The sequence below is a fragment of the Algibacter luteus genome (assembly GCF_030344935.1).
Classification (GTDB): domain Bacteria; phylum Bacteroidota; class Bacteroidia; order Flavobacteriales; family Flavobacteriaceae; genus Arenitalea; species Arenitalea lutea.
Genome location: NZ_CP128313.1, coordinates 2,109,043 through 2,166,713, shown reverse-complemented (window position 1 = coordinate 2,166,713; position 57,671 = coordinate 2,109,043). Strand labels below are relative to the sequence as shown.

The following is a 57,671-nucleotide window of genomic DNA, read 5'->3' as shown; positions in this document are numbered from 1 at the left end:
CACTAACTATTGCAGAAAGAGCCAAAAGTTTAGAAACTATGGCAAACACCATGTCTTCTTATGGCTTTAATCGCGATAAAGAATACATTGAAATGGTTCTTGATAAAGAAGATGAAACTTGGGTGTACTATTGGGCATTACACAAGGGTACTTTAGCTGCCAATAATAAAGAATTATCAATTCCTGTCCATTTAGCTGTACAGTTTGTAGATGGTAAAATTGTTGAAGAACACGTTTACTATGATGGAACTGCTATGAATGCAGAATTTGCTAAACTCACAGCAGTAGATGATGTCGTAGAAGAAGAGTAATCCAAAAATAAAAAATCAATTAACTAAATTATTTAATATGAAAACATTTAAAACCTCAATTTTAATAGCATTATTATTGTGCTTTTCTTTTAATCTGTCGCATGCACAAAAAAGATTTATGGTGCATCAAGATAACGTAAAACCGTCTATGTTAATGCAATATGAAGCTATTGCTAAAAAGTTTAATGATGCTTGTATAAAACATAACCCACAAACCTCATGGGCAACAGGAACAAGAAGCGATTTTAAATATTTTTACATTACACCTATTGAAAATTTTGCAGATATGGATAAAAATCCATTTGCAGATATGGCTAAAACTATGGGCGACGAATTTGGAAAAATGTTCGAAGAATTCGATAAATGTTATGATTCGCATACCAATTACACGATTACCATGGTTGAAGATTTAACCTATATGCCAGAAGGCATATCCATGACTCAAGAAGGTCAAAACTATCGTAAATGGTACTATATCTATTTTACACCAAGTAATGCTAAAAAAGTTCGTGAAGGCATGAAAGCTGTAAAAGCATTGTACGAATCAAAAAACTCAAAAGAATATTATAGAGTATATCGCAGTGGTTTTGGTACACCCGAAGAGTTTTATTTAGTTGCAATTTCCGCTAAAGATGCTATCGATTTCGAAACTAAATCTAAAACTAACGAAGCTACATTAGGCACAAAAGAAGAAGTTTGGGAAGTGTTTAGTAAGGTCATGGAACACGCCACCAGAATGGAAGAGTTTTCAGGAGAAATGCGTCCAGATTTGGCCTACGCACCAAAATAAAATAAATCTGCCGTTTCAACCAACCAAATTACTTTTATAAGGGAATAAGCCCTTCTTTAATTACTAAAGAGGGGCTTATTTATGTTCAAGTAAATCTATAAGCCGAATTCTGTTCATCCCGTACGCGTTTCAAGTTTACCTAAAACAAGCACAAAAATACCTTATCATTTATCTTAGTGCATTGTTACCAATACACTTTAGCTGCCTACCCTCCAACAATCGGGCGTGCAGCCCTCAAACGTTGGTATACATGACATTGCACCACATAGAGTTTACCTGATTTCACTACAGCATAACCTGTACATTCTTTCTGTTGCACTTTTCCTAACCTCACGGTTGGTGGCCATTAACCACTATGTTGCACTACGGTGTTCGGACTTTCCTTCCCGAATTAACTTCGGAACGATAAGGCGATTTACTTAAACGCAAAATTACAATTCCTATATTTTAAAATCTAATTAAAAATCATTATTTGGGCGCCTGCCTGCTGGCAGGCAGGTTACCCACAAGGGGTCTGGCTTTCCACTAAAAGTTTTGGCTCGATGCACGCCTCTCCAAAAGCTACCACTGCAATCCTTTACGCAGGGACTGTTTGCTAGCTTTGATTTTAAGAAATGAAGATTATTTTACTTTTTATTCGGTTTGCCTTTTTATCCATTCAAACATAATATCTAATGCCATCGGTGAAAAAGTCTGTTCAATAATGGCGTATTCATTCGGTAAACCGGTTTTGCTTTCTTGAAATAAGTGATTTAAATCATCCAACGTCATTGTTTCAGTATTAGTGTTCCCATTGGCTAATAAAATAGCTTCAATAGCCTCAAGATTCTCTTTTGGAGGTACTTGTAAGTCATTTGCACCATTCAATGCAAGAACTGGGCATTTTGTTTTACTTAGAGATTCCTTCGGATCAAATTTTATAAAGTCTGTTAACCAATGCATAGACATTTGTTCTGATAATGATTTAATTTGGCTATCAGTTAACATAGCTCCAAAAATTTCATTGAAGTAATCCTTTAAATCAGATTGTAATTGATTATCATCATTATTCGAGTTTAAAATAATATTGTAGGCTCCTTTCATATAATTTTGTCCTTGTGTAATTCCAGCCTCAGGAACCCCCATTTTTCGCTCAATTATTTCTTTTTGTAAAAGCATAAGTTTATCTCCTCTTATGCCAGAACCAGCCAGAAGTACAATAAAAGAAATATCTTGATTTTTACTTGCTATAATTGGTGCAATAACACCACCTAAACTATGACCGATAAGGCCAATTTTAGCAGGGTTTATGGCACTGTGCGTTTTAATAAATTCAAAAGCACTATTTGTATCATTAACAAAACCATCAAGCCCAGTGGCATTATAATTCCCTTCAGATGCTCCTGTGCCTCTATCATCAACTCGTAATACAGCTATGCCTTTATTTGTTAGAAAATCTGCAATAACCATAAATGGTTTATGGTTCATCATATCAGAATTTCTGTCCTGCGGACCACTGCCACTTATTAAAATTACAGCTGGAAAATTTGACCCCTCTTTTGGGTAAGTTAGTGTACCTGCGAGTGAAATACTATCCATGTTGTTTTTAAACTCAACATCTTCAATTATATAATTAAAAGGTTCTTTTGGTTCTTGAGGTCTATTGATTTGAGCAGATAAAGTGAATGAAAAAATAGCGGAAATTAAAAAGTATAGAAAATGTATTTTCATTTAGTTAGTTTTTATGTTTTGAAATTTCAAATAAGAAAAGACTACAGGTACAATGGTTATAACTGCAGTAATAATTATGAATATTGTAAAATTAGTTTGCTTTTCTAACACTAAACTAGAAAGGACAATTAGTAAACCACCAATAAACCACATTTTCCCTCCTAATTTGTGCGTTTCCTTCCAAACCGTCTCATTCTCGAGTGTCCAGGGTGTTCTAATTCCTATAAAATAATTAGCTTTTAATGTTTTAAAATAATTTCCTAGAATTAAAAAAAGCAATCCTATTAACAGTATAATATAGTTTGGGTTAGTAAGCGACTCATTTTTTGCAGTATAGATTATGAATAATGCTAAGATTGACATAAAAGTTGTCAACAAGAATTTAAGTGTTTGTAACTTATTACCCATTTTTTGCAGTTTGTTTTTAGGGTCAATTTTAGGAACAACCAAAAAGATAATATATATAAGTAGTGGTAATAAAATTGGAATAAAAATAAGTTCTATCTTATCTCCATAGCGGTTTACCTCTCCCTTTATATTCCAATGTAACGGTACTTTTTCAGGTAAATCATTCCATAGATAAGCCAAATAAATAAATGGCAAAAGTACGATTGCAATTAGTGGTAATTCCTTTTTTAAGCTCATGATTATTTTTTTAAAGTTAATATCCAGTTAAGTAAATCCTCTAAAATGCTCGTATTTAGAGAATACTCTACAAATTGTCCTTTTTTCTCACTTGTAATTAAATCGGCTCTTTTTAAAATATCTAAATGATGTGATATACTTGGTTTTGATATATTAAACCGTTCAGCTATTTCCCCAGCATTCATGTCTTTTTCCTTAAGTAATTCGACTATCTGTCTTCTAGTTTCATCATTAAGGGCCTTAAATAAAGAATTCATTTCTTATTTAGTTATTTAGACAAATATCTAAATATTAATTTACAAATCCAAATAGAGCTTTAATTTAATGGTCTATTATTGTTAATAACTCCTATTAAATTATAGCTTCAAAATTCCTAATTCAAAACTGAATTTTTAACTTTGTTACTTTACCAAAAACAATGGAGCACTTTGTAGTATCGGCTAGAAAATATCGTCCGCAAACGTTTAAAGACGTTGTGGGACAGCAAGCTATTACAAACACTTTGCTTAATGCCATTGAAAGCAATCATTTAGCACAAGCCTTATTGTTTACTGGTCCGCGTGGTGTTGGTAAAACAACCTGTGCACGTATATTAGCTAAAATGATTAATAGTGATGGTACGGAGGCTACCGATGAAGATTTTGCGTTTAATATTTTTGAACTTGATGCCGCTTCTAACAATTCAGTTGATGATATTCGAAATTTAACAGACCAGGTTCGTATCCCTCCACAAATAGGCAAATACAAGGTTTATATTATTGACGAGGTACACATGTTATCTCAAGCTGCTTTTAATGCTTTTCTTAAAACCCTAGAAGAGCCGCCAAAACACTGTATTTTCATATTAGCAACTACCGAGAAGCATAAAATTATACCAACCATATTATCACGTTGTCAAATTTTCGATTTTAAGCGAATTACGGTAACTGATGCTAAAAATTATTTAAAATACATCGCTGAGGAGCAAGATATAACTGCTGAAGACGATGCATTGCACATCATTGCTCAAAAGGCTGATGGCGCGATGCGAGACGCCCTTTCTATTTTTGATCGAGTGGTTAGTTTTTCGGGTAAAAACCTTACCAGACAAGCCGTAACTGAAAATTTAAATGTTTTAGATTACGAAACGTACTTTGAAAGCACCGATTTAATACTTGAAAATAAAATCCCAGAGTTGTTAATCCAATTCAATGAGACACTGGCAAAAGGTTTTGATGGGCATCATTATATAGCAGGTTTAGCGTCGCATTTTAGAGATTTGTTGGTTAGTAAAACGCAAGAAACTATAGCGTTATTAGAAGTTGGCGACCAAACCAAAACCAAATATCTAGAGCAATCTAAAAAAGCTTCTCAAGAGTTTCTCATGCAAGGTATAAATCTTGCTAACGATTGCGATCTTAAATACAAAACGAGTAAAAACCAACGCTTACTTGTTGAACTATGCCTTATGCAGCTTGCCTCTATCACTTTTGATGGAGAAAAAAAAAATAGCAAAAACTACATAATTCCTGCGTCGTACTTTAAAAGCAAAGGTATTACGCCTATTCCAGTAACTTTACCAAATAAAGTTGAAAAAGCTACTTCTACTTCGGAAGCAAAAACAGAAACGCCAGAGCCGAAAGAAAAAATAGCTGAAGTGGTTGAACAATTTCAAGTCAAAGAACCACCAAAAATAGTTTTAAAACAAGAGAACAAGCGCACGTCGGGACTTTCATTAAGCAGCCTAAAGGCTAAAAAAGAGCATCAAATAAAACAAATGAATGTTGTTATTGATGAGGAAGATTTGCCGAAAGAACCCTTTACAGAAAAAGATTTTATACAAGTTTGGAACGATTATATCGAGAAATTGCGTGAAGATGGTAAGCACAATTTGGCTTCAATTTTATCTATTGACACGCCTAAAGTAACTGATACTACTGCGCATTTAGAATTCCCGAATGCAACCAATAAAGTTGAAGTTGAACGCCAACAATACGATCTTTTGGGTTATATAAGAAAGACATTAAATAACTTCGATATCAATTTATCTATAACAGTAAACGAGGTTATGGAAAAACAATATGCTTATACCACCTTGGAGAAATTTGAGAAATTAAAAGAAAAAAATCCAAGTATTGATATGTTAAGAAAAACTTTCGACTTAGATGTTTAAGTAATTGATATATAATACAATAAGATAGTTATAAATTTAAAACCATGCTAGGACTTAAATTACCTACGGACCCGCGTTGGGTTAATATTGTTGAAAAGAATATTGAAGAAATACTTACCGATCATGCTTTTTGTGAACAAAAAGCAACCAGTACCGCTATTTCTCTAATTGTTAGTTTTCCGGAGTATACTGAACTTGTACAAGAAATGGTGGCACTTGTTAAAGAAGAAATTAGTCATTTTAAAATGGTACACGACAAGATTCTTGAACGCGGTTGGACTTTAGGAAGAGATAGACGTGATGATTATGTTGTTGAATTGCTTAAATTTTTTCCGAAAGGTGGAAGCCGAACGACGCAATTAGTGCATCGATTATTATACGCAGCACTTATTGAAGCTAGAAGTTGTGAACGATTCAGATTACTATCTGAAGAGTTAGAAGATAAAGAATTGGCTACTTTTTACAGAAATCTTATGGTAAGTGAGGCTAACCACTATACTATGTTTCTTGGGTTTGCTCGAAAATATGGAAATAAAAAAGAAGTTGATACCAAATGGCAGCAACTTCTTGAATATGAGAGTAAAATTATAAGTAATCTTGGTACTTCAGAGGCTATACATGGTTAAAATTTATAACCAACACCAAGCTGAATATTTCTATTTTTAGCTACGACACCAGAGATTTCATCAAAAACATTTCTAATACCATAGTTGTATCTAACATCTACGAATAGCGCGTAGTTAATTTTATAATCTACACTGGCAACCGCAGAGTATGCTAAGTTTTTCATACCGTCTTCGTATTTATGAACTTTTAGTCCCATTTGCGGACCAAAACCTGCGTGAAACTTTTCGTTAATTCTAAATCTAAGCAAAACAGGCATTTGTATATAATCAAGATTAAGAGGTTCAGCATCAGCGCCTTCAGCAGAAAACTGAATCTCTGGAACTAATGATAAAGTTCTTGATAATCCAATATTAGCAAAGAAACCAACATACATACTGTTTCGATGTTTGTTATCCATTGTTGGAGTGCCTTCAAAGTCTAAATGCGAAATAGTATATCCACCTCGAACACCATATTTTAAGCCCAAAGATGAAGAACCTGGTTCTTTAACTTCTGTAGAATCTGTAACTACAATAGTGTCTTCATTTTGAGAAAATCCATAAAATGAAAAACCAAAAAGTACTGTAAATAGTAATAATTTTTTCATCTGTTTGTATTATTTAATTAAATCTATCAGATGCAATTTGCCAAAATATTAGGGAAGTTGAAGCAACACGAATACTATAGGCTATGTCATTATTAATAGATTTGGGTTGTTATTAATAGTAATTATGCGGTTACGAATATATATTATAAATTTAAAATAAGACAATTATACAAGCTAAAGTGCATAATTTTACTGTGTATTGCTAGAAACTGTATCGTAATAGATGCTTTTAATGATACCATCTGCAAGTCCTATTTTAGGAACATATATGTTTTTTGCACCACTCCATTTCATCGCAGAAAGGTAAATTCTCATAGCAGGAATAATAACATCGGCCCTGTCTTGATTTAAATCAAGCTCTGTAATACGCTCTTCATAAGAATAGGTTTGAAGCATATTATAATACGATGTCATATAAAAATATGAAAGGGGTTTACCCATGGCTTTTCCAGAGACCTTAAAGATTTTATTAATGTTACCACCAGAACCTAAAACATCAATTTTATGGTATTTTTTGGCATGTAAACCAATCCAATCTTGAAGTTCTTGCCAAGTTTCTTTTTTAACCATATCATTTAACAACCTTACAGTACCAATTTTGAACGATCTAGACGTTATTTGGTTGCCTTCATGTATAATAGTAAACTCGGTGCTTCCACCACCAACATCAACATATAAATAGGTTTTATCGGGGTTTATAAATTTATTTAAATCTGTTGCGGCGATTATAGCTGCTTCTTCTTCACCACCAATAATATCGATAATAATTCCGGCTTCTTTTAAAACTAAATCAACTACTTTTTTGCCATTATCTGATTCTCGCATAGCAGAAGTTGCACAAGCTTTGTATTTAACTACTTTATGCGATTTCATTAGTAATTTAAACGCCAGCATGGTATCGAGAACGCGTTGCGTATTTTCTTTAGAAATTTTATTCTTTATAAACACATCGGCACCTAAACGAATGGGCACACGAACTAAGGAGTTTTTTTTAAATTGAACTGGTTTTCCTTTTTGCTCAATGATATTTGAAATAAGTAATCTTACAGCATTCGAACCAATATCTATCGCAGCATATTTTTTTATTGAAAGCATCCTAGTCTTCTATTTTTTTAAGGTAATAGTCGTAAGTAGCAAATTGAGATCTTACCTTTTCTTTATCATTTTTTAGATATTCATTTTCTTGGGAATCAGTTAATAATCTCGCTTTTACATTATCATTCCAACTGATATTGAATGTATCTATGATTTCTTTTTTAATGTCGTCATCATAAATTGGGCAACTTACTTCTACTCTATTTTCTATATTTCTGGTCATCCAATCAGCCGAAGAAATATAAAGTTTGGAATTCTCATTATTTCCGAAGATATAAACTCTAGAATGTTCTAAAAACTTATCTACTACACTAATTACTTTTATATTTTCGCTCATGCCTTTTATACCAGGAATTAAGCAGCAAAGTCCTCTAACAATCATTTGAATTTTAACCCCTGCTCTACTAGCTTCATATAATTTATCAACCATGGGGTAGCTGGAAATACTATTCATTTTTAATCGAATAAGCCCTTCTCGACCCTGTTTCACATTTTCAATTTCTTTGTCTATCAACTTAAAAACAGCACTTTTAGTGTAATGTGGTGAGACAATAAGATGTTTATACTTATAAATTCTGTAATTAGTTTCAAAGAAGCTAAAAATTTGATCAACGTCTTTTAAAATCTTTTTATTTGATGTGAATAGCGTATAATCAGTATAAATTTTTGCCGTTGATTCGTTGAAATTACCAGTGCTTATAAAACCATAGCGTCTTAGTTTTTTTCCTTCTTCACGCTCAATCACACACATTTTACTGTGCACTTTAAGTCCTGCTACTCCAAAAATTAAATTTACGCCTTCATCTTCCATCTGTTGGGCATAATCAATATTGGCTTGTTCGTCAAACCGTGCTCTTAGTTCGATAGAAACCGTTACAGATTTACCATTAATGGCTGCATTTATAAGTGAACTCGCCACATGTGAAATTTCAGCAAGTCTATAAATTGTAATTTTTATGGTTTTAACTTTAGGGTCTAACGCGGCTTCTCTTAAAAATTTCACAACATATGCGAAAGTTTGGTAAGGAGCGTGCAATAAATAGTCTTTCTTGGCTATGGCTTCAAAAATACTGTCTTTTAAACTTAACCCTTTTATTGGTAGTGGTTCAATTTTAGAATAAAGTAAATCTGTTCTCCCTAAACTCGGGAAACTCATATAATCTCGTCTGTTGTGATATCTCCCGCCAGGAATTATACTATCGGTTGTATCAATGCCCATTTTAGTCATTAAAAACCTAAGGGTTTCTTTATGTATCGTTTTATCATATACAAATCGAACAGGTTCGCCTATTTGACGGTGTTTTACACTATCTGAAATTTTTTCAATAAAACTTTTACTTAAATCACTTTCAAAATCTAACTCACCATCTCTGGTAATTTTTATCATATGAGCTGAAATAGATTTGTAATTAAAAATATTGAAAATATCCTCCAAACAATAGCGTAATAAATCATCGACCATAATGATGAAATTTTTATCACCTTCTTTAGGAAGTTCAACAAATCGATTAACAGATTTAGGGATTTCAATAAGTGCAAATTGCTTTTGGTCTCCAGACATAAGCATTCTTACAGCTAGATAAGCAGCACTATCTTTTAAATTAGGTAAAACTACGGAGTCATTGAGTATTATGGTAACAAGAGCAGGACTTACAGTTTTAATAAAATATTCTTTAATGAATTCATGTTGTATGTCATCAATTTGAGTTTCATCTATAACATAGATGTTTTCATCTTTAAGACTTTGGTCTATTATGCGTAAAATTTCAACACTTTCACTTTGTTGCTTTATTACAATTTGGGTAATAATTTCTAGTAATTCTTTAGCTTTTATGCCACCTAATTCACTCTTACCGCCTTTACCTGCTTCAACAATGCGTTTTACTGTAGCATATCGTACTTTAAAAAACTCATCTAAATTATTCGAAAAAATACCTAAAAAACGAAGTCTTTCAATTAATGGAACTGTTTCATCTGCAGCTTCTTGCAAAACTCTTGCATTAAATTGAAGCCAACTAATTTCTCTATTTATGTAACTATTATTGTTTGAAATTTCAGTTTTCGACATTAATTATCTCTTTAATTTTACTACAAAACAAATATATTCTATTTACTAGAAAAACAATGCCTTTAAATGCTTAAGCTGTTATAAAATTTCAACAATTATTTAAAATATTTAAGATGAATAATTTTTATTTAAAATTACGCGGAAAAAAGGTGTTTTGCGTTATTCCTGGTTTTAATGCATTCCAATTATCAATATTAAACTCAATAATAACCACTCCACTAGTTGGAACATTATCTATAAAAGTGCTGCCATAAGTGTTAACAAAATCGGTTATCGCATGATTATGTCCAAAAACCATTAAGGTGTTCACAGTGGTATCGCAGGATTTTATTGTTCGAATCAAATCATTTCCTGAAAAATCGTATAAGTCATGATTCAATTTTACAATTTCAGGATTAATATTGAGTTCAGAAATGAAGATTTCAGATGTCATCCGAGTTCGTACGGCATCACTACATAAAACTAAATCTATATTTAAATTTAATTTCTGTAACGCTTTAGAAACCAAAGCGGCGTCTTTGTAACCTCTTTCTTTCAAAGGTCTTTGGTGGTCTATCACATCATACTCCCATGATGATTTAGCGTGTCTAATTAAGATTAATTTTTTCAAAAGTATCGATTAAATGCAATTTTTATCGATAAAAAGTTGTTTTATTCGATAAATTTCAATTTATTTGTTCTATAATTTCGTTAAAAATAATTAAATCATGAAATAAAATTATAAACACCGAAAAACTAGTGAGTTACAGATTTATGTATCGATAAAACGATAATAATATAAGTTGAAAGGATAGCCTTTATCGTTTAGTCGAATATTTAAGTGATTTAACACGTTTAATTGAGAAACTAATAACCATTGCGTTTTTTTGTTTTACCTATTATATAATTAAAATTATGGACCCCAATTCGATTTTTAATAAAATGTGGCATATTTTAAAATGCTCTTCCCTCGAAGTATTTCCCTTAAAATTCATTTGGAATCCGATTTTTTTAGTTAGTTAGAGTTTGCGATGGCTACTGTTTATCGGTATCATTTAAACTTTATATTAATCAGATTTATTCTGATTGAAAAAATGAAAATAGAATAATCATATTAGAATTGTAATAAGTTCTAGTTTTTTATATTAATAACAAAGGAAATATCCAATTTATGAAAGTCATAACTACAATTATCTTTACACTTTTGTTGAGCTTAAGTAATACAACAGAAAAAAGTCAAGTTGATTTTGTGCAAAATTGTAGCGCAGAACTTACTGTAGAAAAGAACAGACGTTTTCAGTCTGCAAACGAAGATGGAGCTGAATTTAAATTAACTTTGAAAAACACTTCTGGTTCTACTGCAACGTATAATGTTAGTACGTCCATGCTTAATTCTCCATGTGCCAATACAAAAAATAAAAGCATAGTAGCTGCTAAAAATTCAGAATTGAATGTATCGTTTAAACAAAATAATTCTACTGATTTAGCTCAAAAAGACTTAAACACCATTACACTTGCTCCTGGTGTTTCGAAAGAATTTATAGTAAATGTTATGACAATAGAAGGCACAAAATATAACTCTTGGGGATGTGTAGAAGTTAAAGCAACTTCAACTAATTGTAATAACACATCTGCAAAAATAGTTTTAAGCGTGTTTGTTCCAGATCCCACAGAGGAGTAAAAATTTTGTTATAGCAAAAATTAGTTAATTAAAAATAATATATGAGAATTCAATTACTCTTTCATAAAAGACCTTACAAACAACTAAATACGTGGTATTTGGCTGTTTTATTGTTTTTCTCTATGTCGTCATTATTTGCGCAAGAAGTTGTTGCTAATAAGTATGCCGTTGAAAATGCAGCAGAATGTAATCAATTCGATATAACGCTTGAAATTATTGGAAATCCTCCTGCTCAAGCTCAAGAAGTGGTATTGGTCATTGATAGATCTGGAAGTATGGACGATGGCCCAAATCCAGAACCAATCGATTATGCTCAAGATGCTGCTATAGATTTTGTAAATAATTTCTTTTTACCCGCTAACAATCCAACAGGTCTAAATAGAGTTTCTGTAGTTAGTTTTAGTAATACTGCTACCATTGATATTGGATTAACAGGCAGTAGTGGTAAAGCTTCTGTAATTAACGCCATTAACAGTATAGTAACTGGTGGTGGTACAAATACAGAAGATGGGATTGTAAAAGCAGACAATATTTTATCCACAACAGGCACTTTTAATTGTTTTACTTCAAGAAATATAATTCTCTTATCAGATGGTGTATCAACAGTTAGAAATACCAATTCTGGAATTAGTGGTTGTGGATCAACCACCTCTGTTACTGCTTGTCAAACAGAAGCAATACAAGCTGGAGTAAATGCTCAAACTACTACTGTTTCGGGCGTTGTTTATAATCAAAATATTTTCACAATTGGTTTAGTTAGTGCTATTAGTGGTACAGAACAAGTTAGAGCTTTGGCTACTTTAAATGGTATTCAAAATGCTGGAGCTTATTCTACTGAAAATAATGCTGATTTAACTGGTATATACAATCAAATTTTAGGAAAGTTAGTAGCAGCAGCTACACAAATTCCAGGACAAGCGTTAGTTTCTGATACCGTACAAAATGGATTTTCAGTAGTACCAGGATCTATAAATACAAGTAAAGGAACCGCAACAAATTCTGGCTCATTAATATCATGGTTTGTTTCGAGTTTATACGATGAAACGATTACCCTAACTTATACTATTGAGTCTGACGGAACAACTGGATGTGGAAATCAAGTACCAGGAAATTCTGTGATGAATTATGAAGATTCAAATTGTAACACATCTTCAATTACATTTGCTAATCCTAATATTTGTTCTCCTTGTCCTACTATGGATCCTTCAATTTCAAGAGTTGGTTGTACCAATTCTATAGAATATGAAAGTAATTTAAATCAAGGTGGGTGTTCATCTTATTCAGATTCATATCAATGGGTTTTTAAATTGAACGGAAATCAAGTTGGAACTGCTAATACAGAAAATGGAACATTTACCTATTCTGGATCAGCTCCTTTTGAAGGTGATTTTTCGGCTGAATTAACTTACTCTGGTTCTTATGGGTCAGGAAGTTGTTCTTTAGCTGATGTAGAAAAGGAATCTAATACTATAACACTTCCGCCTGCTATAGTTATAAGTTTAAATTCTAAAACCGATGTTTCTTGTTTAAATGCTTCAGATGGAGATTTAGATATTTCAGTCTCTGGTGGCACAGGAAGCTTTACATATGACTGGGATAATAACGGACTTCAAGATCCAGACTCAGACTCTCAAGATTTGTCAAACTTAGCAGCTGGAACCTATACTGTTATTGTTACCGATAGTAATAGTGGATGTACTGAAACTGAAAGTTTTGAAATATCAACTATACCAGATAATACAATTCCAACCATAACCTGTCCAGCAGCAGTACTAGTACCTGTAGATGCAGGAACATGTGCTACGGATGCGAGTAATGTGACTTTAGGTACACCAACGACTAGTGATAATTGTTCAGTAGCGAGTGTAACAAATGATGCTCCGGCCTCTTACCCACTTGGTGATACGACAGTAACATGGACCGTAACAGACGGTTCAGGAAATACAGCCACTTGTACACAAACTGTAACGGTAATCGATAATATCGATCCAACCATAACTTGTCCAGCTGCGGTATTAGTACCTGTAGATGCAGGAACATGTGCTACGGATGCGAGTAATGTGACTTTAGGTACACCAACGACTAGTGATAATTGTTCAGTAGCGAGTGTAACGAATGATGCTCCAACCTCTTACCCACTTGGAGATACGACAGTAACATGGACAGTAACTGATGGTTCTGGAAATACAGCAACATGTACACAAGTTGTAACAGTAACTGACAATATCGATCCAACCATCACTTGTCCAGCTGCGGTATTAGTGAATGTAGATGCAGGAACATGTGCTACGGATGCGAGTAATGTGACTTTAGGTACACCAACGACTAGTGATAATTGTTCAGTAGCGAGTGTAACAAATGATGCTCCGGCCTCTTACCCACTTGGAGATACGACAGTAACATGGACGGTAACAGACGGATCAGGAAATACAGCCACTTGTACACAAACTGTGACAGTAGTAGACAATATCGATCCAACCATAACTTGCCCAGCAGCAGTACTAGTACCTGTAGATGCAGGAACATGTGCTACGGATGCGAGTAATGTGACTTTAGGTACACCAACGACTAGTGATAATTGTTCAGTAGCGAGTGTAACAAATGATGCTCCGGCCTCTTACCCACTTGGTGATACGACAGTAACATGGACGGTAACAGATGGTTCAGGAAATACAGCCACTTGTACACAAACTGTGACAGTAGTAGACAATATCGATCCAACCATAACTTGTCCAGCAGCAGTACTAGTACCTGTAGATGCAGGAACATGTGCTACGGATGCGAGTAATGTGACTTTAGGTACACCAACGACTAGTGATAATTGTTCAGTAGCGAGTGTAACAAATGATGCTCCGGCCTCTTACCCACTTGGTGATACGACAGTAACATGGACGGTAACTGATGGTTCAGGAAATACAGCCACTTGTACACAAACAGTAACAGTAGTAGACAATATCGATCCAACCATAACCTGTCCAGCTGCGGTATTAGTACCTGTAGACGCAGGAACATGTGCTACAGATGCGAGTAATGTAACTTTAGGTACACCAACGACTAGTGATAATTGTTCAGTAGCTTCAGTAACAAATGATGCTCCGGCCTCATACCCATTAGGAGATACGACAGTAACATGGACGGTAACTGATGGTTCAGGAAATACAGCCACTTGTACACAAGTTGTAACAGTAGTAGACAATATCGATCCAACCATAACCTGTCCAGCTGCGGTATTAGTACCTGTAGATGCAGGAACATGTGCTACAGATGCGAGTAATGTAACTTTAGGTACACCAACAACTAGTGATAATTGTTCAGTAGCGAGTGTAACAAATGATGCTCCAACCTCTTACCCACTTGGAGATACGACAGTAACATGGACGGTAACAGACGGATCAGGAAATACAGCCACTTGTACACAAGTTGTAACAGTAATTGATGATATCGATCCAACCATAACTTGTCCAGCTGCGGTATTAGTGAATGTAGATGCAGGAACATGTGCTACGGATGCGAGTAATGTGACTTTAGGTACACCAACGACTAGTGATAATTGTTCAGTAGCGAGTGTAACGAATGATGCTCCAACCTCTTACCCACTTGGAGATACGACAGTAACATGGACGGTAACAGACGGTTCAGGAAATACAGCCACATGTACACAAACTGTGACTGTAGTAGACAATATCGATCCAACCATAACCTGTCCAGCTGCGGTATTAGTACCTGTAGATGCAGGAACATGTGCTACGGATGCGAGTAATGTGACTTTAGGTACACCAACGACTAGTGATAATTGTTCAGTAGCGAGTGTAACAAATGATGCTCCGGCCTCTTACCCACTTGGTGATACGACAGTAACATGGACCGTAACAGACGGATCAGGAAACACAGCCACTTGTACACAAACAGTAACAGTAGTAGACAATATCGATCCAACCATAACCTGTCCAGCTGCGGTATTAGTACCTGTAGATGCAGGAACATGTGCTACAGATGCGAGTAATGTAACTTTAGGTACACCAACGACTAGTGATAATTGTTCAGTAGCGAGTGTAACAAATGATGCTCCGGCCTCTTACCCACTTGGTGATACGACAGTAACATGGACGGTAACTGATGGTTCAGGAAATACAGCCACTTGTACACAAGTTGTGACAGTAGTAGACAATATCGATCCAACCATAACCTGTCCAGCTGCGGTATTAGTACCTGTAGATGCAGGAACATGTGCTACAGATGCGAGTAATGTAACTTTAGGTACACCAACAACTAGTGATAATTGTTCAGTAGCGAGTGTAACAAATGATGCTCCGGCCTCTTACCCACTTGGTGATACGACAGTAACATGGACGGTAACTGATGGTTCAGGAAATACAGCCACTTGTACACAAGTTGTGACAGTAGTAGACAATATCGATCCAACCATAACCTGTCCAGCTGCGGTATTAGTACCTGTAGATGCAGGAACATGTGCTACAGATGCGAGTAATGTGACTTTAGGTACACCAACGACTAGTGATAATTGTTCAGTAGCGAGTGTAACGAATGATGCTCCGGCCTCTTACCCACTTGGAGATACGACTGTAACATGGACGGTAACAGACGGATCAGGAAACACAGCCACTTGTACACAAACTGTAACAGTAATTGATAATATTGACCCAACCATAACCTGTCCAGCAGCAGTATCAGTGAATGTAGATGCAGGAACATGTGCTACAGATGCGAGTAATGTAACTTTAGGTACACCAACGACTAGTGATAATTGTTCAGTAGCGAGTGTAACGAATGATGCTCCGGCCTCTTACCCACTTGGTGATACGACAGTAACATGGACGGTAACAGACGGTTCAGGAAATACAGCCACTTGTACACAAGTTGTGACAGTAGTAGACAATATCGATCCAACCATAACCTGTCCAGCTGCGGTATTAGTACCTGTAGATGCAGGAACATGTGCTACAGATGCGAGTAATGTAACTTTAGGTACACCAACGACTAGTGATAATTGTTCAGTAGCGAGTGTAACGAATGATGCTCCGGCCTCTTACCCACTTGGAGATACGACAGTAACATGGACGGTAACAGACGGTTCAGGAAATACAGCCACTTGTACACAAACCGTAACGGTAATCGATAATATCGATCCAACCATAACTTGTCCAGCAGCAGTATCAGTGAATGTAGATGCAGGAACATGTGCTACAGATGCGAGTAATGTGACTTTAGGTACACCAACGACTAGTGATAATTGTTCAGTAGCGAGTGTAACAAATGATGCTCCGGCCTCTTACCCACTTGGAGATACGACAGTAACATGGACGGTAACAGACGGATCAGGAAATACAGCCACTTGTACACAAACTGTGACAGTAGTAGACAATATCGATCCAACCATAACTTGCCCAGCAGCAGTACTAGTACCTGTAGATGCAGGAACATGTGCTACGGATGCGAGTAATGTGACTTTAGGTACACCAACGACTAGTGATAATTGTTCAGTAGCGAGTGTAACAAATGATGCTCCGGCCTCTTACCCACTTGGTGATACGACAGTAACATGGACCGTAACAGACGGTTCAGGAAATACAGCCACTTGTACACAAACTGTAACGGTAATCGATAATATCGATCCAACCATAACTTGTCCAGCTGCGGTATTAGTACCTGTAGATGCAGGAACATGTGCTACGGATGCGAGTAATGTGACTTTAGGTACACCAACGACTAGTGATAATTGTTCAGTAGCGAGTGTAACGAATGATGCTCCAACCTCTTACCCACTTGGAGATACGACAGTAACATGGACAGTAACTGATGGTTCTGGAAATACAGCAACATGTACACAAGTTGTAACAGTAACTGACAATATCGATCCAACCATCACTTGTCCAGCTGCGGTATTAGTGAATGTAGATGCAGGAACATGTGCTACGGATGCGAGTAATGTGACTTTAGGTACACCAACGACTAGTGATAATTGTTCAGTAGCGAGTGTAACAAATGATGCTCCGGCCTCTTACCCACTTGGAGATACGACAGTAACATGGACGGTAACAGACGGATCAGGAAATACAGCCACTTGTACACAAACTGTGACAGTAGTAGACAATATCGATCCAACCATAACTTGCCCAGCAGCAGTACTAGTACCTGTAGATGCAGGAACATGTGCTACGGATGCGAGTAATGTGACTTTAGGTACACCAACGACTAGTGATAATTGTTCAGTAGCGAGTGTAACAAATGATGCTCCGGCCTCTTACCCACTTGGTGATACGACAGTAACATGGACGGTAACAGATGGTTCAGGAAATACAGCCACTTGTACACAAACTGTGACAGTAGTAGACAATATCGATCCAACCATAACTTGTCCAGCAGCAGTACTAGTACCTGTAGATGCAGGAACATGTGCTACGGATGCGAGTAATGTGACTTTAGGTACACCAACGACTAGTGATAATTGTTCAGTAGCGAGTGTAACAAATGATGCTCCGGCCTCTTACCCACTTGGTGATACGACAGTAACATGGACGGTAACAGATGGTTCAGGAAATACAGCCACTTGTACACAAGTTGTAACGGTAATCGATAATATCGATCCAACCATAACTTGTCCAGCAGCAGTATCAGTGAATGTAGATGCAGGAACATGTGCTACGGATGCGAGTAATGTGACTTTAGGTACACCAACGACTAGTGATAATTGTTCAGTAGCGAGTGTAACGAATGATGCTCCGGCCTCTTACCCACTTGGAGATACGACAGTAACATGGACGGTAACTGATGGTTCAGGAAATACAGCCACTTGTACACAAACCGTAACGGTAATCGACAATATCGATCCTACATTTGTGAGTTGTGCTGCACCAGTATCAGTCAATGTAGACACTGGAGGTTGCTCAACAGAAGCTGCAAATATCGATTTAGGTACACCTACTGTAGATGATAACTGTACAACAACAACCATTACTAACGATGCACCAAGTACGTTCCCATTAGGCGAAACGATTGTAACATGGACAGTAACTGACGGTTCAGGAAATACAGCAACATGTACACAAACCGTAACGGTAATCGATAATATCGATCCGACTTTTGTTAGTTGTGCTGCACCAGTATCAGTCAATGTAGACACTGGAGGTTGCTCAACAGAAGCGGCCAATATCAACCTAGGTACTCCTACTGTAGATGATAACTGTACAACTACAACCATTACTAACGATGCACCAAGTACGTTCCCATTAGGCGAAACGATTGTAACATGGACGGTAACAGATGGCTCAGGAAATACAACAACTTGTACACAAACCGTAACGGTAATCGATAATATCGATCCGACTTTTGTTAGTTGTGCTGCACCTTTAGATGTAAATGTCGATGCCAATGGTTGTACTACCGATATTACAAATATCAACTTAGGAACACCTACTGTTGAAGATAACTGTACAACAACAACCATTACTAACGATGCACCAAGTACGTTCCCATTAGGCGAAACGATTGTAACATGGACAGTAACAGATGGCTCAGGAAACACAGCCACTTGTACACAAACCGTAACGGTAATCGATAATATCGATCCTACTTTTGTTAGTTGTGCTGCACCAGTATCAGTCAATGTAGACACTGGAGGTTGCTCAACAGAAGCGGCCAATATCAACCTAGGTACTCCTACTGTAGATGATAACTGTACAACAACAACCATTACTAACGATGCACCAAGTACGTTCCCATTAGGCGAAACGATTGTAACATGGACGGTAACAGATGGCTCAGGAAATACAACAACTTGTACACAAACCGTAACGGTAATCGATAATATCGATCCGACTTTTGTTAGTTGTGCTGCACCTTTAGATGTAAATGTCGATGCCAATGGTTGTACTACCGATATTACAAATATCAACTTAGGTACACCTACTGTTGATGATAACTGTACAACAACAACCATTACTAACGATGCACCAAGTACGTTCCCATTAGGCGAAACGATTGTAACATGGACAGTAACAGACGGATCAGGAAACACAGCCACTTGTACACAAACTGTGACAGTCATTGATAATATCGATCCGACTTTTGTTAGTTGTGCTGCACCAGTAGATGTAAATGTCGATGCCAATGGTTGTACTACCGATATTGCCAATATCAATTTAGGTACACCTACTGTAGATGATAACTGTACAACAACAACCATTACTAACGATGCACCAAGTACGTTCCCATTAGGCGAAACGATTGTAACATGGACCGTAACTGATATATCAGGAAATACAGCCACTTGTACACAAGTTGTAACGGTAATCGATAATATAGATCCTACATTTGTTAGTTGTGCTGCACCAGTAGATGTAAATGTCGATGCCAATGGTTGTACTACCGATATTACAAATATCAACTTAGGAACACCTACTGTTGATGATAACTGTACAACAACAACCATTACTAACGATGCACCAAGTACGTTCCCATTAGGCGAAACGATTGTAACATGGACAGTAACAGACGGTTCAGGAAACACAGCCACTTGTACACAAACCGTAACGGTAATCGATAATATCGATCCTACTTTTGTTAGTTGTGCTGCACCAGTATCAGTCAATGTAGACACTGGAGGTTGCTCAACAGAAGCGGCCAATATCAACCTAGGTACTCCTACTGTAGATGATAACTGTACAACAACAACCATTACTAACGATGCACCAAGTACGTTCCCATTAGGCGAAACGATTGTAACATGGACGGTAACAGATGGCTCAGGAAATACAACAACTTGTACACAAACAGTAACAGTAGTAGACAATATCGATCCAACCATAACCTGTCCAGCAGCGGTATTAGTGAATGTAGATGCAGGAACATGTGCTACAGATGCGAGTAATGTGACTTTAGGTACACCAACAACTAGTGATAATTGTTCAGTAGCGAGTGTAACGAATGATGCTCCGGCCTCTTACCCACTTGGTGATACGACAGTAACATGGACGGTAACAGATGGCTCAGGAAATACAACAACTTGTACACAAACCGTAACGGTAATCGATAATATCGATCCGACTTTTGTTAGTTGTGCTGCACCTTTAGATGTAAATGTCGATGCCAATGGTTGTACTACCGATATTACAAATATCAACTTAGGTACACCTACTGTTGATGATAACTGTACAACAACAACCATTACTAACGATGCACCAAATACGTTCCCATTAGGCGAAACGATTGTAACATGGACCGTAACAGACGGATCAGGAAATATAGCCACTTGTACACAAACTGTAACGGTAATCGATAATATAGACCCAACTTTTGTTAGTTGTGCTGCACCAGTAGATGTAAATGTCGATGCCAATGGTTGTACTACCGATATTGCCAATATCAACTTAGGTACACCTACTGTTGATGATAACTGTACAACAACAACCATTACTAACGATGCACCAAATACGTTCCCATTAGGCGAAACGATTGTAACATGGACCGTAACAGACGGATCAGGAAATATAGCCACTTGTACACAAACTGTAACGGTAATCGATAATATAGACCCAACTTTTGTGAGTTGTGCTGCACCAGTATCAGTCAATGTAGACACTGGAGGTTGCTCAACAGAAGCGGCCAATATCAACCTAGGTACTCCTACTGTTGATGATAACTGTACAACAACAACCATTACTAACGATGCACCAAGTACGTTCCCATTAGGCGAAACGATTGTAACATGGACCGTAACTGATGGTTCTGGAAATACAGCAACATGTACACAAACTGTAACAGTCATTGATAATATAGACCCAACGTTTGTTAGTTGTGCTGCACCAGTAGATGTAAATGTCGATGCCAATGGTTGTACTACCGATATTACAAATATCAACCTAGGAACACCTAATGTAGATGATAACTGTACAACAACAACCATTACTAACGATGCACCAAGTACGTTCCCATTAGGCGAAACGATTGTAACATGGACAGTAACAGATGGCTCAGGAAACACAGCCACTTGTACACAAACCGTAACGGTAATAGATAATGAGGCTCCAATTTTTATAGAAACATTACCAAGTGATGGAACATTTGAATGTGATAATGTGCCTAATGCACCGAGTCTAAATGCTTCAGACCCTTGCGGTGATGTGGATGTTCAATATTCTGAAACCAGAATAGATGGATCATGTGATTCTAATTATATTTTAGAGCGTAAATGGATTGCGACAGACCAAAATGGGTTAAGCACTACACATGTTCAAATACTTACGATTCAAGATACTAAAGCCCCTGAGCTCGTATCTAATTTAGAATCTTCTATAACAGTGAATTGCGAAAGTATTCCTGAAATTCCAGCGCTTGAGTTTATTGATAATTGTTCAAGTAATGTAAATGTTATTTTCGAAGAAGTAAACAATTTTGATCCACTAAATCCTTCAGACTATAATATTGTACGAACATGGACTGTGAGTGATGATTGTAATAATAATAAAGTTTTTACTCAGACCGTAAATATTATATTAAACAATATTGTAACTACTTTAAATGATAGAGCCTGTTATGATGATGGAGCAATAGATTTAAATAAATATTTAGAGAATAATCAATCTGGTGGAAACTGGATTGTGCTTGAGGGCAATGCAAGATTAGATCAAAATGTTTTCAATCCGGAAAATGTAGTTTTAGGAACTTATAAATTCAGTTATTCAATTGCTGATGGTAGCTGTTTGAATACCGTTGAATTAAGTATTGAAATTCATGATGAATGTATTCCATTACCATGTGGAAAAGAAGATGTCATCGTTTCGAAAGTAGTTACTCCTAATGGAGATCCTTATAATGAATATTTTACAATTACTGGAGTTGAAACTTGTGGTTTTGTCATAGAGCTACAAATATTTAACCGTTGGGGAGCCAAGATATATGATAATTCAAATTATCAAAATAATTGGAATGGATTTACACATAACTCATCAATTGGTAAGGCGGAAAAAGTACCTAATGGAACTTATTTCTATATTATTAATTTAAAAAACAGTGGATTAGAACCTATTGCTAAAGCGTTTTACGTAGGAACTAAATAAACCCCAGATATAAAATGAAGTCTTTAAAACTACATATCATAATTTTAATACTTGCAAATTGCTGGTTTGGTGTTGCTCAACAATTACCTCAGTTTACTCAATATATGTATAATACAATATCTATAAATCCTGCGTATGCTGGAAGTAGAGAAACATTGAGTCTAGTAGGATTGCACCGAAGTCAATGGGCAGGTCTAGAAGGTGGTCCAACCACTCAAACTATATCCATTCACAGTCCACTTAGAAATGAACGAGTTGGTATTGGTTTTTCTTTTATAAATGACGAATTAGGCTATGAAAATTTCACATACTTTTATGGCGACTTTTCATATACATTACCTCTTAGTGAAAAAACGAAACTAGCGTTTGGGTTAAAAGCTGGGTTTACCCAATATACTCTGGACCAGTCTATACTAGATGATCCAGCAGTTTCAAATGATCCATTTTTTGATGATGTATCAAATAGATGGAGTCCAAATTTAGGATTAGGCGCTTTTTTACATTCAGACAAATGGTATGTTGGTTTATCTGCTCCAAGAATATTAAATACCGATTATAATAAAGGAAAAAGAGGTGCTATAGATTATGTGGCATTGGAACGTGTGAGTTATTATTTCACAGGCGGATATGTATTTAATCTGGATGATTCAATAAAATTTAAACCAGCCATCTTGCTAAAGGCTACAAATGGAGCACCTTTATCTTTTGATATGACAGCAAACTTCTTATTTAATGAAGTTTTTTGGATAGGTGCATCATATAGAATTGATCAATCTGCTGAAGCTTTGGGCGCTATAACCGATTTTCAAGTGTCTAAGCAAATTCGTTTGGGATATGCCTATGAATACCCAATTTCAGAATTACGTGCATACACAAGCGGAACGCACGAAATACTCTTTATGTATGAATTATTTAAAAGTAAACGTATAAAATCACCAAGGTATTTCTAAACTAAATGATTATGAAAACAAAATTTTTAATATTCTTATTGGTTTTTTGTACTGGTGTAATTAGTGCGCAAATAAAATTGGCTGATAAATTTTTTAGTAACTACGGTTATATAAAAGCAGCTGATTTATATGAAAAGGCATATGAATCTGGTGAAATTAATGAGCATATTTTATTACGATTAGGAGATTGTTATTACAACAATTCAAATTCTAAAAAAGCTGTTTTTTGGTATGGAAAGGCTGTTGATAAATATAATATTGACACCGAACATCTTTTTAAATACATTCAATCACTTAAAAGTATAGGTAATTTTGCTGAAGCTGATATTTGGACCAAAAAATTTATAGAATCACAAAATAAGGACGGCCAGATCAAAGATTACAAAACTAATAATCTATTGATTTACAACGAATTGAACACTATTAATAAAGACCTTTCTATTACTGTTAAAAGCTTGCCATTTAATTCTAAATATTCAGATTTCGGTTCATTCATTTATAAAAATGAGTTATTTTTTGCTTCGGCTAGAGGATTAAATGAAACTAAAAAATATGGTTGGAACAAAGAACCATTTCTTGATTTATATCAAGTCTCAGTAAAAGAAATTGATAAAAAACTAGAATTCAATCAACCAGATTTAATAAAGGCTTCAAAAATTAATTCTGATTATCATGAAGCCACTATAGCTATTACAAACGATGGAAAAACCATTTATTTCACTAGAGATAATGTTACAAGAAAAAACAAGCTAGATTACGATAAAAAAGGGACCACACATTTAAAAATTTATAAAGCCTCATTAATTGGAGATAGTTGGGAAAATATTAAAGAATTGCCAATTAACGATGAAAAATACTCAACAGGTCATCCTGCACTGAGTCCAGACAATAAAAAATTATATTTCGTTTCAGATAGAGAAGGCGGATTTGGTAATACTGATATTTATGTGGTTGACATTTTAGAGAAAAATAAATTTAGCAAACCAAAAAACTTAGGACCAAAAATAAATACCATAGGTCGCGAAATGTTCCCTTTTGTTAGTAAAGATAGTTTGTTCTACTTTTCTTCTGATGGCCATATAAATATGGGTTTATTAGATATATTTAAATCAAACATATTAAAAGATACCATTTCTGAACCTCAGAACCTTGGAGCTCCTTATAATAGTGGATATGATGACTTTGCTTATTTTGTAGATCCATCTAACGAAAACCAAAGAAGTTATTTATCTTCAAACCGACCTGGTGGAAAAGGAAATGATGATATATACACCATTTATAGTAAAGAATGTGCTCAAACTATTAAAGGTATAATAAGAGATAAGAAAAATAATGAAAACATAAGTAACGCTAGCGTTAAGCTTATAGATGAAACTGGTAAAATTATAAACGAAACAACATCAGACATCAATGGAGCTTATCAAATAGCACTTGAATGTGATAAGCAATATACCGTAGTTGCTACTACCAAAGCTTTCTCAGATGATAGAAAAACATTCAAAACTGACGATAAAAATGGTAATGTAATTGAGCATGATTTCTTTTTACAATCGTTAATTCAAGGAAATCAAATCGTAATTAAACCAATATTTTTTGATTTTGGAAAATGGAATATAAGATTGGATGCTCAATATGAATTAGAAAATATAGTTGATGTATTAAACCTTCACCCAAATATGGTTATTAAAATTGAAGCTCATACTGATAGTCGTGGGCGAGATAAGTTTAATTTAAGACTATCTGATAAAAGAGCGAAGGCAACAAGAGATCATTTAATTTCTAGAGGAATAGCACCTCATAGAATTGAAAGTGCTATTGGGTATGGCGAAAGTCAACTTTTAAACCAATGTAGTAATGATGTTAAATGTACAGAAGCAGAACACCAATTAAATAGGAGATCATATTTTTATATAGTTAAAAAATAAAAAAAAATTAATATGAAAACAATCAATAAATGATATTTAGATTAGCGATAATATTCGAATTAAATCGATAATTAAACCTGTTCTCGCGTTTAATCGAATTTATTAGTGATTTACCATGAATATTTGATGAACTAATATCATATATGTTTTTTTGTACAACCTACTAAAATTTTAAATTATGACCCCGAATCTAATTACAAATATTAAAATGGCATTATCAAGCAATAATGCTCTCCCCTCACTTTTTTTTCCCTCGAAAAATTTTATATTATTTTTTATTAATTGTTAAAAGATACGCTATGTGGCCTATTTTACCGATTAGGTTACTAAAAAATAAATAAAAAAACATTACTTAAATCATGAAAAATAAATCGACTCTAACGTTATTTACTTTTTTTCTGTCTTTTAGCATTTGCTTAGTTGCTAGTGCTCAAAAACTAAAATCCAATAACGATTTTACCTTAAGTGTTCTTAAGTACAGTGATAATCCTAATTTCGAAAAAGAACACATTCATGTTTTAGAACTTAAAAATAATTCAATGCAAATTTCAGAATATGCTATTAAATTGGTGACTGAAAATTGTTCAGATAAAAAGAAGTATAATTCTCAGAGTATTAAATCAACAGAAAATGAGTTGATGAATATAAAAACTCAGATGTTTTTAAATGATTCAAATGGAAAAGAAATGACTGGTGAAGTTATTCAACTAAATCCTAATGATACAGTTAAATTATATTTAAAAACCCAACAAAATAGTAATGCGGTTTTAGATTCTTGGAATTGTACAAATATAGTTGCAACTAAATTATTAAAAAACAAAATAAAAAGTTCTAGCAGTAAAAAGTCAGAATTAGTTGTCATAAAAACATTTGTTCGAAACCCAAACAATAAAGGGCATTAAATAATAACAAATCCCAAATAATATTAATTAGTTAATTAAAAGGCTTATGAAAACGTCTACTAAATATAAAAATTACCATCATTTAATTTTGGTATTTCTCTTTTTTATAAGTGCATTATCGCATGCTCAGTTAAAAAACGATTTTGACCCTCGATTTAATGAAAGTGTAAATGGTGATTTTACCATGATAGCGAATAATATGGTTTCGTTACATGTTACAAATCCATACAATGGTACAGGCGACAATCAAGATAATAATCTTGTATACGTTGATATTGATGTGGACCCCAGCACATTTAATTCTAGTAGAGCTCAATTTTTAAATCCTGCTCCTAGTGCAAGCTGTCTAACTATTAAAAAGGTGCTATTATATTGGGCAGCTTCAGATTTTGAACCTATTGATGGTGATCCCCTTTCGGAAAACCAGCCTTCTTGGGATTTTGATGATGTTAAACTAATGCTACCGGGTGAAACGGCTTATACAACTTATGATGCGGATGAAGTTTTATATAGAGGTAGAGATGATAACGGCGATGGTAATCCAAATGATCATTTTAGTAATGACCCGTATATTTGTATAAAAGATATCACATCGTTAGTTACTGATTTAGTTGATGGCGGCGATTCACCTTATGGTTGGTATCAAGTGGCAAATGTTGAAGGAAAAATTGGTAATTTACAAGAACCCGATTTTACAACTCCGACTGGTGTTTCAGGCGGTTGGCAAATTGTTTTTGTTTATGAAAGCCCTGAATTACCTTCCAAAAATATTAGTATTTACGATGGTTATGCGCACGTTAGAAATATTGTAGGGCAAAAAGATTATGAAATTTTAATTGATGGATTTCAAACAGTACCAGCACCTCAAAATGTAAGTATTAAAGTACTTATGGGTGCACTTGAAGGAGATAGAAATTTAAGTGGTGACAAATTACAAATAGTAACCGCTCCTCTTACTTATGTAGATTTAGCAACTGATCCTGTAACTCCTATTCGTGGTCCTGATAACTTTTTTAATAGTAGAATTACGGTAGATAATGCTAATTTCCCAAATCGAGAACCTAATAGTGAAAATACTTTAGGTTTTGATGCGGCGGTTTTTCAATTAGATAACCCAGGTAATTCCATAATAGGTAATGATCAAACTTCGGCTACTTTTAGACTAACATCTAATCAAGAAACCTATGGTGTATATTTACTAGGACTTTCTGTTGATGTATTCGAACCTAATCTTGGACCTATACAAGTAGTTACTTCTGCCACAAGTACACCACAACCCCCTGGAACTATTATTACAGGAAATTTTGATGTTGAGAATAAAGGTAATGATGATGCTGAAAATCTAACTATATTTTCTACGTTACCACCTCAAATAATGTCTACGTTACCAGCTACTGGCGCTACCCCAGAAACACATGGTTCATTACCACCAGGAGTTACTTATTTATACAATTCCACTACCAATGTCCTTGAATTTTTTGTTGAAGATAGTTTGGTTACAGCTGGAAGCACATCTTTTAATGTGCAGTTTGACTTAGAAATTAAAGATGAATGTTATTTTCTTGAGGATTCATGTGTTACATCTTTTGGGTTAGAGTTCACTGCGACCTATAATGGTGTTCAAAATCCCGTTATGCAAACCACAAATAGCTCATCTAGTGTTGATGCCTGTGGTGTAGGTAATGAAGAAGAAACCATAATTAATGTTATACAGCCAACTGTAGATTGGGCAACAGCACTAGGAGCATTAGACCGTAATGTGCAATGTAATGATGCGTCAGCATTAAGTGATGCACAAGCATTAGCACCTTTAGCCAATAAGTGTAATCTAACAATTGAAAAAACACCCGGAACTTTTGATGAAGATCCTTCATGTCCAGGAACAGGTACAATTACTAACACATTTAAAATAGTTAATGCTTGTAATATAATTGTTGCAGACTATGTGCAAACAATTACAATATCCAACACTACACCAATAGTTTTACCTGCTGATGGTACTGAAACTGTAGATTGTATTGCAGATGCAGATGGTTCAGGAATAGTATTACCAACAGTAACAGATGCTTGTGGAAATACACTGACGCCTTCGGCTCCTGTTATTACAGAAAATCCAGATCCATTAACATGTGAAGGAACAAGAACTTATACATACACTTATACTGATTGTGCAGGTAACTCTGCTAATTGGGCTTATGTTTATACTATTGATACCCCTGCATTCACTATCGCACAAGCTGATGGTACTGAAACTGTAGATTGTATTGCAGATGCAGATGGTTCAGGAATAGTATTACCAACAGTAACAGATGCTTGTGGAACTACACTAACGCCTTCGGCTCCTGTTGTTACAGAGAATCCAGATCCATTAACATGTGAAGGAACAAGAACTTATACATACACTTATACTGATTGTGCAGGTAACTCTGCTAATTGGGCTTATGTTTATACCATTGATACACCTGCATTCACTATCGCACAAGCTGATGGTACTGAAACTGTAGATTGTATTGCAGATGCAGATGGTTCGGGAATAGTATTACCAACGGTAACAGATGCTTGTGGAACTACACTGACGCCTTCGGCTCCTGTTGTTACAGAGAATCCAGATCCATTAACATGTGAAGGAACAAGAACTTATACATACACTTATACTGATTGTGCAGGTAACTCTGCTAATTGGGCTTATGTTTATACTATTGATACACCTGCATTCACTATCGCACAAGCTGATGGTACTGAAACTGTAGATTGTATTGCAGATGCAGATGGTTCAGGAATAGTATTACCAACAGTAACAGATGCTTGTGGAACTACACTAACGCCTTCGGCTCCTGTTGTTACAGAGAATCCAGATCCATTAACATGTGAAGGAACAAGAACTTACACATACACTTATACTGATTGTGCAGGTAACTCTGCTAATTGGGCTTATGTTTATACTATTGATACACCTGCATTCACTATCGCACAAGCTGATGGTACTGAAACTGTAGATTGTATTGCAGATGCAGATGGTTCAGGAATAGTATTACCAACAGTAACAGATGCTTGTGGAACTACACTAACGCCTTCGGCTCCTGTTGTTACAGAGAATCCAGATCCATTAACATGTGAAGGAACAAGAACTTATACATACACTTATACTGATTGTGCAGGTAACTCTGCTAATTGGGCTTATGTTTATACTATTGATACACCTGCATTCACTATCGCACAAGCTGATGGTACTGAAACTGTAGATTGTATTGCAGATGCAGATGGTTCAGGAATAGTATTACCAACAGTAACAGATGCTTGTGGAACTACACTAACGCCTTCGGCTCCTGTTGTTACAGAGAATCCAGATCCATTAACATGTGAAGGAACAAGAACTTATACATACACTTATACTGATTGTGCAGGTAACTCTGCTAATTGGGCTTATGTTTATACTATTGATACCCCTGCATTCACTATCGCACAAGCTGATGGTACTGAAACTGTAGATTGTATTGCAGATGCAGATGGTTCAGGAATAGTATTACCAACAGTAACAGATGCTTGTGGAAATACACTGACGCCTTCGGCTCCTGTTGTTACAGAGAATCCAGATCCATTAACATGTGAAGGAACAAGAACTTACACATACACTTATACTGATTGTGTAGGTAACTCTGCTAATTGGGCTTATGTTTATACCATTGATACCCCTGCATTCACTATCGCACAAGCTGATGGTACTGAAACTGTAGATTGTATTGCAGATGCAGATGGTTCAGGAATAGTATTACCAACAGTAACAGATGCTTGTGGAACTACACTGACGCCTTCGGCTCCTGTTGTTACAGAGAATCCAGATCCATTAACATGTGAAGGAACAAGAACTTATACATACACTTATACTGATTGTGCAGGTAACTCTGCTAATTGGGCTTATGTTTATACCATTGATACCCCTGCATTCACTATCGCACAAGCTGATGGTACTGAAACTGTAGATTGTATTGCAGATGCAGATGGTTCAGGAATAGTATTACCAACAGTAACAGATGCTTGTGGAAATACACTGACGCCTTCGGCTCCTGTTATTACAGAAAATCCAGATCCATTAACATGTGAAGGAACAAGAACTTATACATACACTTATACTGATTGTGCAGGTAACTCTGCTAATTGGGCTTATGTTTATACTATTGATACCCCTGCATTCACTATCGCACAAGCTGATGGTACTGAAACTGTAGATTGTATTGCAGATGCAGATGGTTCAGGAATAGTATTACCAACAGTAACAGATGCTTGTGGAACTACACTAACGCCTTCGGCTCCTGTTGTTACAGAGAATCCAGATCCATTAACATGTGAAGGAACAAGAACTTATACATACACTTATACTGATTGTGCAGGTAACTCTGCTAATTGGGCTTATGTTTATACCATTGATACACCTGCATTCACTATCGCACAAGCTGATGGTACTGAAACTGTAGATTGTATTGCAGATGCAGATGGTTCGGGAATAGTATTACCAACGGTAACAGATGCTTGTGGAACTACACTGACGCCTTCGGCTCCTGTTGTTACAGAGAATCCAGATCCATTAACATGTGAAGGAACAAGAACTTATACATACACTTATACTGATTGTGCAGGTAACTCTGCTAATTGGGCTTATGTTTATACTATTGATACACCTGCATTCACTATCGCACAAGCTGATGGTACTGAAACTGTAGATTGTATTGCAGATGCAGATGGTTCAGGAATAGTATTACCAACAGTAACAGATGCTTGTGGAACTACACTGACGCCTTCGGCTCCTGTTGTTACAGAGAATCCAGATCCATTAACATGTGAAGGAACAAGAACTTATACATACACTTATACTGATTGTGCAGGTAACTCTGCTAATTGGGCTTATGTTTATACCATTGATACCCCTGCATTCACTATCGCACAAGCTGATGGTACTGAAACTGTAGATTGTATTGCAGATGCAGATGGTTCAGGAATAGTATTACCAACAGTAACAGATGCTTGTGGAAATACACTGACGCCTTCGGCTCCTGTTATTACAGAAAATCCAGATCCATTAACATGTGAAGGAACAAGAACTTATACATACACTTATACTGATTGTGCAGGTAACTCTGCTAATTGGGCTTATGTTTATACTATTGATACCCCTGCATTCACTATCGCACAAGCTGATGGTACTGAAACTGTAGATTGTATTGCAGATGCAGATGGTTCAGGAATAGTATTACCAACAGTAACAGATGCTTGTGGAACTACACTAACGCCTTCGGCTCCTGTTGTTACAGAGAATCCAGATCCATTAACATGTGAAGGAACAAGAACTTATACATATACTTATACTGATTGTGCAAGTAACTCTGCTAATTGGGCTTATGTTTATACTATTGATACACCTGCATTCACTATCGCACAAGCTGATGGTACTGAAACTGTAGAGTGTCTTGCAGATGCAACACAACCTACTGCGCCAGTTGTAACAGATGTTTGTGGTAATGACATTACACCAGTAATCACAGAGAATACAGACCCTGTATGTGAAGGCGATAAAGTTTATACGTTTACCTATACAGATTGTGCAGGAAACGAAGCGGTTTATACATATACTTATACAATTGATATTACAACAGCCCCTGTAGTACCTGCAAATGCTGGTTCTACTGTAGAGTGTCTTGCAGATGCAACACAACCTGCTGCCCCTGTGGTAACAGATGTTTGTGGTAATGACATTACACCAGTAATCACAGAGAATACAGATCCTGTATGTGAAGGTGATAAAGTTTATACTTATACGTATACAGATTGTGCTGGAAACGAATCAGTTTATGTTTACACTTACACAATTGATGTGACAACGGCTCCTGTAGTACCTGCAAATGCTGGTTCTACTGTTGAATGTGTCGCAGATGCAACACAACCTGCTGCACCAGTTGTAACGGATGTTTGTGGCAATGACATTACACCAGTAATCACAGAGAATGCAGATCCTGTATGTGAAGGTGATAAGATTTATACGTATACGTATACCGACTGTGCTGGAAACGAATCAGTTTACACGTATACATATACTATAGATTTAACTCAGTTTGCGATGCCTGCTAACGGTTCTGAAACTGTAGATAATTTAGATGACGCTGAAGAGCCAACACCTCCTAGTGTTGAAGATAACTGTGGAAATACAATTACACCTTCTGAAGCAACAAAATCAGATACTCCAGATTGTCAAGGAACTGTAGTTTATACTTTTACCTATACAGATTGTGCTGGAAATACAGCCGATTGGACTTATACTTATACCATTGAATTGGCACCATTTACAGTGCCTCCTAGCGAAGGATCGACTGTAGAATGTATTGCAGATGCAACTGTTCCTACACCTCCTACGGTTAACGATGCTAATGGTGATGAAGTTATTCCTGTAATGACAGAGAATGCAGATCCTGATTGTGAGGGTGATAAAATATACACATTTACTTATACTGATTGTGCTGGAAATACTGGAGTTTGGGAATACACCTATACAATAGATATTACAACAGCCCCTGTAGTACCTGCAAATGCTGGTTCTACTGTAGAGTGTCTTGCAGATGCAACACAACCTACTGCGCCAGTTGTAACAGATGTTTGTGGTAATGACATTACACCAGTAATCACAGAGAATACAGACCCTGTATGTGAAGGCGATAAAGTTTATACTTATACCTATACAGATTGTGCAGGAAACGAAGCAGTTTATACATATACTTATACAATTGATATTACAACAGCCCCTGTAGTACCTGCAAATGCTGGTTCTACTGTAGAGTGTCTTGCAGATGCAACACAACCTGCTGCCCCTGTGGTAACAGATGTTTGTGGTAATGACATTACACCAGTAATCACAGAGAATACAGATCCTGTATGTGAAGGCGATAAAGTTTATACTTATACGTATACAGATTGTGCTGGAAACGAATCAGTTTATGTTTACACTTACACAATTGATGTGACAACGGCTCCTGTAGTACCTGCAAATGCTGGTTCTACTGTTGAATGTGTCGCAGATGCAACACAACCTGCTGCACCAGTTGTAACGGATGTTTGTGGCAATGACATTACACCAGTAATCACAGAGAATGCAGATCCTGTATGTGAAGGTGATAAGATTTATACGTATACGTATACCGACTGTGCTGGAAACGAATCAGTTTACACGTATACATATACTATAGATTTAACTCAGTTTGCGATGCCTGCTAACGGTTCTGAAACTGTAGATAATTTAGATGACGCTGAAGAGCCAACACCTCCTAGTGTTGAAGATAACTGTGGAAATACAATTACACCTTCTGAAGCAACAAAATCAGATACTCCAGATTGTCAAGGAACTGTAGTTTATACTTTTACCTATACAGATTGTGCTGGAAATACAGCCGATTGGACTTATACTTATACCATTGAATTGGCACCATTTACAGTGCCTCCTAGCGAAGGATCGACTGTAGAATGTATTGCAGATGCAACTGTTCCTACACCTCCTACGGTTAACGATGCTAATGGTGATGAAGTTATTCCTGTAATGACAGAGAATGCAGATCCTGATTGTGAGGGTGATAAAATATACACATTTACTTATACTGATTGTGCTGGAAATACTGGAGTTTGGGAATACACCTATACAATAGATATTACAACAGCCCCTGTAGTACCTGCAAATGCTGGTTCTACTGTAGAGTGTCTTGCAGATGCAACACAACCTACTGCGCCAGTTGTAACAGATGTTTGTGGTAATGACATTACACCAGTAATCACAGAGAATACAGACCCTGTATGTGAAGGCGATAAAGTTTATACGTTTACCTATACAGATTGTGCAGGAAACGAAGCAGTTTATACATATACTTATACAATTGATATTACAACAGCCCCTGTAGTACCTGCAAATGCTGGTTCTACTGTAGAGTGTCTTGCAGATGCAACACAACCTGCTGCCCCTGTGGTAACAGATGTTTGTGGTAATGACATTACACCAGTAATCACAGAGAATACAGATCCTGTATGTGAAGGCGATAAAGTTTATACTTATACGTATACAGATTGTGCTGGAAACGAATCAGTTTATGTTTACACTTACACAATTGATGTGACAACGGCTCCTGTAGTACCTGCAAATGCTGGTTCTACTGTTGAATGTGTCGCAGATGCAACACAACCTGCTGCACCAGTTGTAACGGATGTTTGTGGCAATGACATTACACCAGTAATCACAGAGAATGCAGATCCTGTATGTGAAGGTGATAAGATTTATACGTATACGTATACCGACTGTGCTGGAAACGAATCAGTTTACACGTATACATATACTATAGATTTAACTCAGTTTGCGATGCCTGCTAACGGTTCTGAAACTGTAGATAATTTAGATGACGCTGAAGAGCCAACACCTCCTAGTGTTGAAGATAACTGTGGAAACACAATTACACCTTCTGAAGCAACAAAATCAGATACTCCAGATTGTCAAGGAACTGTAGTTTATACTTTTACCTATACAGATTGTGCTGGAAATACAGCCGATTGGACTTATACTTATACCATTGAATTGGCACCATTTACAGTGCCTCCTAGCGAAGGATCGACTGTAGAATGTATTGCAGATGCAACTGTTCCTACACCTCCTACGGTTAACGATGCTAATGGTGATGAAGTTATTCCTGTAATGACAGAGAATGCAGATCCTGATTGTGAGGGTGATAAAATATACACATTTACTTATACTGATTGTGCTGGAAATACTGGAGTTTGGGAATACACCTATACAATAGATATTACAACAGCCCCTGTAGTACCTGCAAATGCTGGTTCTACTGTAGAGTGTCTTGCAGATGCAACACAACCTACTGCGCCAGTTGTAACAGATGTTTGTGGTAATGACATTACACCAGTAATCACAGAGAATACAGATCCTGTATGTGAAGGCGATAAAGTTTATACTTATACCTATACAGATTGTGCAGGAAACGAAGCAGTTTATACATATACTTATACAATTGATATTACAACAGCCCCTGTAGTACCTGCAAATGCTGGTTCTACTGTAGAGTGTCTTGCAGATGCAACACAACCTGCTGCCCCTGTGGTAACAGATGTTTGTGGTAATGACATTACACCAGTAATCACAGAGAATACAGATCCTGTATGTGAAGGCGATAAAGTTTATACTTATACGTATACAGATTGTGCTGGAAACGAATCAGTTTATGTTTACACTTACACAATTGATGTGACAACGGCTCCTGTAGTACCTGCAAATGCTGGTTCTACTGTTGAATGTGTCGCAGATGCAACACAACCTGCTGCACCAGTTGTAACGGATGTTTGTGGCAATGACATTACACCAGTAATCACAGAGAATGCAGATCCTGTATGTGAAGGTGATAAGATTTATACGTATACGTATACCGACTGTGCTGGAAACGAATCAGTTTACACGTATACATATACTATAGATTTAACTCAGTTTGCGATGCCTGCTAACGGTTCTGAAACTGTAGATAATTTAGATGACGCTGAAGAGCCAACACATCCTAGTGTTGAAGATAACTGTGGAAATACAATTACACCTTCTGAAGCAACAAAATCAGATACTCCAGATTGTCAAGGAACTGTAGTTTATACTTTTACCTATACAGATTGTGCTGGAAATACAGCCGATTGGACTTATACTTATACCATTGAATTGGCACCATTTACAGTGCCTCCTAGCGAAGGATCGACTGTAGAATGTATTGCAGATGCAACTGTTCCTACACCTCCTACGGTTAACGATGCTAATGGTGATGAAGTTATTCCTGTAATGACAGAGAATGCAGATCCTGATTGTGAGGGTGATAAAATATACACATTTACTTATACTGATTGTGCTGGAAATACTGGAGTTTGGGAATACACCTATACAATAGATATTACAACAGCCCCTGTAGTACCTGCAAATGCTGGTTCTACTGTAGAGTGTCTTGCAGATGCAACACAACCTACTGCGCCAGTTGTAACAGATGTTTGTGGTAATGACATTACACCAGTAATCACAGAGAATACAGATCCTGTATGTGAAGGCGATAAAGTTTATACTTATACCTATACAGATTGTGCAGGAAACGAAGCAGTTTATACATATACTTATACAATTGATATTACAACAGCCCCTGTAGTACCTGCAAATGCTGGTTCTACTGTAGAGTGTCTTGCAGATGCAACACAACCTGCTGCCCCTGTGGTAACAGATGTTTGTGGTAATGACATTACACCAGTAATCACAGAGAATGCAGATCCTGTATGTGAAGGCGATAAAGTTTATACTTATACGTATACAGATTGTGCTGGAAACGAATCAGTTTATGTTTACACTTATACAATTGATGTGACATCGGCTCCTATAGTACCTGCAAATGCTGGTTCTACTGTAGAGTGTATTGCGGATGCAACACAACCTGCTGCACCTGCTGTAATGGATGTTTGTGGTAATCTTTTAGCACCAGTAATTACAGAGAATGCAGATCCTGTATGTGAAGGTGATAAGATTTATACTTATACTTATACCGACTGTGCTGGAAACGAATCGGTTTACACGTATACTTATACAGTTAAAGATACTATAGCTCCTGTACTTACATTACCTGCAAATGTAACAGCAGAATGTAGTGATGATTTATCAACTACTAATTTTGGTACAGCAACTGCTGTCGATAATTGTGATCCAAATCCAGTTGTTACATTTACCGATGTAACAACAAATGGTATTTGTTCTGGTAATTTTACAATTACTCGTACTTGGACTGCAACCGATGCTTGTGGTAACGTAGCTAGTGCAGATCAAATTATTTCAACGGTAGACACAACTGCTCCGGAATTTGATCAAACAACGCTTCCCACAGATATTGTTGTGGAATGTGATAATATACCTGAACCAGAAGTTTTAACAGCAACTGATAATTGCGGTACAGCAACAGTATCGGTTAATGACCTAAGAACTGATGGAAATTGTCCTGGTAATTATACCATAGCGCGTACTTGGACTGCAACTGATGAGTGTGGTGTAATAAAAACTCATGTTCAAACAATAACTGTTCAAGATATTACGCCGCCAACATTCAATGGGACACTACCTTTGCCAAGAATTGTTGTAGAATGTGATGCTATACCTGCTCCAGAAACATTAACAGCTTCCGATTCATGTGGTTCGGCTACAGTAAAAGTTAGTGATTCAAGAACTAATGGTAATTGTACTAATAATTATACATTAGCTCGTACATGGGTTGCAACTGATGAATGTGGATTGACTTCTACATATACACAAATTATAGTTGTGCAGGATACTACGCCCCCTACATTTGTTGAATCTTTACCAAGAGATATCACGGTGGAGTGTGATGCAATACCAGAGGCATCAACTTTAACTGCAATTGACAATTGTGGAAATGCTACGGTTTCAGCGAGTGATGTTAGAATTAATGGAAATTGTCCATCAAATTATACAATTAACCGTACTTGGATAGCTACCGATGAATGTGGATTAACAACTACACACACTCAAGTAATAACAGTGCAAGACACAACTGCTCCTGTTCCTGCTTCGTCGATCATAAAAGAATTAAATGTGAGTTGTACAGAGATACCTGAAATTCCTGTAGTGGAGTTTACTGATAATTGCTCTTCTAATGTAATTGTAGAATTTGATGAAGTAAACACCTTTGATGAAAATGTAATCGCCGATTATCAAATCATCAGAACATGGACTGTTAGAGATGCTTGTAATAATGAAGAAGTTTATACACAAACATTAAATGTATCACTTGATGAGATTTTAACAGAAGTAGTGGCTGAAGATAGATGCTTTTTCGATGGTGCTATTAATTTAGATGACTATCTTCCTGAAGATACCTTTGGAGGTAGTTGGGAAATAATTGAAGGTAATCCAATAGCAACAGTTACAGGAAGTATTTTTGATCCCACTAACTTAGAAGCTGCATATTCTTTAGATTTTAATCCTAATACTGAAGGTATTCAATATGTAATTAGATATACTGGATTCCAAGACGGATGTATCAATATTACCGATGTAATTATGGTTATTGATGCTAAATGTAAAGTATTGCCATGTGGAGAAAAAGACATCTCTATATCAACAGCAATTACACCTAATGATGATGGTTTTAATGAATCTTTTGATATTGAAGGAATAGATTTATGTGGTTTTGTAGCCGAAGTTAAAATATTTAACCGTTGGGGTGCACTAGTATATGAGTCAAATGATTATACCTTAGGAAGTATTAAATCTGGTTCAGGCGCATTTGGAGATTGGGATGGTACGTCACCAAAATCGTCAATTGGAAATAACGGAAAATTACCTAACGGAACTTACTATTATATCATTAATTTAAGAAATAGTGGATTGAGCCCATTAACCGGTCCAGTTTACTTAGGAACCAAATAACATCTTAACCTATGAAATTTTTAAAACAAAATATAATCGCTATTGCGTTGTTTAGCTGTACGGTTGGGGTTGCACAGCAATTACCACAATTTACACAGTATATGTACAACACAATCTCAATAAATCCGGCATACGCTGGTAGTAGAGAGGCATTAAGTATTGTTGGATTACACAGAAGTCAATGGGTTGGCTTTAGAGGTGGTCCAATTACTCAAACGCTTTCTATCCATACACCATTAAGAAATGATAGAGTTGGTTTAGGTTTATCTTTTATTGAAGATGATTTGGGTCCGCAAAATTTCACATATTTGTATGGTGACTTTTCTTATAGTATTCCAACTGGACAAGAAGGTAAATTAGCATTTGGATTAAAAGCAGGATTTACTCAGTTTAGCTTTGATACTAGTTTTCGTTTAGATGAGGACAATTCAAACGACCCATTAATTTATGGGACTGCAGATAGATGGGCTCCAAATGTGGGTGCTGGTATTTATTGGAGTACGAATAGAATTTATGCTAGTATATCGGCACCAAGAATTTTAAATAATGATGCCAATAATAAAAACGACTTTGAAGCTCTCGATAGAATAAGTTACTATTTTACAGCTGGTGGTGTTTTAGATATTACGAAAAGTATTAAATTTAAACCAGCTGCTTTAATAAAAGCGACAAATGGAGCTCCTGTATCTTATGATTTAACTGCAAACTTTTTATTTAATGAAAAGTTTTGGTTAGGTGGCTCTTATAGAATTAACGAACAAACTGCTGCAATTGGTGGTATTGTAGACTTTCAAGTATCTAGACAATTACGTATTGGATATGCTTATGAAAAGCCAATATCTGAAATTGCAGATTATACAACCGGAACACACGAAATACTGCTTATATACGAGTTTAAATTCTTAAGTTCTAAATTAAAATCACCTAGATATTTCTAATTATAATTTTTCTATGAATACTAAAAATTTTATATTAGTTTGTATTGCATTAATGATAAGTTTCACTGCGTTTTCTCAACAAGGAAAACAAAAAAGAGCTGATACATTATTCAATAAATTTTCTTTTGTTAAAGCTGCAAAACTTTATAGAGAGCTTGTACAAGATAATTATAATAGAGACTACGCTACACGAAAGCTAGCAGATAGTTATGCATTTTTACGAGACCCAAGAAATGCCTCAAGATTTTATAAAAGTGTTGTTAAGCAAAAAAATGTTCCTATAGAATACTATTATAAGTATGCACAATCGCTTCGTGGTATGAAAAAATACGACGAATCTCAAATATGGCTAAAACGCTTCAAAGATTCAGGAGGTGTGGTTAGTTCTAATGATTTTTCAAAAGATATTAATTTTATAACTAGTGTATTTGGTGCCAAACAACAATACTTTTTAGATAGAGTTCGATTTAATTCTAAGTACAGCGATTTTGGTGCTTTTGAACATGACGGTAAAGTATATTTTGCTTCCGCTCGAGATGAAGGTGTAGCTGTTAAACGTCTATATGGTTGGAATGAACAACCCTTTTTAGATGTATATGTTACTGATGCAGGCTCTAAAAGAAATGTGGATTATACGGCTAAAGTTAAAGGTGATGTTAACTCGATATATCATGATGGACCAGTTACCATAACAAAAGATGGGAAAACCATGTATTTCTCTAGAAATAATTTTAAAGATGATATTGAAGTAAAAGATAAAAAGGGATTAACCAACATGAAAATCTATAGAGCTACTTTGGTAGATAGTTTATGGACAAATGTTGAAGATCTTTCAATTAACGGTGATAACTTTTCAACACAACACGCCGCTTTAAATATAGATGATACCAAATTGTACTTTTCTTCTGATAGACCTGGCTCAATTGGAGGATCTGATATTTGGTGCGTAGATATTGCGCCTGACGGGTCTTTAAGTAATTTGCAAAACCTAGGTAATGTAATTAATACTGAAAGTGCAGAAGGATTTCCTTATATAAATAACGAAGGTGTTCTATTCTTCTCTTCTGATGGGCATACCGGTTTAGGATTGCTGGATATTTTTGCTTCTATTAAGGGTGAGGATGAAGAAACTATTGTAGACGTTATAAACTTAGGTGTTCCTGTAAACTCAAACAAAGATGATTTTGCATTTACTATGAATGCCGATGGTATTACTGGATATTTTGCATCTAACAGACAAGGCGGACGTGGTAGCGATGATATTTATGCATTTCACAGAGAACCTGTATTACATGTTGAAGGTGTTGTGACCGATGCTATTAACACTAGTCCAGTAAAAGGCGCTAAAATTACCCTATTTGATGAAAATGATAATCAAGTGGCGTACATGGAAACCGATGAAAACGGCTATTTTCAAATTAATATAGACCGAAATAAAGACTATAAAATAGTTGCTAATCAAGATAAATATATTTCTGATTATCGGGAATTTACCTCAAGAAATATTCAAACGGAGTTAATTACAATAAGTGCCAACTTATTATTAAATCCAGTTCAAGATGTAGTTAAATTAGCTGAAATTGATTTAAATACAATCTATTTCAATTTTGATAGCCATAAAATCAGACCTGATGCAAGAGAGGAATTAGATAAAATAGTAAGCTTGATGCAAAACGATTATCCAGAAATGGTTATTCGTATTGAGTCGCATACTGATTCAAGAGGAGCACTTTCATACAACGATAAGCTATCTATTGATAGAGCTAACGCCACTTACGAATATTTACTATCTAAAGGTATAGATCCTTCTAGAATTACAGAGCATCAAGGTTTTGGTGAACGAAGATTAACTAATGGCTGTGAAGACGGTCAAAAATGTGAAGAAAAAGATCATCAATTAAATAGACGTACACAATTTATAGTTGTAAAAATGGAATAAAAAACGCAAAACCTAATTGCGAGTATAATAGACTTTTAGTCATAAGAATAGGATTTTAATTAAATAAAGACCCCAAATGAAATTAAAAAACTACATAATAATAGGATTTATATTGCATATAGCTTTGTGCTCGTTTGCGCAAAATGATATGCAGAAAAAAGCAGATAATTTATTTAATAATTTCGCTTTTGTTCAAGCTACTAATGCTTATCATGAATTAATAGATCATGGTGTTAATACAGATTATGCTACCAGACAATTGGCCGATAGTTATGCTTTTTTGAGAAACCCAGATAGTGCTGTAGTTTATTACCAGAAAGCTGTAAAACAAAACCATGTGCCTATAGAATATTATTATAACTATTCTCAAGCATTAAGAGGTGTTAAAAACTATGAAGAGTCTAGAGTCTGGATGCAACAATTTAAAGAAGCTGGTGGTAATATTGAAGAAAAAAAATATTTAAAAGATTCAGATTTTTTAAATTCTATTTTTTCTGCTAAAAAGCAATACTTTTTAAAGGACGTTAGTTACAATTCAAAATACAGCGATTTTGGAGCATACGAGCATAACGGAAAAGTATATTTTGCTTCATCAAGAGATGAAGGCTCATTAAAAAAACACCGTAACGGTTGGGATGAGGAACCATTCCTTAATATCTATGCTAAAGATAAAAACGCTAATGATAGCTTAATTGGAAGTAAATTTAAACTCAAAGGCGATATAAATTCGGTATATCATGATGGTCCAATTACAATGACTAAAGATGGTAATACTATGTATTTTTCCAGAACAGATTTTATAAGAAATGTTCTAGGGAGAAATAATCAAGGCATATCAAACTTAAAAATTTATAAAGCTTCTTTGGTTGAAGGGAAATGGACTAACATCGAAGAACTTCCTTTTAATAGTAATCATTATTCTAATGGTCATCCGGCATTAAGTCCAGACGAAACAAAACTCTATTTTGCTTCAGATAGATCTGGTGGTTTTGGAGGTTCTGATATTTATTATGTTGACATAAATAATGGCAATTATAGTAAGCCTAAAAATATTGGCAGTGTTGTTAATACAAGACATAATGAGAGATTTCCTTTTGTAAATAACGAAGGTGCTTTGTTTTTCGCATCAGATGGTCATCCAGGATTAGGCATGCTTGATATTTTTGGAACCGTTAAAGGTTCAAATAATAAAATAATTAATGTTATTAATCTTGGTACTCCGGTAAATTCAAGTAAAGATGATTTTTCATTTTTTATGAATGAAGATGGTTTTTCAGGTTATTTTGCGTCAAATAGAAAAGGAGGGGTTGGTAGTGATGATATATACGCTTTTGATAGAACACCACAATTAACACTTCAAGGCACAGTTTTCGATGAAATTACGAATAGCCCAATTACTGATGCCAAAGTAACATTACTAGACGAGAACAAATTTAAAATTGCTGAACTCTTAACAAATGAAAAGGGGCAATTTAATATTTACTTAGATAGAGATTCAGACTATAATGTGAAAATTAGCAACGACGGATATACCGAATATTTGAAAAATGTATCCTCTAAAAATATTGAAAGAAAACAAAATGCAATTTCATTTACTTTTAACTTACAACCTTTAGCCGAAGTAGAAACTATTTCTGAGATTCCAGAATCACTAGAATTATCACCAATATATTTTAGTTTTAATAGTTCAAATATTAGAAATGAAGATATTCAAATATTAGATGGTTTAATCCATACGATGATTAACGAATATCCTAGTATGAAAATTAGCATTGAGTCTTATACAGATGCTAGAGGCCCTGCGTCTTACAATTATAAGCTTTCTCAAATGCGAGCGATTACCACATATAACTATTTAGTGAATAATGGTATAAGTCCTGAAAGAATTATTACATATAAGGGCTATGGTGAAGATCATATCGGAAATGGTTGTACAGGCACAATAAAGTGTACAGAAGCGCAGCATCAAGCTAATAGACGTACTAGTTTCAAGTTAATAAAATAAAACCAATCCAATAAAAAATTAAATCACTAACTTTATATATTGATTTAATTATCAGTACATAAGGAAACCTAACTAATTAATACTACATTAAAATATGATTAAAAAAATTACATTTATTATTGCTTTTTTTATAATAGCCACATTAAAAGCACAAACAACATTTGATTGGGATGCTACCACAGCTGCTCCAATAGACAATGGTGATAATGTTATTCAAACCATTGATGGAATTACCACAACATTTACTATTGCAGGTTTTAACTCTGTAGGTGTAGCTAGCGGTGCCGCACAAGATGGTTCCACTGGCAATGTTATTTCTAGTTCAATTGATAGTTCTGAACCCTCTACTCCTAGCACCGATTTAGTATTTAGTTTTAGTGAAGCTGTAGATATTACATCAATAATCGCGGTGACTGGTCCACCAATAACCTTGACATTCACACCTACTGGAGGTAGTAACTCAGCGGTGGTGCAAACTGGGTATTCAGGCGGAACAGTAAATTTGAATTGGACTGGTGTAACATCATTTATAGTAACTGGCTCTAATGCTCAATTTGTTATAGGTTTTGATGATTTAATAGTTTCTAGTACTACTTTATCAGCTAATAAATTTGCATTACAAGACGTTCATGTTTATCCGAATCCTGTAAACGATATGCTTTACATTGATAAAGCTGAAAATATAATGTCTGCAAGAGTTTACAATAGTTTAGGTCAGTTAGTATCTGAAACTAAAGACAATAAAATTGATTTTAGAAAATTTAAGAGCGGAGTATATATTCTTCAAATTAATACTGATAAAGAATCAATAACCAAAAGAATTATTAAAAAATAGGAAGGTATATTATTTTATTCTTTGTGTTGTATACCCCAAAGAGTATTTTTAAGTTACAATACTCTTATTATTAATAAAATATTCAAAACCTTTAAAACAAGTAATAACTTGATTAAAGGTTTTTTTTTTGCTTATCAATGTAGCGGTTAATACATTTTAATTGGAGGTTAATTATGATATGATGATATACCAAAAGGTATCTCAATTCAATTGACGAGCATTTTATCTAGCCTGAAGTAATGACAAAAGCGAAAGAATACAATTTTAAACGGTTTCAAGTTGTATCAATTTATTTATTAAGACATATAAGAAAGGGCATCTATACACTGCTGTATTCGATATAAAAATAAAAATCCTCTCGTTAGAGAGGATTTTTTCCTAAAGTTAAATTAATAATAATTAAATTATTATATAACCGATAAATTTTCATCTTAAGCTATTAATCAGTACTATTCACGGTTATTCTTTATAAGTGTTTAATATAATTTTAAACACTATTATTTTTTTATGAAAATATTCGTATAATACCATCTACCGTCGGCATTTTTTTCTGCTGATACATCAAAATTAGTATAGTCTCCTTCTAAATTTTCTTTATGAGCTTCACTTTTAATCCATGCCCTTACTACAGATTCAGCAGAACTATAACCAAAGGCTACATTTTCTGAAACAGACTTTGCGCCGGCATTAGATTTTAAATAATTACTTCTAGTATAAAAATTATGGTGAGAAACTTCATCATTGTCAACCATATAATCGGTATGACTAAAGGCTACAGATTTTACAATATCCATTTCTTGTAATGGGTTTAACCCCTCAGATAATCTGTGATTATTTATAAGCTCTAATATTTCTACTTCAATAGATTTTGCTTCTTTCGCAACAAGACTTAATTCTATCGCTTCGGCTTTATCACTAAGGTTATCTGTTGTACAAGAAGACAAAGTAAACACAGCCAACAATGCCAATACAGGCAGCTTGGTAAGTAGCTTCATAGGTTAAGCATTTTTAGATTTGGTTCTGTAAAATTAGCAGACTAACCCGAAGTGAATGTTAAGGAAATGTTAAAATCGATTAAAAACATGTCACTCATCGATTAAATATGTTTTTAATCGTTAAAATGCAATTCAGAAAGTAATCAATAAGTATTTCGTCTGATTTTTATGGAGATAATCGATTTATGAGCCAATTATAGTCACTCTGAAGTTGATATCGAATTCGATCATGAAGTCTATTTGGTCTACCTTGCCAAAATTCAATTTCAACAGGTTTTACGATAAAGCCACCCCAATGTTTTGGTCTAGGTATTTCTTTGCCTTCGTACTCAGCTTCTAATTCTAAGAGCCTTTTTTCAAGTGATTGTCTGTCCAATACAACATCGCTCTGGTTTGAAACAAGCGCACCTAATTGACTGCCTCGAGGTCGAGATTCAAAATAACCATCGCTTAAATTTTCAGAGATTTTTTCAGCTTGTCCCTTAATGATAATTTGGCGTTCAGCACCATGCCAGAAAAAAGATAAACATACGTTTGGATTGGCTTCTATGGCTTTGCCTTTTTCGCTATTGTAATTTGTGTAAAAAATAAAGCCTTCGTAAGTGTATTTTTTAAGTAACACCACCCTACTCTTTGGAAAACCGTCAAGCCCTATCGTTGCAAGAGTCATGGCATTAGTTTCATCTTCAGTAAAATGAGTATCTATTTCATAAAACCACTTTTGAAATAATTCCATTGGGTTTTCTGGTACTTCACTTAAAAGTAGTTCACTTTTCTCGTAAGACTTTCTATAATGACTTAAATCCTTTTCCATACTGTTGCAATTTACGGGTTTTTTAAAATATTGCAGAAAGAATTTTTTAATATCTTTAAGTAAATATTAGGTTATGAAATTTATCTGCGACATCCATATTTTGAAACCAATTGAAGAAGTAGCTACACATTTTGTAGACCCGCGAGCTTTAGAATACGCTCAGGAAGGGTTTGTGAAAATTGAGCCACTAAGTGGCACAAAAGGTCAAGCAGGATCTAAGTCTAAGTTAATTTATAAAAAATTCGATTTATTGGAAACTATTATAGAAAACAATTTGCCTCATTCATTTTACGCTAGATATGAACATAAAAACATGTCGAACACAATGCTATGTAACTTTGTGGCCATAAACGATTGTGAAACCAGATTAACATCAGAAATTGAGTATACAGAGTTAAAAGGATTTGTTGTGAAGCTTATTGCTAAACTATTTCCATCACTATTTAAAAAACAGGTTGATAAATGGCTTGAAAGGTTTAAAGACTTTTGTGAACAGCGTTAAAAATGGCTATAGATGTAGTTTGCTTATTTAAGTTAACTTTTACAACCATCTTTTACACTTATTGCCTTAATTAAAAGTCAAATGTTTTGCCATCTTCAGCTAACTCCACATTTTCAAAAACGCTCAGCGCTTCTTTTTTAAAGCCTTCTATCCCATCGTATCTTGTAGAATAATGTCCCAATATAAGTGTTCTTACTTGAGCTTTTTTAGCAATTCTAGCGGCTTCTTTTGCTGTTGAATGTTTGGTTCTAACAGCTAAATGTGCATGTTGTTCTAAGAATGTAGATTCGTGATACAACACATCTGCATCTTGTATAATTGGTATAATATCTTCTTTATACATCGTATCACTACAAAACGCATAACTCTTGGGTTTGACTCCGGGAAATGTTACAGTTTCATTTTTAATCAATTCTCCTTCTTCATTTTCTACATCAAACCCTTGAGTAAGTTTTCTATAATAAGCTACATTTATTTTGGCCTTTTCTACTGCATTGATATCTAATTTACGTAAGCCTTCTTTTTCTTTAAATAGAAAACCATTCGTATAAACTCTATGATTTAATGGAATGGTATGCACTTCTACCTTTTCATCTTCAAAAATCAATTCAGATTTAGTTGATGTCAACTCATGAAAAATTAAATTATAATTTGTCCAAGAATCGGCTAATTTCATTTGAAGCGTCACAATTTCTTTGATGCCCTTAGGGCCATAAATATGTAAATCGGTTTCGCGAGTTAACAATCTAAATGTTGAAATTAAGCCTACCAAACCAAAAAAGTGATCGCCATGTAAATGCGAAATAAAAATATGCTTAATCCGATTAAACTTAATTTTATGTTTACGCAATTGCACCTGAGTACCTTCACCACAATCAATTAAAAACATGTGGTTATTAATTTCTAATACTTGTGAGGTTGTATTATTTAATGTGCGCGGTGTGGCGCTGTAACAGCCTAAAATAGAGAGTTTCATTATGTAAGCTGTTTATAGTTTATGGCGTCTTGCTTAGTAAATTTGCTTTTAAACGAAAACGCAAAAGGCGTTTCGCCGTGAGTATTAATATAATCTAATCGGTCTTTTGCGTCCTGGAAGGTTGGCTCATACCCTTCTGGTACATACCAAAATGCCATATGGAGCATTTTCATTTTACTAAACCACTCTTTTTTTCGTTTAAAAACATCAATATGTCCTGAATGATAGGTGTATTTAAAAAGCGCATCCATATCGTTCCAAACCGACATATTGATGATTAACGAATGATCTTGGAAAACAGCGGCGGCTTCATCTTTATCTTCATCTTTTAAGCGCCATATAAACCCATCACTCACATCAGCAATGGCATTGATTTTATCTAAATTATCAACAAAATCTTGCATTATGGGATCATCCATTGGTGCTAGTCGTTTTGCAATATTTACTTGGGCAAGATGATATACTGTCATGTTTTAAAACCCTAAATCACGTTCCATATCTTCCATTTCAATAATATCGTAAGCCTCTTGAATTGTTGGAACAACAATAAGTGCTTCTGGTACAACATCTAGATCAATTTTATCAGAAACGATAACAAAAGAATGTTTGTCACCTCGATGGGTATTTGAAACTTCTAAAAACTCCGCGACATCCGTTTTTTTAAGTACATCTAAAGTTGTTAAAACAATAATGATATTATCATTTTTATACTTCGGATATAATACCTGAAGCTTTTTTACTAACTCTATAATCGATGCTTTTTCTTGAGTGATTATAGTAGTACCTTCTTTTTGATCAACGATCATAATCTATTGTTTTATTTTTGATGCTAATAAATAAATAACAGCCATTCTTATGGCTACACCATTTTGTACTTGTTCTAGAATAATAGACTGATTAGAATCTGCTACATCACTAGTAATTTCTACACCTCTATTAATTGGACCTGGGTGCATTATGGTAATTTCTTTATCAAGTGAGTTTAGTACATCTTTATTCACACCAAACTGTTGTGTATATTCTCTTGTTGATGGAAAATAACTAATATCCATACGCTCATTTTGAACACGAAGCATATTTGCTACATCACACCAGTTCAAAGCATTACGCAAATTTGTTTCAACCTTTACTCCAAGCTTATCAATATATTTCGGAATTAAGGTTTTTGGCCCGCAAACCATAACTTCTGCCCCTTGTAATTGAAGTGCAAAAATATTAGAAAGTGCTACTCTACTGTGCAAAATATCACCAACAATAACTACTTTTTTTCCTTTAACTTCACCAAGTTTTTCTCTAATAGAGTACGAGTCTAACAACGCCTGCGTAGGGTGTTCATGGGCGCCATCTCCGGCGTTAATTATACTGGCATTTACATGCTTCGATAAAAAGACACCAGCACCAGGATTTGGGTGACGCATCACAACCATATCTACTTTCATAGATAAGATATTGTTTACTGTATCGATTAACGTTTCTCCTTTTTTAACCGATGATTGTGCTGATGAAAAATTTATAACATCGGCAGATAATCGTTTTTCAGCTAATTCAAAAGATAATTTGGTTCTTGTAGAATTTTCAAAAAATAAGTTGGCAATAGTAATATCTCTTAGCGAAGGTACTTTTTTAATGGGTCTGTTAATCACTTCTTTAAAATGATCGGCAGTTTCAAAAATAAGTTCGATATCTTGTGTATTAAGATATTTTATTCCAAGTAAGTGATTCACACTTAATTCGCTCATTGATTTATTTATTTTTCAATTAAATAAACTGAATCTTCTTTATCATGTTCAATCCAATTTACTTTCACTTTTTCATTATTTATAACATCAACCTGTCTGCCTCTATAATCTGGCTGTATAGGTAAATGTCTACTAAAACGACGATCTATTAAGGTCAATAGTTCAATTTCATTAGGTCGCCCAAACGATTGAATAGCAGTTAATGCAGCACGAATGCTACGCCCTGTATATAAAACATCATCAATAAAAACAATATTTTTATCTTCTACTAAAAAATTAATTTTTGTTTTATTGGCCTCAAGTGTCTTCTCTCCACGACGAAAATCATCTCTATAAAAAGTAATGTCTAAATAGCCTAATTTAATGTTTTTAACCTTGTAGTCTTCCTTTAAAATTTTAGCTAATCTATCAGCTAAAAAAATGCCACGAGGCTGTAAACCAATTAGTACCGTGTTAGAAAAGTCGTTGTGTTTTTCAATAAGTTGACAAGCCAATCGATGAAGAATGATGTTTACCTCTTTTGCGTTAAGTAAAACTTTTTGACTCATATACTATCCAAACGTATTTGGAGTACAAAGGTAGTGTAAAAATTTATAAGTAAAAACCTTAAATTCTTCTTTCTTATGGCGCCACCCAAAGGGTCGGGCTATCCATTACAAGTCCTCGCAAGCCTTTACCGATTGCCATCGGGCTTGCTGTGGGCTTTTCATTACTATCCCTGGCGCAGTAGCATGAAACTTAGTTGCTATTATTTAACTACCATACAAATAGTAACAAATCAATTTTATTGAATAAAAAAAGCCTTCAATTTCTTGAAGGCTTTTTTATTTATTTAGACAGGGAAAATTATTTCTTACCGTCCATTTTATCTTTAAGAGCTTGTAAAGCATCGTTAGCATCACCTAAAGTAGGTTTAGCTTCAGCAGCAGCACTTGCCGCTTTCTTAACAGCTGCTTTTACATTCTTAATTTCTTCTTCTTTAAAGATGGCTGTATGAGATGCTACAACACGTTTAAATTCTTTGTTAAATTCAATGATTTTAAACTCTGCAGTCTCTCCCTTTTTAAGGGTGCTTCCATCTTCTTTCTCTAAGTGACGAGATGGTACAAATGCAACGATATCTTCGTTAAATGCAACAGTAGCACCTTTATCAACTATTTCAGAAAGTTCAGCAGTATGCGTCGTTCCTAAAGCGAATTCAGTTTCGTATTTATCCCAAGGATTTACGGTTGTTTGTTTATGACCTAAACTTAATTTACGTCCTTCAACATCTAACTCTAATACAACAACATCTAACTTATCACCTACATTACAGAATTCACTTGGATGCTTGATTTTCTTAGTCCATGACAAATCAGAGATATAAATTAATCCGTCAATACCTTCTTCTAATTCAACAAAAACACCAAAGTTTGTAAAGTTACGTACAATACCTGTGTGCTTAGAACCTACAGGGTATTTACCTGTAATATCTGTCCATGGATCTGCGCTTAATTGCTTAATTCCAAGAGACATTTTACGATCTTCTCTATCTAAAGTTAAGATAACAGCTTCAACTTCATCTCCAACAGAAACGAAATCTTGAGCCGAACGTAAATGCGTAGACCAAGACATTTCAGAAACGTGAATTAAACCTTCAACACCATCTGCAACTTCAATAAACGCACCGTAATCAGCAATAACTACAACTTTACCTTTAACTTTATCACCAACTTTCACCTCTTCAGCAAGTGCTTCCCAAGGGTGTTTAGATAATTGTTTAAGACCTAATTGGATTCTAGATTTGTTTTCATCAAAATCAAGAATTACAACATTAAGTTTCTGGTCTAACTCAACAATCTCATTTGGATGGTTAATTCTAGACCAAGATAAATCTGTAATATGAACTAATCCGTCAACACCACCAAGATCAATAAATACACCGTAAGAGGTTATGTTTTTAACAACACCTTCTAATACTTGACCTTTTTCTAATTGACCAATAATTTCTTTCTTTTGAATCTCGATATCAGCTTCAATAAGCGCTTTATGAGATACTACTACGTTTTTGAATTCGTGGTTGATTTTCACAACTTTAAATTCCATAGTTTTATTTACGTACTGGTCGTAATCTCTAATTGGTTTAACGTCAATTTGAGAACCTGGTAAGAATGCTTCAATTCCAAAAACATCTACAATCATACCACCTTTAGTTCTACACTTAACAAAACCATTAACTATTTCACCAGTTTCGTTTGCTTTAATAACTCTGTCCCAAGCTTTAATTACACGAGCTTTTCTGTGAGATAATACTAATTGTCCTGTTGCATCTTCACGAACATCAATTAATACTTCTACTTTGTCTCCTTCTTTTAAGTCTGGATTGTAACGAAATTCATTTAAAGAAATAACACCTTCAGATTTTGCATTGATGTCAATAATAGCATCACGATCTGTTATGTGTACAACAGTTCCTTCTACTACTTCGTCATCTAAAGTGTCAACGAAATTTTCTGCTACTAGTTTTTCAAATTCTTTTAATTGTTTGTCGTCAACCTCATCAATTCCTTCTTGGTAATTGTGCCAGTTAAACTCTTTTAAGAATTTTTCAGGGTTTGCTATTGCTTCAGATACTACTGGAGCTTCTGCTGTTGTTGCTTCAGTTGCTTCAACTTCAGCTTTTTTTGCTTTTTCAGCCATTTAAATAATTTTACGATTTTAAAGAGATTTCAACGTTGTGAAAACGCTTTATTAACGCATTTGTATTCTGTTATGTCTCGGAAAATTTAAGCGTTTAACATACAGAAGTGTTAAATAATTTTTTAGTTTCATTCCTTTTATCTTTCCGACGATTCGCTAAAAGGAGTGCAAAAATACATAATATTGATATAAATACCTAAAAATGAGAAAATAAAATAACAGTGACTTTTTTAACTAAATGTGTCTTATATTTAGTGGCAATTAAATAAGTAATATTTTACAAATCATTGGAATATTTTATTATATTGTTGATAACAATTAATTACAATTAAAAATTTACAAAATCATGGTAAAAGCAAAGTATCAAGAAGTGTTGAGCTTAGGGGAAGCACTTAATATTAAAGATGGTAAAGTAACTGAAGAAAACGGTGTTCTTAAAATTAAAGGAATGGCTAGTACGCCTTACGAAAAAGACATTCTTTGGGATAAGATAAAAGAAATAGGTGGTGAAAACCCAAAAGACATTATGGCAAATATAACGGTTGCAGACGATAGTGTTTATGCGAGACATACTGTAAAAAAAGGTGAGACTTTAGGCAAAATAGCTAAGCACTATTATGGTAATGCATCAAAATATAATGCTATTTTTAAAGCAAACACGAATATCTTGAAGAATCCAGATTTAATTCATCCAGATCAAGAATTAGTTATTCCAAAATTATAGGAATAAAAAAAACAAAAAAAAAGAACCTTGATGTCAAGGTTCTTTTTTTATGCAATACATTTATCAGTAATCAATAATGATGCTATTCCAAATCTTCAATAGTCATATTTGCCAACTGAAATATTTTATTGAATTGCTCTTCTAAAGTCATATTAGAATTATCTATCTCAATAGCATCTTTGGCTTTTGTTAATGGTGAATCTTCTCGAGTAGAATCAATATGATCCCGCTCCTGTACATTAGCCAATACATCTTCATAAGACACTTGTTCTCCACGCTCTAATAGCTCTTGATAACGACGTTTAGCTCTTGTTTCAGCTGAAGCTGTCATAAATAATTTAAGTTCGGCTTCCGGGAAAACTACGGTGCCAATGTCTCTGCCATCCATAACTACGCCTTTATCCTGCCCCATTTTTTGCTGTTGCTCAACCAATTTTTGACGTACTTCTGAAATAGCAGCAACTTTACTAACAAAACTTGAAACTTCCAGTGTTCTAATCTTCTTTTCAATATTTTTTCCGTTTAAATACACTTCAGCAAAACCTAATGCTTCATTAAACTTAAAACTAATTGAAATTTTTGGTAATTGATAAATTAAGGCCTCAACGTTAAAATCACTTTCGTTAATCAACCCTTTATCCATAGTATAAAATGTTACCGCTCTATACATGGCACCTGTATCTACATAAATGTAGCCTAAAGCTTTAGCAAGTTGCTTTGCTACGGTGCTTTTTCCCGTTGAAGAGAAACCATCTATTGCGATTGTAATTTTATTCATTGATACTTGTTTTTGAAAAATACAAAGTTATAAGGTTCAAAGTATAAAAACGTTTTTATTGCAAATCGATTTGTAAACCGAAAAAATTAGAGTTCGCAGCACTTGTATATTTTGCATGCGTATAACTAAAACGCATTTTATTCATTTTAATAGAAATTCCTGCCGACAAACCAGAAAAATTACGTTGATCGACAATTCTTAACTCCTCGCCTCTTCTGAAATTATAACCTAAGCGAATATTGAATCCACCTTCTGGAAAAATTTCAGCTCCAACTATGGTATGTCTAATTACTTGACCAAGAAAACCGATTTTTTCTGAAGACTGATTTCCAGATAAATCGCTAGTTGTTCGTGCCGGATTTGACCTTGAAATAGGCCATTCTTGAAGATTTTCGAGTGTTACGTGCCAACGAATAGGTACATTTTCTAAACGTTGTGACATTCCAAATGCGACCTCAAACGGAATTTTTTCTTGTAATCCTGCATACGTGGTAATTTGCGAACCTAAATTACGAACCACCAAAGCGGCATTAAAGTCTATATTTTCATTAATGTAGATAATTCCTAAATCTGCAGCAGCACCAAACGAATTGTATTGTTCAAGTTTTGAAGTGATAAGCTTTACACTTGCACCGAAATAAAAATCGGAGTAATCTATTTGTGTGGCGTAGCCAAAAGATAATGCGGTTTCGTTACCTGTAAATGTTCCGGTAGAGTTTCCAGCTTCATCATATCCATCAAAATCGCCATAATTAATATAAGTTATACCTGCATGGAAAGTTTGCGTCCTTCTGTCTATTGTATAAGCATAAGATGCAGTTCCATAACCTATGTCTCCTAAATAACTTGTATAATTTAAAGCCAATTGATTATCCATTTCAACATTTATTGTTGCAGGATTAAATAAGGCTTGTGTAACGTCGTAATCAATATTAGTTAGCACTTTACCACCTAGCGCCGCTTGTCGTGGCGAAGAAACCAGATTAAGAAATTGGTATGTAGTTTCACCTCCTACTTGAGCCATAGTGAGAGAAGCTAATGATAAACAAAAAAATGTGATAACTTTTTTTAGCATATTTTGGATGCAAAGTAAATGAATCTATACTAAAACGGTATCATGCATCTTTTATTTTTTTCGAAGTTTATATTTCTATTTCAAATATAATTTTTGCCCTATAGCCAAGTTATTACTTTTTAATCCATTTAGGCGTTTTATAGTTTCAACACTTATTCCTGTTTTTTTAGAAATATAGTATAACGTATGCCCTTTTGAAACTATCCATATACTCTCTGAATTATTAACGTCTTCATCTTCAATATTTCGAACTCTAAGCTTTTGCCCTACACTTACTAAAGTTGTTTTTAAATTATTAGCTGCTTTAATTTCACTCAATGTAAGACCATATTGACCAGAAATTTCTAATAGGTTTTCACCAGGTTCTACAATGTGATAATTTAATCGCTCTATTGAATAATCCTCATCAGGTCGTTTTGCCTTTACGATAGAATCATTTCCGTCAGACCCAATAAAAATAAACTCTCCGGTTGACAAATTTAATCTTGCTGGTTTTCCATTTAAGAGTACATCTTTATAGGCTATTTTAGTCTGTGCCTGTAAATTCACTACAGAAGTACACAAGACAATAAAAAGAAAAATAAAACTATAATTTTTTGGCATGCTTTACTTTTTGCTTTGTTACTGCTATTTTTATGACATCGCTCATGTCTGATACATAATGAAAAGTAAGTCCTTTTAAATATTCTGGCTTAATCTCTTCAATATCACGTCTGTTGTCTTCACACAAAAGAATTTCCTTGATTCTAGCACGTTTGGCAGCCAAAATCTTTTCTTTTATTCCTCCTACTGGAAGCACTTTTCCTCGAAGCGTAATTTCACCTGTCATGGCTAAGCTTTTCTTTACTTTTCGTTGTGTAAACAAAGATACTAAAGAAGTTAACATAGTTACACCTGCACTTGGTCCATCTTTAGGAGTAGCACCTTCCGGTACATGTATATGCACATTATACTTTTCAAAAATAGTGCTATCTACACCAAATTCTTGAGCGTTAGACTTTATATATTCCATAGCAATTGTGGCGGACTCTTTCATGACTTTACCTAAATTACCAGTAATAGTCATGGCTCCTTTTCCTTTTGATAGAATAGATTCTATAAATAATATATCGCCACCAACACGTGTCCAAGCTAATCCTGTAACAACACCAGCCACATTATTGTTTTCATATTTATCACGCTCTAATTTCGGACCGCCTAATACTTCAATTATATTTTCGTTTGTAACTTTAATATTGTATTCTTCTTCCATAGCAATATTTTTGGCTGCATAACGCACCATTTTAGCTACTTGTTTTTCCAGTCCACGAACTCCAGATTCTCTGGTATAGCCTTCAACAATCTTTTCTAATTGTGGCTTTCCAATCTTTAAATGCTTGTCGGTTAAACCATGTTCTTTAAGCTGTTTTGGTAACAAATGGCGTTTTGCAATTTCTACCTTTTCTTCAATGGTATACCCTGTAACATTTATAATTTCCATTCGGTCTAATAAGGCTGGTTGAATGGTTGATAAACTATTTGATGTTGCTATAAACATGACTTTAGAAAGGTCGTAACCCATTTCTAAAAAGTTATCATAAAACTCGTTATTTTGTTCTGGATCTAAAACCTCTAACATCGCAGAAGATGGATCGCCTTGATGCGAATTGGATAACTTATCAATCTCATCTAAAACAAAAACAGGATTTGACGTTCCAGCCTTTTTAAGACTTTGGATAATTCGCCCTGGCATAGCGCCAATGTATGTTTTTCTATGTCCGCGAATTTCAGCTTCATCTCTTAAACCTCCTAAAGATACTCTCACATACTCTCGTCCTAAAGCCTCTGCGATAGACTTTCCTAAAGATGTTTTACCAACCCCTGGAGGGCCGTAAAGACATAAGATTGGAGATTTCATATCGTTACGAAGCTTTAAAACAGCTAGATATTCTATAATTCTGCGTTTTACATCTTCTAAACCAAAATGATCTCTATCTAAGATTTTCATGGCACGCTTTAAGTCGAATTTATCGTCACTAAACTCATTCCATGGTAAATCTAAAAACAACTCTAAATAGTTTCTTTGAATTGAGTATTCGGCAACCTGAGGATTCATGCGTTGTAACTTTGCAATTTCTTTCTCGAAATGCTTAGCCACTTTTTCATCCCAAAGCTTTTCACTAGCCTTAGCCTTCATTTCATCAATTTCCTCATCATGACTTACACCACCCAATTCTTCTTGAATGGTTTTCATTTGCTGATGCAAGAAATACTCTCGTTGTTGTTGGCTCATATCCATTTGAACTTTAGACTGAATATCATTCTTAAGTTCTAATTTTTGAAACTCAACATTCATGTATTTTAAGGTCGCTAAAGCACGTTCTTTCAAATCGTTAATCTCTAAAAGCTCTTGCTTTTCAGCTACTGAAAGATTCATATTTGAAGACACGAAATTGACCAAAAATGAATTACTTTCTATATTTTTTATCGCGAAGGAAGCCTCACTAGGGATATTTGGACTTTCCTTTATGATTTCTAAGGCCAAATCTTTTATTGAGTCAATAATTGCCGTGAATTCTTTATTTTTTAAAGCAGGTTTGGCTTCAGGAATGTCTCTAATGGTAGCATTCATGTAAGGTTCTTCAGTTAAAACTTCGGCTACTTTAAAGCGCTTTTTACCTTGAATAATTACGGTTACATTACCATCGGG

General features: G+C 35.0%; 35 protein-coding genes and 1 other RNA gene (2 of these 36 only partly in view). 16 read left to right on the top strand and 20 right to left on the bottom strand.

Annotated features, from left to right (window positions below; all coding sequences use genetic code 11):
* Both O5O44_RS09020 and O5O44_RS09015 read left to right on the top strand, forming a co-directional pair.
* Positions 1-311 carry the 3' portion of a nuclear transport factor 2 family protein gene (locus tag O5O44_RS09020; RefSeq protein ID WP_289194049.1) on the top strand. Its footprint begins 196 nt before the window's first position, so only the last 311 of its 507 coding nucleotides appear in the window; the start codon falls outside the window, past its left edge; it ends in the stop codon at positions 309-311.
* Positions 312-348: 37 nt separating this feature from the next.
* Positions 349-1,101, top strand: a complete 753-nt coding sequence (locus O5O44_RS09015; protein ID WP_019388531.1) for a hypothetical protein — start codon at positions 349-351, stop codon at positions 1,099-1,101.
* An 82-nt stretch (positions 1,102-1,183) separates the two neighbouring features.
* On the opposite strand, the gene rnpB is transcribed toward O5O44_RS09015, so the two are convergent.
* The 4 genes from rnpB to O5O44_RS08995 form a co-directional block, all read right to left on the bottom strand.
* An RNA gene (rnpB, locus tag O5O44_RS09010) (RNase P RNA component class A) lies at positions 1,184-1,523 on the bottom strand.
* A gap of 211 nt (positions 1,524-1,734) precedes the next feature.
* Positions 1,735-2,811, bottom strand: coding sequence for an alpha/beta hydrolase family protein (locus O5O44_RS09005; protein ID WP_289194048.1), 1,077 nt, complete (start codon positions 2,809-2,811; stop codon positions 1,735-1,737).
* Complete coding sequence (locus O5O44_RS09000) at positions 2,812-3,456, bottom strand: SdpI family protein (protein WP_019388529.1); 645 nt, start codon at positions 3,454-3,456, stop codon at positions 2,812-2,814.
* A 2-nt stretch (positions 3,457-3,458) separates the two neighbouring features.
* Positions 3,459-3,713 carry an autorepressor SdpR family transcription factor gene (locus O5O44_RS08995; protein ID WP_019388528.1) on the bottom strand — a complete coding sequence of 85 codons (255 nt, stop codon included), beginning with the start codon at positions 3,711-3,713 and terminating at the stop codon, positions 3,459-3,461.
* A 161-nt stretch (positions 3,714-3,874) separates the two neighbouring features.
* On the opposite strand from O5O44_RS08995, the gene dnaX reads away from it, so the two are divergent.
* Both dnaX and O5O44_RS08985 read left to right on the top strand, forming a co-directional pair.
* On the top strand, positions 3,875-5,608 hold the full coding sequence (gene dnaX, locus O5O44_RS08990) for a DNA polymerase III subunit gamma/tau (protein ID WP_289194047.1): 1,734 nt from the start codon (positions 3,875-3,877) through the stop codon (positions 5,606-5,608).
* Between the two features lie 44 nt (positions 5,609-5,652).
* Positions 5,653-6,234 (top strand): MiaE family protein, encoded by a 582-nt coding sequence (locus O5O44_RS08985; RefSeq protein ID WP_289194046.1) that lies wholly within the window; start codon positions 5,653-5,655, stop codon positions 6,232-6,234.
* Here O5O44_RS08985 and O5O44_RS08980 read toward each other — a convergent pair.
* The 4 genes from O5O44_RS08980 to O5O44_RS08965 form a co-directional block, all read right to left on the bottom strand.
* Positions 6,231-6,821 (bottom strand): porin family protein, encoded by a 591-nt coding sequence (locus tag O5O44_RS08980; protein ID WP_289194045.1) that lies wholly within the window; start codon positions 6,819-6,821, stop codon positions 6,231-6,233. The two genes, O5O44_RS08985 and O5O44_RS08980, sit on opposite strands and share 4 nt — an antisense overlap.
* A 189-nt stretch (positions 6,822-7,010) precedes the next feature.
* Positions 7,011-7,916 carry a Ppx/GppA phosphatase family protein gene (locus tag O5O44_RS08975; RefSeq protein WP_019388524.1) on the bottom strand — a complete coding sequence of 302 codons (906 nt, stop codon included), beginning with the start codon at positions 7,914-7,916 and terminating at the stop codon, positions 7,011-7,013.
* 1 nt (position 7,917) lies between these two features.
* Entirely contained in the window at positions 7,918-9,984 is a 2,067-nt protein-coding gene (gene ppk1 / locus O5O44_RS08970; RefSeq protein WP_019388523.1) for a polyphosphate kinase 1, read from the bottom strand.
* 124 nt (positions 9,985-10,108) lie between these two features.
* Positions 10,109-10,594, bottom strand: a complete 486-nt coding sequence (locus O5O44_RS08965) for a SixA phosphatase family protein (protein ID WP_289194041.1) — start codon at positions 10,592-10,594, stop codon at positions 10,109-10,111.
* Positions 10,595-11,134: 540 nt separating this feature from the next.
* Here O5O44_RS08965 and O5O44_RS08960 point away from each other — a divergent pair.
* The 10 genes from O5O44_RS08960 to O5O44_RS08915 all read left to right on the top strand — a co-directional run bounded on the left by O5O44_RS08960 (position 11,135) and on the right by O5O44_RS08915 (position 44,700).
* Positions 11,135-11,644 carry a hypothetical protein gene (locus O5O44_RS08960; protein WP_289194039.1) on the top strand — a complete coding sequence of 170 codons (510 nt, stop codon included), beginning with the start codon at positions 11,135-11,137 and terminating at the stop codon, positions 11,642-11,644.
* A gap of 41 nt (positions 11,645-11,685) precedes the next feature.
* Positions 11,686-22,719, top strand: coding sequence for an HYR domain-containing protein (locus O5O44_RS08955; RefSeq protein ID WP_289194038.1), 11,034 nt, complete (start codon positions 11,686-11,688; stop codon positions 22,717-22,719).
* Positions 22,720-22,733: 14 nt separating this feature from the next.
* On the top strand, positions 22,734-23,669 hold the full coding sequence (locus tag O5O44_RS08950; RefSeq protein WP_289194036.1) for a PorP/SprF family type IX secretion system membrane protein: 936 nt from the start codon (positions 22,734-22,736) through the stop codon (positions 23,667-23,669).
* 11 nt (positions 23,670-23,680) lie between these two features.
* Positions 23,681-25,594 (top strand): OmpA family protein, encoded by a 1,914-nt coding sequence (locus tag O5O44_RS08945; RefSeq protein WP_289194035.1) that lies wholly within the window; start codon positions 23,681-23,683, stop codon positions 25,592-25,594.
* 359 nt (positions 25,595-25,953) lie between these two features.
* On the top strand, positions 25,954-26,496 hold the full coding sequence (locus O5O44_RS08940) for a hypothetical protein (RefSeq protein ID WP_289194034.1): 543 nt from the start codon (positions 25,954-25,956) through the stop codon (positions 26,494-26,496).
* Between the two features lie 46 nt (positions 26,497-26,542).
* Positions 26,543-38,983, top strand: a complete 12,441-nt coding sequence (locus O5O44_RS08935) for a T9SS type B sorting domain-containing protein (RefSeq protein ID WP_289194033.1) — start codon at positions 26,543-26,545, stop codon at positions 38,981-38,983.
* 11 nt (positions 38,984-38,994) lie between these two features.
* Positions 38,995-39,921, top strand: coding sequence for a PorP/SprF family type IX secretion system membrane protein (locus O5O44_RS08930; RefSeq protein ID WP_289194031.1), 927 nt, complete (start codon positions 38,995-38,997; stop codon positions 39,919-39,921).
* A gap of 13 nt (positions 39,922-39,934) precedes the next feature.
* Positions 39,935-41,860, top strand: coding sequence for an OmpA family protein (locus O5O44_RS08925; RefSeq protein ID WP_289194030.1), 1,926 nt, complete (start codon positions 39,935-39,937; stop codon positions 41,858-41,860).
* Positions 41,861-42,008: 148 nt separating this feature from the next.
* Positions 42,009-43,865, top strand: coding sequence for an OmpA family protein (locus O5O44_RS08920; RefSeq protein ID WP_289194028.1), 1,857 nt, complete (start codon positions 42,009-42,011; stop codon positions 43,863-43,865).
* 94 nt (positions 43,866-43,959) lie between these two features.
* On the top strand, positions 43,960-44,700 hold the full coding sequence (locus O5O44_RS08915) for a T9SS type A sorting domain-containing protein (protein ID WP_289194026.1): 741 nt from the start codon (positions 43,960-43,962) through the stop codon (positions 44,698-44,700).
* Between the two features lie 497 nt (positions 44,701-45,197).
* Here O5O44_RS08915 and O5O44_RS08910 read toward each other — a convergent pair whose 3' ends face one another.
* Positions 45,198-45,695, bottom strand: a complete 498-nt coding sequence (locus O5O44_RS08910; protein WP_019386384.1) for a CAP domain-containing protein — start codon at positions 45,693-45,695, stop codon at positions 45,198-45,200.
* Positions 45,696-45,861: 166 nt separating this feature from the next.
* Positions 45,862-46,509 carry a pyridoxamine 5'-phosphate oxidase gene (gene pdxH, locus O5O44_RS08905; RefSeq protein ID WP_289194025.1) on the bottom strand — a complete coding sequence of 216 codons (648 nt, stop codon included), beginning with the start codon at positions 46,507-46,509 and terminating at the stop codon, positions 45,862-45,864.
* Between the two features lie 73 nt (positions 46,510-46,582).
* On the opposite strand from pdxH, the gene O5O44_RS08900 reads away from it, so the two are divergent.
* Positions 46,583-47,011, top strand: a complete 429-nt coding sequence (locus O5O44_RS08900; protein ID WP_289194024.1) for an SRPBCC family protein — start codon at positions 46,583-46,585, stop codon at positions 47,009-47,011.
* A gap of 70 nt (positions 47,012-47,081) precedes the next feature.
* Here the strand turns inward: O5O44_RS08900 and O5O44_RS08895 are convergent, their stop codons facing one another.
* From O5O44_RS08895 to rpsA, 6 genes are all read right to left on the bottom strand, one after another.
* Positions 47,082-47,987, bottom strand: a complete 906-nt coding sequence (locus O5O44_RS08895; protein ID WP_289194022.1) for a ribonuclease Z — start codon at positions 47,985-47,987, stop codon at positions 47,082-47,084.
* Entirely contained in the window at positions 47,987-48,457 is a 471-nt protein-coding gene (locus O5O44_RS08890) for a DUF3291 domain-containing protein (protein ID WP_289194021.1), read from the bottom strand. Before O5O44_RS08890 ends, O5O44_RS08895 begins: the two co-directional genes overlap by 1 nt.
* Positions 48,458-48,460: 3 nt before the next feature.
* Entirely contained in the window at positions 48,461-48,793 is a 333-nt protein-coding gene (locus O5O44_RS08885) for a ribonuclease Z (protein ID WP_289194019.1), read from the bottom strand.
* 3 nt (positions 48,794-48,796) lie between these two features.
* Positions 48,797-49,726 (bottom strand): aspartate carbamoyltransferase catalytic subunit, encoded by a 930-nt coding sequence (locus tag O5O44_RS08880; protein ID WP_289194018.1) that lies wholly within the window; start codon positions 49,724-49,726, stop codon positions 48,797-48,799.
* A gap of 8 nt (positions 49,727-49,734) precedes the next feature.
* Positions 49,735-50,274, bottom strand: a complete 540-nt coding sequence (gene pyrR, locus O5O44_RS08875; protein ID WP_019386391.1) for a bifunctional pyr operon transcriptional regulator/uracil phosphoribosyltransferase PyrR — start codon at positions 50,272-50,274, stop codon at positions 49,735-49,737.
* Between the two features lie 298 nt (positions 50,275-50,572).
* Positions 50,573-52,405 carry a 30S ribosomal protein S1 gene (rpsA, locus tag O5O44_RS08870; RefSeq protein WP_289194017.1) on the bottom strand — a complete coding sequence of 611 codons (1,833 nt, stop codon included), beginning with the start codon at positions 52,403-52,405 and terminating at the stop codon, positions 50,573-50,575.
* Positions 52,406-52,751: 346 nt separating this feature from the next.
* Here rpsA and O5O44_RS08865 point away from each other — a divergent pair, with 346 nt between their 5' ends.
* Positions 52,752-53,129, top strand: a complete 378-nt coding sequence (locus tag O5O44_RS08865; RefSeq protein WP_019386393.1) for a LysM peptidoglycan-binding domain-containing protein — start codon at positions 52,752-52,754, stop codon at positions 53,127-53,129.
* A gap of 82 nt (positions 53,130-53,211) precedes the next feature.
* Here the strand turns inward: O5O44_RS08865 and cmk are convergent, their stop codons facing one another.
* From cmk to lon, 4 genes are all read right to left on the bottom strand, one after another.
* On the bottom strand, positions 53,212-53,907 hold the full coding sequence (gene cmk / locus O5O44_RS08860) for a (d)CMP kinase (protein ID WP_289194015.1): 696 nt from the start codon (positions 53,905-53,907) through the stop codon (positions 53,212-53,214).
* A 55-nt stretch (positions 53,908-53,962) separates the two neighbouring features.
* The gene (gene porQ / locus O5O44_RS08855; protein WP_289194014.1) at positions 53,963-54,982 is read right to left on the bottom strand and encodes a type IX secretion system protein PorQ; all 1,020 of its coding nucleotides are present in this window, start codon (positions 54,980-54,982) and stop codon (positions 53,963-53,965) included.
* 75 nt (positions 54,983-55,057) lie between these two features.
* Entirely contained in the window at positions 55,058-55,585 is a 528-nt protein-coding gene (locus O5O44_RS08850; protein WP_289194013.1) for a LysM peptidoglycan-binding domain-containing protein, read from the bottom strand.
* Positions 55,569-57,671, bottom strand: partial view of an endopeptidase La gene (lon, locus tag O5O44_RS08845; protein WP_019386397.1) — the 3' portion only. 348 nt of this gene lie beyond the right edge of the window; only the last 2,103 of its 2,451 coding nucleotides appear in the window; its start codon lies beyond the right edge, outside the window; the stop codon is at positions 55,569-55,571. The genes O5O44_RS08850 and lon overlap by 17 nt, the downstream gene beginning before the upstream one ends.

What these genes read in the sequence shown, in the direction of transcription:
- O5O44_RS08895 (WP_289194022.1), bottom strand. Translation starts at nt 47,987, where the DNA reads ATGAAACTCTCTATTTTAGGCTGTTACAGCGCCACACCGCGCACATTA.
- rpsA (WP_289194017.1), bottom strand. Translation starts at nt 52,405, where the DNA reads ATGGCTGAAAAAGCAAAAAAAGCTGAAGTTGAAGCAACTGAAGCAACA.
- O5O44_RS08960 (WP_289194039.1), top strand. Translation starts at nt 11,135, where the DNA reads ATGAAAGTCATAACTACAATTATCTTTACACTTTTGTTGAGCTTAAGT.
- O5O44_RS08995 (WP_019388528.1), bottom strand. Translation starts at nt 3,713, where the DNA reads ATGAATTCTTTATTTAAGGCCCTTAATGATGAAACTAGAAGACAGATA.
- O5O44_RS08885 (WP_289194019.1), bottom strand. Translation starts at nt 48,793, where the DNA reads ATGATCGTTGATCAAAAAGAAGGTACTACTATAATCACTCAAGAAAAA.
- O5O44_RS08890 (WP_289194021.1), bottom strand. Translation starts at nt 48,457, where the DNA reads ATGACAGTATATCATCTTGCCCAAGTAAATATTGCAAAACGACTAGCA.
- pdxH (WP_289194025.1), bottom strand. Translation starts at nt 46,509, where the DNA reads ATGGAAAAGGATTTAAGTCATTATAGAAAGTCTTACGAGAAAAGTGAA.
- O5O44_RS08920 (WP_289194028.1), top strand. Translation starts at nt 42,009, where the DNA reads ATGCAGAAAAAAGCAGATAATTTATTTAATAATTTCGCTTTTGTTCAA.
- dnaX (WP_289194047.1), top strand. Translation starts at nt 3,875, where the DNA reads ATGGAGCACTTTGTAGTATCGGCTAGAAAATATCGTCCGCAAACGTTT.
- O5O44_RS09005 (WP_289194048.1), bottom strand. Translation starts at nt 2,811, where the DNA reads ATGAAAATACATTTTCTATACTTTTTAATTTCCGCTATTTTTTCATTC.
- O5O44_RS09015 (WP_019388531.1), top strand. Translation starts at nt 349, where the DNA reads ATGAAAACATTTAAAACCTCAATTTTAATAGCATTATTATTGTGCTTT.
- O5O44_RS09000 (WP_019388529.1), bottom strand. Translation starts at nt 3,456, where the DNA reads ATGAGCTTAAAAAAGGAATTACCACTAATTGCAATCGTACTTTTGCCA.
- O5O44_RS08975 (WP_019388524.1), bottom strand. Translation starts at nt 7,916, where the DNA reads ATGCTTTCAATAAAAAAATATGCTGCGATAGATATTGGTTCGAATGCT.
- O5O44_RS08900 (WP_289194024.1), top strand. Translation starts at nt 46,583, where the DNA reads ATGAAATTTATCTGCGACATCCATATTTTGAAACCAATTGAAGAAGTA.
- O5O44_RS08950 (WP_289194036.1), top strand. Translation starts at nt 22,734, where the DNA reads ATGAAGTCTTTAAAACTACATATCATAATTTTAATACTTGCAAATTGC.
- pyrR (WP_019386391.1), bottom strand. Translation starts at nt 50,274, where the DNA reads ATGAGTCAAAAAGTTTTACTTAACGCAAAAGAGGTAAACATCATTCTT.
- porQ (WP_289194014.1), bottom strand. Translation starts at nt 54,982, where the DNA reads ATGCTAAAAAAAGTTATCACATTTTTTTGTTTATCATTAGCTTCTCTC.
- O5O44_RS08880 (WP_289194018.1), bottom strand. Translation starts at nt 49,726, where the DNA reads ATGAGCGAATTAAGTGTGAATCACTTACTTGGAATAAAATATCTTAAT.
- O5O44_RS08935 (WP_289194033.1), top strand. Translation starts at nt 26,543, where the DNA reads ATGAAAACGTCTACTAAATATAAAAATTACCATCATTTAATTTTGGTA.
- O5O44_RS08850 (WP_289194013.1), bottom strand. Translation starts at nt 55,585, where the DNA reads ATGCCAAAAAATTATAGTTTTATTTTTCTTTTTATTGTCTTGTGTACT.
- O5O44_RS08915 (WP_289194026.1), top strand. Translation starts at nt 43,960, where the DNA reads ATGATTAAAAAAATTACATTTATTATTGCTTTTTTTATAATAGCCACA.
- O5O44_RS08925 (WP_289194030.1), top strand. Translation starts at nt 39,935, where the DNA reads ATGAATACTAAAAATTTTATATTAGTTTGTATTGCATTAATGATAAGT.
- ppk1 (WP_019388523.1), bottom strand. Translation starts at nt 9,984, where the DNA reads ATGTCGAAAACTGAAATTTCAAACAATAATAGTTACATAAATAGAGAA.
- O5O44_RS08945 (WP_289194035.1), top strand. Translation starts at nt 23,681, where the DNA reads ATGAAAACAAAATTTTTAATATTCTTATTGGTTTTTTGTACTGGTGTA.
- O5O44_RS08865 (WP_019386393.1), top strand. Translation starts at nt 52,752, where the DNA reads ATGGTAAAAGCAAAGTATCAAGAAGTGTTGAGCTTAGGGGAAGCACTT.
- O5O44_RS08930 (WP_289194031.1), top strand. Translation starts at nt 38,995, where the DNA reads ATGAAATTTTTAAAACAAAATATAATCGCTATTGCGTTGTTTAGCTGT.
- cmk (WP_289194015.1), bottom strand. Translation starts at nt 53,907, where the DNA reads ATGAATAAAATTACAATCGCAATAGATGGTTTCTCTTCAACGGGAAAA.
- O5O44_RS08980 (WP_289194045.1), bottom strand. Translation starts at nt 6,821, where the DNA reads ATGAAAAAATTATTACTATTTACAGTACTTTTTGGTTTTTCATTTTAT.
- O5O44_RS08940 (WP_289194034.1), top strand. Translation starts at nt 25,954, where the DNA reads ATGAAAAATAAATCGACTCTAACGTTATTTACTTTTTTTCTGTCTTTT.
- O5O44_RS08910 (WP_019386384.1), bottom strand. Translation starts at nt 45,695, where the DNA reads ATGAAGCTACTTACCAAGCTGCCTGTATTGGCATTGTTGGCTGTGTTT.
- O5O44_RS08985 (WP_289194046.1), top strand. Translation starts at nt 5,653, where the DNA reads ATGCTAGGACTTAAATTACCTACGGACCCGCGTTGGGTTAATATTGTT.
- O5O44_RS08955 (WP_289194038.1), top strand. Translation starts at nt 11,686, where the DNA reads ATGAGAATTCAATTACTCTTTCATAAAAGACCTTACAAACAACTAAAT.